This is a genomic window from Nonomuraea sp. NPDC052265 (assembly GCF_044547985.1).
GTDB lineage: Bacteria > Actinomycetota > Actinomycetes > Streptosporangiales > Streptosporangiaceae > Nonomuraea.
The window spans coordinates 166,813-222,310 of the sequence record NZ_JBIUBJ010000015.1 but is presented as its reverse complement, the minus strand read 5'-3'; the positions used below and the strand labels follow the sequence as shown (position 1 = coordinate 222,310).

The following is a 55,498-nucleotide window of genomic DNA, read 5'->3' as shown; positions in this document are numbered from 1 at the left end:
CCTGGAACGACGACCCGAGACCCTTCACCTGGACAAAGACCGCCGACGAGATCCTCAAAACCCTCGCCGACCACCTCAACAAGATCAACCCGCCAACCACCGAAAATCAGCAGCGTACTTAAGTAAGCAATTTCCGGCGCATCACACTAGAGCTGGGCGGTGATTTCCGCGGCCAGTTGGCGGGCGGTGCGGCCGGCGCCGATGAGGGTGGCCGAGGCGGGGCCGGTCCAGTCGCCGTAGCCGAGCAGGTGCAGGCGCGGTTCGGCCAGGGCGCGGGTGCCGTCGGTGCCGATCGCGCCGCCGGGGCCGCGCAGCCGTAGCGGGGCCAGGTGAGCCAGGGCGGGACGGAAGCCCGTGCACCACACGATCACGTCGCACGCCGCCGTGCTGCCGTCGGCCCACGCCACCCCGTCGGGGGCGATGCGGGAGAACATGGGCTCGGCCTTGAGCACGCCCCGATCTCGGGCCTCGCGTACGGACGGGACGGCGACGATGTCGCCCAGGTCGCCGATGCTTTCGGCGTTCTGTCCGGCCAGGGTGGCCTGGTGGCGGCGGGTGGCCAGGTCGAACAGGGCGCGGCCGTCGATCTCGTCGGGCAGCAGCCGGGGCGGGCGCAGCGTCGCCCAGGTCGTCTGGGCGACCTGGGAGAGCTCGGCGAGGATCTGGGCGGCGGAGTTGCCGCCGCCCACGACCAGCACCCGGCGGCCGTGGAAGGGCTCGGGGCCACGGTAGCCGGCGGTGTGCAGTTGCTCGCCGCGGAAGTCGCGGATGCCGGGGTAGTGCGGGACGTAGGGACGCCACCAGGTGCCCGTGGCGCTGACGACGACGCGGGCGTGCCAGGTGCCGGCGCTGCTGTCCACGGCCAGACGCGGACCGGCACGCCGCACGGCCCGCACGGCGGCGGGGCGGACGATCGGCAGCCGGTACCGCTGCTCGTAGTCGGTGAGGTAGGCGACGACGTGGGCGGCGTCCGGACAGCCGCCGTCGGCCGGGATCGGCATCATCCGGCCGGGCAGGGAGCTGTACTGCGCGGGCGAGAACAGCCGCAGGGACGGCCAGACATGCTGCCAGGCACCGCCGGGGGCCTGCCCGGCGTCCAGGATGACGAAGTCGACGCCCGCCCGCCGCAGGTGGTAGCCGGCCGCCAGCCCGGCCTGCCCGGCGCCGATGACCACGACATCGGCCAGGCGAGCCGCGTCGGTCATACGGTGAGGAGTTCCACGTCCACCGGGCCGTTCTGCGCCCCGGCGGGGGCGGCGAGCGGTGCGAACAGCGCGCCCAGCTTGTTCACCGTCTCGGGGATGATCCGGTAGTAGACCCAGGTGCCGCGGCGTTCGCCGTCGATCAGCCCGGCGGTGCGCAACACCTTCAGGTGGTGGGAGATCGTGGGGGCGGTCAGGTCGAAGACGCCGGTCAGGTCACACACGCACGCCTCGCCGCCGGCGTGGGAGCCGATCATCGACAGCAGGCGCAGCCGTACCGGGTCGGCGACGGCCTTGAGCAGGGTGGCCAGTTCGGCGGCTTCGGCCTCGCTGAGCGGCTCGCGGGCGATCGGCGCACAGCATGGGGTGGTGGCGGGGGCTGCCATGACGCGACTCCTTAATTTGATGCCGGTCTAAATTATAGGTGGTGGCGGGCGACCCCCCAACAGCCCCACCAGCGCGGCACGTGTCTCGGCCGACAACCGGCCGGACAGCGGCGTGTGCAGCCGCTCGTTCTCCGCCCGCCGCACCTCGCCGATCAACCGCACCAGCACGGTCAGGCCCGGCAGCATGACCGGCATCGCCCCCGTCGGGCCCCTTGCGGCGGACCACGGTCTTCCAGGGCCGTCGCGGTGCTCACTGGCGGACGTCGGGGACGCCCCCGGCGTCATCGTCGCGCGTGGCTGTCGTCCGCATCGGACGTGGCGCGGGTCAGGGCCTCGTGCCGGTAGTCCTTGGGCGGCAGGCCGTACTCCGCTCGAAAGGACCTGCTGAGGTCGGCGGCGCGGGTGAATCCCCAGCGGGCGGCGATGGCATGGATGGGCTGCGGGGCGAGGTTCGGGTCGGCCAGGTCGGCACGGCAGTGCTCCAGGCGGCGGCGGCGGATCCAGGCTGTCAGCGTCGTGCCCTGACGCTGGAAGAGCAACTGCAGGTAGCGCACGGAGATGTGGTGCCGCTGGGCGATCGCGCGGGGCGTCAGGTCGGCGTCGGCGAGGTTGTGCTCGACGAACGCCCGGATGCGCGCCATCAGGGCGAGTTGCCGGGTCTCGGGCGTCAGGCGGTCCTGCGCGTTCAGCCGATGGGCGAGGAACGCCAGGGCCAGGTCCACCGTGGCGGCGCCGAGCCGCTTGGCCTCCGCGACGGCCATGGACGGCGCCTCGCGCACCAGCGTCTTGAGGTAGCCGGCGAGGATCGCGCCGATGCCACCGGGCGCGGGCATCCGGCGGGCCAGGAGCGCGTCCAGGTTGCTGGAGGGGAGGGGCAGCTCGGCCTTGGGCAGATGCACGATGATCGCCCGTGCCGGCCCCGGCCCGTCGAACGCGCCGCCCTCGTAGGGGTGGGAGGTGTCCCACATCACCAGGTCGCCGGTTCCCATCCGGGTGTCGTTGCCGCCCTGGGAGATCCACATCGTGCTCCCGGCGATCAGGGCGAGCTCGTACCTCTCGGGATCGGAGCGGCGGATCAGCGCGGGCGTGCGCACCGAGCTGAGCGCGGGGAACGACATGGTCGTCACCTGTACGGTGTCCAGGTCGATCGCCCCCGCCGAGGCCCGGAAGTCGGCGGCATGGGTGCTGACGACCCGGACGGGTGCCACGTCGTGGCTGATCAGGTCGCACCACCAGTCGAATCGCTGGTCGGGCGGCAGGTCCGTGCTGTGCAGGGTGACGATTCCCAATTTCACCTCTCACGACATGATCTCGAGCTTTCGAGACGTACCCGGTGTGACGAGAAGCCCAGCCGATGCGGCGATCGCGGCGCGCCCCCGCCGACCACATCATCCGCCATTCTGAGGCCGCGCCGGCCGACCGGTACGGGGTGCGAGCCGCTGTTCGTGCCGCCGTTGCCAAGGAACAGTGCGCGCTGCGCCAACGACCTCCATGATCCGCCGTACGTATGCTGCCCAGGTCGGATCCGCCGAACGAGGTTCTCCACGACACGTTCGACGCAGCGGCCATGGTCGTCACGGACGGGACCACAGCGGCACCCCCAACGCCGTTCGCGCACCGAGCTTCCAGGACGACGGCTCACCGGACACATCGGAGGACGTATGCGGCCACGACTCAAGAACGTCGCCTGGGAACGGGTGGGCGACGAGCTCCGCCTCGTGTACGACCTGCGTGACCAGTTGATCCTGACCGACCCCGGCGGCCAGGTGGAGAAGCTCCTCGCCTTGCTGCACGAGGGCGGGCGCACCGTCGGCGAGCTCGCCGGCGAACTGGCGCTCCCCATCCAGGACGTCCTCGGCGCGATCGAGGCCCTCGACGCCGAACGACTGCTGGAGGACGGCGAGCGCCTGGGCACCCTCGACGCCGCCGAAGCCGAGCGCTACTTCAGTAACCTGGCCTTCTTCGAGTCGTTCGGCACGCTGACACGCAGCCGCGAGGACCTGCAACGCCGGTTGCGCGAGTCGCACGTGCTCGTCCTCGGCACCGGCGGCCTCAACTCCAACACGATCCCGCATCTCAGCGGGCTGGGCGTCGGCAGAATGACGCTGGTCGACAGGGACACCGTCGACGTGCGCAACTTCGCCAGGCAGTACCTCTATCGCTGGGAGGACCTCGGCGCCAGAAAGGTCGAGCGGGCGGCGGAATGGGTGCGCGCCTTCGACCCGGCCGTCAAGGTCCAGGCGATCGACACGGGCGTCGAGAGCGCCGAGCAACTGGCCGAGCTCATCGACGAGACGCGCCCCGACGTGGTCGCCTCGGGCATCGACCAGCCCAAGGAGGTCGACCTCTGGGTCAACGCGGCCTGTGTGGGGCAGGGCGTGCCGTTCGTGCGCGGCGGCATCACGGTCACCAAGGGAATCGTCTGGTCGGTCGCGCCGGGGGAGAGCGCCTGCAGGGCCTGCGTCCCCGCCGATCCGACCCGGCCCGAAGGCCACGCCGATCCCGACGAGCCCGCACTGAGCGCCGAGATCGCCGCGGCCCGCCTGTTCTACAGCAGGCCGCAACCCAACAGGGGCATCGGCCCCGTCGCCGGTCTGCTCGGCGCGCTCGGCGCCTTCGAGGTGCTGCGCTACCTGACCGGTTTCGAGCCACCGGCATACGCCGGTCGGCCACTCACCATCGACTTCGCCGGCGCCTGCGCCATGAGTCAGGCCGAGTGGTCCCGCAATCCCAAGTGTGTGACCTGCGGAAGGAGTTGACCACCATGAAGATCGAGATCGTGCGGATCGAGAACACCCGCCTGACCGGGCTGAACACGCCCGACTCCTGACCATCGCGAGCGCACCCCGGCCGAGGCCGGGGTGCGCTCTCCCCTTGTCGCTCCGCAAGCTCCAGGAGGACGGATGTCCGCCATCGTTGACCGAGACCTGCGCGAAAGGGCCGCCCGGCTCACCGTCGCGTTCGACGGTGACGCCTGGATCCTGGGCCGCCCCGACCTCGGAGTCTTCGTCGCGGTGCCCGAGCCGGGCGCGGTGTTCGTCACCACCCTGCAGGAAGGCGGCTCGGCCGCCGAGGCCGCGAGACGGGCGAGCGAGGTGGCGGGCGAGGAGGTCGACGGCGCCGACTTCCTCGAAGGTCTCACCGGCGCCGGCCTGCTCGACCCGCCCGCACCTCCCGAGGAGCGAGCCCCCAGCGGCTGGATCGAGGGACTCAGCCAGGACACGGCGGCCAGATTCTTCGGCAGGACCGGCTGGGCCTGCTACGCGGCGGCAGCGGTCTTCGTCGTAACTGTCCTGGTGTTCGCGCCAGAGTTACGCCCTTCATGGAAGGACGCCTGGTTTCTCCCTAGCGCCGCACTGTCGATGCTCACCTACCTGCTGGTCGACATCGCGTTCAGCGCCCTGCACGAGGCATGGCACTGGGTCGCGGGCAGGGCGCTCGGCGTCCCCGCCACCTTCAGGGTCAGTTACCGGGGCCTCTACATCGTCTTCGAGACCGACCTGACCCAGATCGTGAACGTGCCGCGCCGCCGCAGGTACGGGGCCTACCTGGCGGGCATGGCCATCGACGTCGTGGTCGTGGCGACGGCATTGGGGCTGCGGCTGCTCGACAGGGCCGGGATGCTCACACTGCCTGAGACGTTGAGCGGTCTTCTCGGCGCGGTGGTGTTGTATCGGCTCGTCGGGATCGCCTGGCAGTGGGCCGCGGTGCCGATGCGCAGTGACGGCTACGCCGTACTGGCCAATGCGTTGCGCTGCCACAACCTGTACCGGGTCACTTGGCTGACCGCCAAGGCCAGGCTCTTCCGGCTGCCGCCCGCCGAGGCGGCCGAGCTGGCCTCGGCGGGCGAGCGTGATCGGCGCGTGGCACGCTGGTTCGCCCTGCTGTACGTGGCGGGGGTCGTGGTCATGGCCGGCATGTTCGTGCTCGTGGCCCTGCCGCTGCTGCTCGCCCTCGCTCAGTGGGGCCTGGTACGGCTGAGCGCCGGCGCGATCGGCTCGACCGCGTTCTGGGAGGCGCTTGCCGTGACGGCGTACGTGGCGACCCAGCTTGCCCTGCCCCCACTCCTCGCACTGAGGGAGCGCCGGCTGCGGAGGTCGGGCAGGCTTCTTTGAGAGGTGCTGCCCACCGGCAGCCGAGGCGATCACCGGCTCCCGGTACGGATGCGGCGCCAGGGCCGTAGCGTGACGCACGGCTCGGCGGTGAGGGCGCAGGGCGGTCCCGTGGTCACGGCCGCGCCCTGGCCGCCGGACCGCTCGCCGTCTCCTCACGCTGATCACCGCCGTTGGCGTGGCTCTCCCGGAATTTCTGGTCTGCAACGAGGGTCAGCCGGGCCGTGGACCGAACTCCGGGAGAGTGGTGGAGCCGCAGGGGACCATCGTGGTCCTGAGGGCGAGGCCGTCGCTGAGGTCGCCCGCGTAGGGGACGTAACCGTCCACGCGTGGGAGGCAACGGCCATGTTCTCCAGGACGGCAAGGGCTCTTGGCTGCATGAGGGTCTGCGACGCTCGTAGGCTACGTGGGTGCAAACGTGGGCAAAGTGGACCGTCCTTCTGGTGCTGGCCGGGTTAGCAGGCGTCTACGTGATAGCCGGGTCACCCCTGGCCCTGGCGGTACTCGGCTTACAGGTGCTCTTCATCCGACGCCGGTCCTGGTGGTTGATCGCGCTGCAGGCCGCCGCCGCCTACGGTTCGGTGTTCGCGTTCGACACTTCGGTCGGCATCCTCGGCTTCGTCGCCGGTTCACTGCTGCTGACCAGGTCCTGGCCGCTCGCCCCGGTGGTGGCAGGCAGCGCGCTGCTGCTGGGACCGGCCGACCCGATGATCAGCATGATCCTGATCGCCCTGATCATCTACGGCCTGGCCACGATGCTGGACCGGATCGACGAAGTCACCGCCGCTCGCCTGTCGCTGGCGATGACCGCGGCGGCCGAGGAACAGCTCCGCATCGCGGCGGAACTCAACCAGAGCCTGGGCGCCGCGCTCGACACGATCGCGGCCAGCGCCCGGAAGGGCATGCCTGACGTGGAATCGGCCCGGCACTCGCTGAGCGAGGCCAGAGCCGCCGCCGTCGGCTACCGCGCGATGTCGCTGGCCCCCGAACTCACCACCGCCAAGGGCATGCTGATCGCCGCGGGAGTCGCCACCGAGGTGCGGATTCGGCACGCGGAACCGCTCGGCCCGGCCGGCGCGCTGCTGGCCACTGTCCTGCGCGAGGCCGTGACCGAGATCGTCCGGCGCCGCGCCGCCTCCCGCTGCGTGATCGAGTCCGTCACAGAAGCCGACACCGTACGGCTGAGCCTCGCCCACGACGGCACCCCCAGCGCCACGGACGAATTCCTGGCCGATCTCCCCGCCCAGGTCGCGGCGGCCGGTGGCACGCTCACCACCGGCGTCGACGACAACGCCCAGGTCCTCGTGGAGGTGGTGCTGCCCAGCACCACGCTGCCGGACCCGCCCGCCCTGTCCATCAAGCTGTCGACGGCGGTGCTCGCGGCGGTGCTGGTCGGGTTCTCGGCCAAGGCGTTGCTGCTGGCCGGCTCGTGGTGGCCCCTTCCCCTGCTGGTCGTCATCATTTTCATCCACCTGCGCTCGATCGAGGGCAGGCATCCGATCGCGCTGATCGTCATGGGCGTGCTGACGCTCGCCCCGATTCCGGTGTTCGAGCAGGCCTGGCTGGTGACGGCCGGATTCCTGACCGGGCCGCTGCTGCTGGCCCTGCGGCTGAGGGCGGCGGTGCCGCTGGTGGCCGCCGTCATGGCGGCGGTGGGGGGCGCCGGGCTGGTGATCGGCCTGCCGTACCCGCTGGTGGTGAACTACACGGTCAGCACGCTCGTGACGGGGGTGGTCATCTACGGGCTGTTCACGTTGGCGCGGCTGGACCGGGAGCTGAGCGCGGCCAAGGACGGGCTGGCCAGGTCGGTGGTGGTGGAGGAGCGGCTGCGGGCCGCGCGTGACCTGCACGACCTGCTCGGGCACACGCTGGCGGCGATCCTGCTCAAGAGCGAGCTGGCCAGGCGGCTGGAACCCGAACGCGCCCGCGCCGAACTGGACGACGTGCTGGCCATGACCGAGCAGGCCATGGGCGACCTGCGAACCGTCTCCGGCGAGCGGGGGAGGCTGTCGCTGGCGAGCGAGGCGGACTCGGCGCGCTCGGTGCTGGCGACCGCGGGCATCGAGGTCACGGTGGAACTCGGCCACGGCATGCTCGGCACCGAGGTGGAGACCACGCTCGGCGCCGTGCTGCGCGAGGCGGTCACCAACGTGCTGCGGCACAGCTCCGCCCGCCACTGCGCGATCAGCACGAACACGCGCGACGGCGAAGTACGAATGGTCGTACGCAACGACGGCGCGCAGGCCAAGCCGATCCGCCGGGGCTCGGCCGGCATGGGCAACCTGACCACGCGCCTGGCCGAGCTGGACGGACGGCTGGACCTGGCCCGGGACGGCGAGTGGTTCGAGCTGGCCGCGACGGTGCCGACGCGCTCCTGGGTCCCCGCCTAGGCCGTGCCTCAAAGGATCGTGAGCCAGTCCTTGATGGCGGCGATGTGGACGGTGGCTTCGTAGCGGACGGCGGGTTTGTCGTGCCGGGTGGGACTGCCGCGATGGCGTTCGAGCCGGTTGATGCCGCACTCGACGGCCGAGCGGGCGCGGTGGTCGGCCGCGTCGAAAGGACGGCGGGCGGCCACCGCGGCTGCCGCCCATAAGGGCCGGTCAGGCGTCGCGGTGGTTGATCGCCAGGGTCGCGGGCAGGAGGGACATCAGGACGTAACCCACCAGGATGACGGCGGCCGTTGAGGGACCGAAGGCTCCGGCGTCGGGTACGGCGGCCAGTTGCCTGGCCAGTGACGGAATCGTCAGGGAGCCGATCCAGTCGTTCCACGGAGCCGGGAGGAAGCGCTCGAGCACGGTCGGGGACAGTGGGAGGACGACCAGCGCGACGAGCGCTCCCGGTGTCGACCGCAGGACCGTCGCCAGGCCCAGCCCCAGCACCGCGGCGACGGCGGAGCCCGCGCCGGTGGTCAGCACCTCGGCCAGGGCCGCATGTTCGGCGAACGAGGCGCCGATCGGACGCCCGGCCACCACGGCCTGTGCGGTGAAGTAGGTGGCGAACGCCAGCACTTGGCCCGCGACGGCGGCCACGGCGGCCACCACGGCGGCCTTGGCCAGGAGGAGCGTCCACCGGCTCCGGATCGTGGTCAGCGTGAGTCTGATCATGCCGGTGGCGTACTCGCCGGAGATGGCGAACACGCCCAGCATGCCGAAGAGCACAGGCGGAATGTCGGCGCTGAGGCCGAGACCCGTGCCGACGGGATCGCCGTCGGGGCCGTTGGTGTCGAAGGCGTGCGAGATCGAGTAGGCGGCGAAGCCGGTGAGGGCAAGGGCCGAGAGCGTGGAGGCCAGGACGTAGTAAGTGGCTCGGAGCGAACGCAGCTTGAGCCATTCCGATGCGACGACGTCGATCATTGGGTGATCTCCACAAAGGCTTCCTCCAGTGATGTCCGGCGCGGCACCAGCTCGTGAACGGCACAGCCGTTCGTCAGAGCGATGTCGCCGATGGCGGCTGAGGTCAGACCGGTCACCAGCATTTCCTCTCCGGCGCCGGCGTCCCGCACGGGGCGCGCATCGGCTCCGGCCCCCGCGGGCCGACCGGGCACCGGCCTCTCTCCGGCGTTGGCGTCCTGGGCGGGGCGTATGGTTGCGCCGGCCGCTTCGAGTGCCCTGGACAGGCGGGCCGCGTGGGGCGATCGGACCAGTACGCCACTCTGGAAACGGGCCAGCAGGCCCGCCATCGAGGCGTCCTCGATCAGCCGGCCCTGGCCGATGATGATGAGCCGGTCGGCGGTGAGGGACATCTCAGTCATCAGATGGCTCGACAGCAGGACGGTGCGCCCCTCGGCGGCCAGGGATCTGAGCAATGTCCTGAGCCAGCGGATGCCGTCGGGGTCGAGGCCGTTGACCGGCTCGTCGAGGATGAGCACGCCCGGGTCACCGAGCAGTGCCGCCGCGATGCCGAGGCGCTGGCGCATCCCTTGGGAGAATCCGGCGATCCGCTTGCGGGCCGCCCCGGCCAGGCCGACCTCCTCCAGCACCTCCGCGACCCTGCGGCGTCCGATCCCGCCCGCGTGGGCGAGCGCCTGCAGGTGAGCGAACGCGCTGCGCCCGCCCTGCACCTCGGACGCGTCGAGCATGGCACCGACCTCGCGCATGGGGTGCCGAAGGTCGCGCTTGCGGACGCCGTTGATCAACGCCTCGCCCGACGTGGGCGTGTGGAGGCCGAGGATCATGCGCATGGTGGTGGACTTGCCGGCGCCGTTATGTCCGAGGAAGCCGGTGACCTGTCCGGGTTTGACGTCGAACGTGAGCCCGGACACCGCGCGGGTGGAGCCGTACAGCTTCGTCAGTTCTGTGGCTTCGATCATTTCCCCACCTTCTGGATGATCTCGGCCGGGCAGCGTGTGCCCGGCGCGGGCAACCTCCCTGTGGTCAGGTAGGTGTTGACGTGTCGCCGCAGGCAGTTGTTTCTCGCCCACGACGCGTGGCCGTCGCCGTGCCACAGGACGCGCGCGGAAGGAATCTGCTCGGCCACGTGCTGCTGCCCGAGATAGTTGGTGTTGTTGTCCAGCTCCCCGATCGCGAACAGGACCGGCGGGACGTTCTTCACGCGCAGCGGGTGCGGCGCCCAGGACGCGCCCCCGCGGCGGCCCCAACACCGACCGAGCTCGAAGCGTCCCTCAATCCAGCCGAACCTCGGGGCGATCTCACGGAGTCTGGCCTCGATGCCCTGGAACTCTTCGTACGTCGGCAGCTTCGGCATGAAGTCGTTGCACAAGGAGTCGTGGCCCACCGACGAGTTGCCCGTGTCCGGCGCGAGCTCTGCTGCTAGGAAGTTGCCGGCGTCGCCGTCGAGGGCCTTGCGGATGGCAGTGGCGAGCAGCGGCCATCTCGGCGGGTTCATGCCTTTTAGCGCGGCCGCGTACAGCTGTCCTTCGGTCACCTTCCGGCCGGCGGAGGCCGGCAGTGGCGCGCGGCGGACCCTCGCGACCAGCTCGTCCCACGCCTTGCCCGCGTCCCTGCCGTGCAGGGCGCAGTCGATGCGGCGAGCGCACCAGTCGCGGAAGCGGGTGAGATGGCGCTCCTGCGTGAGCGCGTAGTTGCGGATCCAGGGCTCGAACTCCTGCTGGGTGTGATCGGCGGTGCCGTCGAAGTACAGGCGGCCGACCCGCTGCGGGAACAGCTCTAGGTAGGCCTGGGCGTAGACGGTGCCGTAGGAGTTGCCCGCGTAGATGAGTTTGTCCTGGCCGAGTGCGGCGCGCAGGGCGTCGATGTCGTGGGCCATGTTCCATGCCGTCATCCCGCGCCAGGCCGATTTGGCCATGCTGCGGCAGCTCGCCTGATGGGCCGCGTTCTTGGCGGCGTGGGCGTCCCAGTCCTGCTTCGTCCTGGCCAGGAGCAGTCCGTAGATGGAGGCGTCGGGCTCCGCGCAGCTCACCGTCTTCGCTCCGCTGCCTGGCTCGGGCATTCCGCGCGAATCGATGGCGATGACGTCGAACCGGCTGCGCAGCTGCTTGAGCAGGATGGGCAACTCGGGTGGGATGTCGGCGGTGTTTTTCGGCCTGAGTATCGCCGTGGTGGTGCCGGGGCCGCCGAGGTTGATGACCAGTGGCCCCATGCTCTTGCCCGTCGCAGGCAGTTTGGCCACATGCACCGAGGTTCTGGGCCCGCTGGGATCGGCCCAGTCCACGGGAACGACCAGGTTGGCGCATCGCAGGCCGTCACCGCAGTCCTTCCACACCAGGCCGTGGGCCTGCGCCGAGGCCAGCGCGATACCGCCGAGCGGCACGGCGAGACAGGCCGCCAGGCACAGGGCGATGAGTCTGCGTCGGTTCATGGCGGCAACGATGCTGTACGGCGGTGGGTCCGCACATCGGAGCCAGATCAGATCTTGGGGATCGGACCAGGGTCATACGGTACGGGCGTACGTGGGCGGAGTACGACCCTGGTCTGACGGCCCGTGCTCCGATTCGCCCCCGGCCGTTCCTCGATAACGTCGGGATGTGAATCTGCTCGCCCGACGGCCTCCACCCTGGCTGCTCAACCTGGCCGACACCGTGGTCGCGGTGCTGCTCGCGCTGGCGTCCACGGCGAGCCCGCCGGAGCTGACCACGAACGCCGTGATCACCGTGCTCTGCTGGCTGCTCGCGGTGCCCGTGGCGGTGCGGCGGAAATGGCCGGAGCCCGCCTACTACGGTGCGCTCCTGATCGGCCTTGCCGTGCCCGCGCTGCAGGGCAACTGGCTGATGCCGACGGCCGTGGTGGCCCTGACCATCTACCCGGTGGCGACCGGCCGGCCGGTGTGGCGATCGGCGATCGCCCTGGTGTCGGGCCTGCTCGTCAACGGAGGCTCGCTGCTGGTCTCGATGCCGGGCCAACCACGATATTCGAACGGCTGGCCCGACCCTGTCTTCATCCTCGGTATGGTCTGGCTGGCCATCGGAGCGAGTTGGAGTCTCGGCACGGCGGCGCGCACCCGCCGTGAGTTCGCCGCCCGCGAGGCCAGGAGGCAGGCCGAGCAGGCGGCGGCCGACGAACGCCTGCGGATCGCGCGCGAGTTGCACGACGTCGTCGCCCATTCGATGAGCGTGATCACGGTCAAGGCGGGGGTGGCGGCCAAGGTCCTGGACAAGCATCCGGAGGAAGGGCGCAAGGCGTTGCGGGCCATCGAGGAGATCGGGCGCGGCTCGCTCGCGGAGATGCGCCATTTTCTCGGCGTGCTGCGCGCACCCGGGAGCGCGCCCAGCAGCACGCCGGTTGCCCGGCTCGCCGACCTGCCGTCCCTGGCGCACCGGGCGGCGGAGGCCGGCGTGCTGGTCGATCTCTCGGTGGAGGGAACCGTGCCCGACAGTATGGCGTCGGCCGTCTACCGCATCGTTCAGGAAGCGATCACCAACGTCGTCAAGCACGCGGCTCCCGCCCACTGCCAGGCCAGCGTGTCGGTCGCCGATGGGCGGTTGCGAATCTCCGTGGTCGACGACGGGCCCGGACGGCGGGTGCTACCAGGGCGCCCGGGTGGGTCGGGCGGGCACGGGCTGGTGGGAATGCGCGAACGGACCCTGCTGTACGGCGGCACCTTCGAGGCCGGTCCGCTTCCGGGAAAGGGGTTCGGCGTGCATGCGTCATGGGAGGTTCCTTGACCCGCCGGGGAGTTCCGCCCCCCTGTCGAAGGAGGGAGAGGGGCGGCGCCGGACACGTTCCGGCGAAGCGCGGGCGTGCGCGAACGGCAGGCCATTCGGCAGAGTGCCGCAGTGGCGCATACGGCCGGCGTTCCGAGAGCGCGTCGATGTGATGCGAGTGGTAGGCGCGGATCGGTCATGATGGACGTGATGAGGAGGGTCACGAGCGTGAACCGGAGGAAGCGGGGTCGGCGGGTCCGGACAGGGCGTCCGTGGCCCGTGCCGGGCCCGGTCGGGGTGGACGCCGCAGGGGAAGTCTCGTGATCCGGGTGCTCATCGCCGACGATCAGGCGCTCCTGCGGGGCAGTTTCCGCCTGCTGATCGACTCCGAGGACGATCTCACCGTGGTCGGGGAGGCGGGCGACGGGCGGGAGGCGGTGGCGCTCGCGCGTACGGAGTCGCCCGACGTGGTGCTCATGGACGTCAGAATGCCCGAGATGGACGGCATCACCGCGACCGGGCAGATCGCCGGCGACACTCGGGTGCTCATCCTGACCACGTTCGACCTCGATGAGTACGTCTACTCGGCGCTACGGGCGGGCGCCAGCGGATTCCTCCTCAAGGACGCGCCTCCGGACGACCTCCTGAAGGGGATCCGGGTGGTGGCGTCGGGTGAGACGCTGCTCGCGCCGACCGTCACCACCCGGCTGATCGCGGAGTTCGTACGGCGGCCGGTCCAGCAACTCTTTCACGGGCTCGACACGTTGACGGACCGGGAGCGCGAGGTGCTCGCCCTCGTCGCCCACGGATTGTCCAACGCCGAGCTCAGTGTGCAGCTCCAGGTGAGTCCCGGGACCGTGAAGACGCATATCGGCCGCCTGCTGGCCAAGCTCAACGCCCGCGACCGCGCCCAGCTCGTCATCGCCGCCTACGAGGCCCACCTGGTCACGCCGCGTTAGCCGACCGCGCGCCGTGACCGCAGGCGGCATCAGCGCTCCACCACGCCGGCCCGCACATCGGGCGTGCGAGGAAAGCATCGGGACCAGGACGCTTGTCGTGGCCCGCGAGCCCGGAGGTCCATCCCCGCTCCTCGTTCACGCCGCCACCGTCGGGGAGGTCATTCTCATGGGTGACGGTCTGCTGTTCTGCGTTCCGTCACGCCATGGCGTGACGGAGGCATCTCCACCGCCTCGCTCGTTACGATCCCATCGCCATCGCCATCCGCGTACCGTCCCGCACCGGGAGGCGAACTTGCCAGGAACCGGTTTGCGCGCTGCTGGGACGCCTGGACCCGGTTCTCAGCGCAAGTCGGAGAGAATGGCTTTCGTGCCTTCTCCCCGTGCGTCCGTGCTTCGCCGAACGAGGACTCTGGCAGTTCTGGAGTTCGTCAACATTCCGCTGATCGCCGGGGTGCTGACCGGCATACTGGGCATGCCCCTGACCGTAGCCAACTCGGCAGGGCTTGTGCTGGTCCTGCTCGTCTTGGCTGAGGGCGGCGTGTACTGGTGGCTGAAGTTCGCCCAGCTCTCTTCGCGAGCACCCGTTCCGGCGGGGATGGCGATGTATCGCATGATTTCTCGGATCAATGTCGGCCTGCTTGTGGCGGGGGCCGTCGTGGTGGGTGCCGGCCTGGTCATGGGCGGCTCCGGCGCGCAGGTCTGGCCGGGGGCGGCGCTGTGGGTGTTCGCGCTGTTGGAGCACGTGAACTACTTCCATCTGCAGCTCATGCATGACACCCGCGCCGACCTGGGGCACTTGGTGAGGACTGGCCGCCTGCGCCGCTCGCATCTGGCTCTCGACATGGCCCGCGTGTCCAGGGCACCGGAGGTTGGGCGCCTTTGATGATGAGGGTCGTCCCAGCCCTCGGCTGGAGGCTTCACCAGTGATGCCCCTAGGTCAGGAGCCCAGCGTTCCGGGCGCCTCCCAGGCTCGATCGCCTGCATCGTCGACGCGGGCGTGATGGCGTCGTCGTGGCCGAGGTCCACGAAGTGGTCCTTCTGCCAGGTGCCGCAGGCGCCTGGGCCACAGGAAGCGGTGCGAGGGTGTCCGGTTCGGCGGGGCGGACAGTCCGCAGCCGGCCGGTCTTCTTCTTGCCGGACGACAGGCGCCGGCGGCTCGCACCGCTGGGCGACGGCGCCTTCGGTCACACCAGGCGGGTGATCCCGCGCAACGACCTGCTCACCTAGGTGGCCGGGCTGGGGTCGTTGCCGTCCCAGCAGCTAGATGCGCCCGCTCAGTTGTCGAAGGCCCGTACCGCGGCGCTGCATGGTCCTCGAGCCACAGCTCTCGGAGCGGAGCCAATGCCGGAACCTTCCCGATCTCGGTGCCCGTCCAGATCGTGGTCATGGCCTGTCTCGCGCTGTTCTTCATCGCAGGGTCGCGGTCACCCGTGCCCCTGGACGCCCTCACCTTCCGAGGACGTGACGCCGGGCCGGTACTGCCAGACGAATTCCAGCCACGGCGGGGCCACCCCCGTGAAGTGCGACCAACTGCCCGGTTCCGCACCCGGGTAGTCGCTTCGGACTTCAGACAGGCGCGTCAGCGCGAAGCCTTCCTGGATCAGGCTGTTGACGATCCGGCTCAGTGTCTGCGTGTACTCCCTGGGTTGGCGGATGCGGTCACCGGCCAGCTCCCCGTCGTAGACCCAGTCCTGGTCGGGATAGCTGGTCTCGGCCTCGTCGATGTAGGGCTGCTTCAGCGTGTAGCCCTCCCCGTTCCAGGAGTCGTGGGTGAGCCCGGCGAAGAACGGGTTGGCGCACATCAGGTAGTAGTGGCCGCCTCTTCCGACGACTCTCGCGACTTGGCGGAAAACGATCCGGCAGTCCGGGACGAAGGTCAGCGAGTACGGATGCCAGACCAGATCGAACGTGGAGCCGTAGAGGGCGGACAGGTCCCGCATGTCTCCTTGGATCGTGCGGATGCCGACGCCGTAGTGCTCAGCGGCCAAGCGGTCCCGCTCCAACTGTCCGGAGGAGATGTCGAGAACCGTCACGTCAGCCCCGAGCAGGCCGAAGGCCGCGGACTGCTGCCCGCCCCCACCTGCCAGGCAGAGCACCTTTCGGCCCGCCAGGTCGCGGGGGATGCCCAGCCTGTCCAGGCCGAGATAAGCGTGCGCCTCCTCTGCGTCCAGGTGGAGCATGGGACGGGTGAACAAGGCGTCCGCCTCCGCAAGGGCTTCCCAGCGTTCCTGGTTGTAGTGGTAGACCTCGTCTCGCATGGCGGACACGCTATCTGTCGTCCAGCGGTCGAGGCGAAACGATTTTGATCAGGTCTTGTTCGTCCGCCGTCCACCCCGCTATGACCTGTCATTTCAGGATGAAAAGGACTGACTGACACGGGCATCGAGCCCGTTCTTGCAGGCAGGAAGCCCCTCATGGACAACTCGCCCGACCCGTTGGCGTCGCTCGCCGACCGGCGGGGGCCTTCGCTGTTCCTGCCTTCGGGAGCGGCGGGATGCGTCAGCCGACGTCCACGCCCGGAGGGCATTCGACGGGCTCGGAGGTGCCGTCGGCGTGCTCGATCCGGCAGCCGTTCTCCACGCCGTCGAACGGGCTGGAATGTCCGGAGGAGGCGGCGAAGATGGCCAGGCCGATGGCGGCGGCGATGAGCCCGATGACGATGCCGCCGTAACCGCCGCCGACGCCGACGTCGCCGGCGGGCGCGGCCTTCGTCGGGTCCTCCGGGTCGTAGAGGACGTCGCTCTTCCTGCCGACGCCCAGCTGCGACTCGGCCCACGACTCGGTGGTCACCTCCCGCCCTTCCGCGGTCGTGAAGGTCAGCACCGGACGCCGGCTCGACCTCAGATGCTCGCCGTGTCCTGTGAACGTGGTGGCCACGTCCGTGACCACGCCCGGCACCCGCCGCGCCCCGCGGACGAACCGCCTGCCGTTCACGATCCCCCTGACCGACACCAGCACGATCACGGCGCCGAACGCCACGAACAGTAAGGGCAGGTACTCGAAGATTTGCTCCACCGCGGTCCCCTTGGAATCGGCAACACCCGGACAACGATCAAAAACAGTGCATAGTTCGCGGCGCTCCGGGGGAGTGCAAGGCCGGCGTGACGCGGGAGGACGCCTGGTGGCGTATCCGTTTGCGGGACGGGCCGAGTGGAGCCGCAGGATGCGTACGTGGGGAAGGGGGCACTCGCCGGCAGTCGAGGTCGAGGGCCCCGATCACCGGGTGCTACGGGCCGAATCGGCAGCAGAAATCTGATTTCACAGCTCAGGCGGGTGGTGTCGCATTGGTTGACGGCACCCCTAGTTGGCCTACGGGAACGGGGGCCCAGACGGCTGCCGATCAGCCGTAGTTCTGAACCCACACCCTGACCGTGTGGGACTTGGGGCTGAGAGTGACGGTGGCCCTCCACTTCTCGCCGACCTTCGCATTGTGGATACGGGTGTACATCTTCCCGCCCACGCAGTAACCGCGGTCGCGCTTCATCTTGACCCACCCACCACCTGCGCCGATAGCACTGCGCCCCCTTTCGCGCAGGGCGGCTGTGGCCTTGGTGCCGTCCCCGCCGTCCCCGCCGTCCCAGATGGTGAACCAGTGGGCCTGGCTCGCCTGCTGGACGGAGACGGCGGTCGCCGCCTGGGCGGCGGGGGCGAGAAGCGTGCCGGCCGTGAGGGCGCCGTCGGCCAGGATCGGTGGCAGACGTCTCATCGTGCTTCCTTTCGCTGGTCGTCGTGGACATGGGAAAGGTAGGCCGGCGCGCGTTGAGTTCTTGTTGAGTCCGGGTTGAGGCCCAGCAGGCGCGCTCGATCGGGGTGTCGGTGAAGGCCCGGACCTCCCGCGGCAACGGTGAGCCGCCACCCCGGTCAGTCCTGAGGGTCAACGAGGTGGCATACCTTCAGGTAACCCTCGGACCTTCCGATGGTGATCGGGATGTCGGTTACGCATTGATTTTGAAGTTCTACGAGATCGAGGGCCGGATTCCCTCGGCCTCCTCGCTGGGGCCCGAGCGCCTGGTCACGTAACGATGCACGAGCGGCGCGACCATGATGGGAACGCGGGCAGTACAGGGGGCGTCAGGGCAGCAGGAACCCCGGCGAGGTGCTACCGAACGGCCGGCAGCAGCCGGACCGCCGGCGGAAGCGGCCCGCGGACGGGGGCGGCACGGAACGACTGGATCATCAGAGCTGCGAAACGGCGCGAGGCCGACACTCGCTGTTCGGGTGACTCGGCGCGGATTCCCTCGTTCGCCATCATCGCCAGGATGAAGTCCTCCAGGACGAAGTCCGGCCGCAGGCCGCCCGCTGCCTTCGCGCGCCGGACGAGCTCGGTCAGCAGCCGGATCGTACGGTCGCGGTCAGCGGTGAAGTACGGCAGCCGCGAGCTGAACGCGCCGGACAGCCCCCGGTCGAGGGCGTGCACCTCCATGAGCTTCTCGATCACCAGGCAGAACCCATGCCACGGGTCGGCCTGCGCCAGCCCGTCCTCGACGACCGCCGAGCACATGGCCATCGGCTCGGCGAAGACCTCGCTGAGCAGCGCCTCCTTGGTGGGGAAGTGCCGGTAGACGGTGGCCGCGCCGACTTGCGCGCGCCGGGCGATCTCCCGGATCGGCACATCGAGGCCCTCGGTGGCGAAGGTCGCGCGGGCGACCGCGAGGATGCGCGCACGGTTGTCGCGGGCGTCCGAGCGCAGTTTCTGACTCACTTCGGCCGTCACCGCTCTCACTTTAGTCAAACGGACGGGGTGTTCCGTTACGGTGCGGCACATGAGAGCTGTTCAGTTTTCGGAGTACGGCCCGGCCGGTGTGGTGCATGTCGCCGAGGTCGAGGAGCCGCATGCCGGGCCGGGGACGATCCGCATCGCCGTGCGGGCCTCCGGATTGTCGACGGGAGAGACGTCCATCCGCTCGGGGAAGATGCGTGACGTGGTGCCTGTGACGTTCCCGTACCGGACCGGGTTCGACGCCGCGGGCGTGGTGGACGAGGTCGGCGACGGCGTCACGGATGTCAGGCTCGGCGAGGAGGTGTTCGGCATGACCGCGACGACCGCGCGCGGCGCCAACGCCGATCACGCGGTCCTGGTCGCCTGGGCGCCGAAACCGGCCGTGTGGAGTTGGGAGGAGGCCGGCGGTGCCGCGGGCAGCGTCGAGACGGCCACCCGAGTGCTCGACCGGCTCGCGGTCGGCGCCGGGCACACTGTGCTGGTGCAGGGCGCGGCCGGCGGGGTGGGCGCGGTCGCCGTTCAGATCGCGGTCGCCCGCGGCGCCACCGTCATCGGCACGGCCGGGAAGCACAACCACGACTTCTTGCGCACGTTTGGCTGCGAGCCGACGACGTACGGGGCGGGCCTGGTCGAACGGGTCCGCGCGCTGGCACCGCGCGGGGTGGACGCGGTGTTCGACTGCGCAGGAGGGGCGCTGCCCGACCTGATCGCCATCACCGGGAACCCGGCGCGCGTGGTGACGATCGCTCCCGACCTCACCGCGGCGGCCCTCGGCGTGCACCTGTCGCACGGCGTGCCGGCCGGCGACACAGCGGCGGCCGTTGGAGCCGCCGACCCACTGGCGGTGCACGGCCTCGGCATCGCGGTCGAGCTCGCCGGGCAGGGCCGGCTGCGCGTGCCGGTCGCAGCGGCGTTCCCGCTCACTGAGGCGGCTGCAGCGCACGAGCTGAGCGAGAGCCGCCACGCTCGCGGGAAGATCGTACTGGTGAACTGACCGGCCCCACTCAGGCAACCACTCCGCCTCAGATCCCTGGCCCGACGGTCCGGTACGCGCGGCGTCTCATGCCTACGCGCGCCAGGCTCGCCTCCCTAGGCGGGGGCGCGAGCCTGGCCTTGCTCAGGGTCCGGACATCTTTGAAGCATGTGGAGTTCGGCGATGCACTACGCTCCCGGACCACGGCCTGCCTCGGCATCCCGACCGTCAGCGCCACGACGGTGTAGAGCAGCGTTACCCCTGGTTTCTGTACACACCGGAGCTCCTGCAGCCACGGCCGCGCGTCCCGGCCGATCCCCCGACGACCGGCCGTCAGTCGATGCGCTGGCAGATCGTCACCGGCAGACGCGGCGACCAGGTACGGGTGGCCTCGTCGTAGGCCTGGGCGTAGCCGTTGTTGCCTCCGGCGCAGGGGGCAGCGATGGTCGTCTCCACGTAGATGGCGCCGCCGGGCGTGACGGGGTGGGTGCGGGCGATCGCCCACCTGGAGAAACTTCGTGACGCCGTTGTTGAACTTGACGGTCAGGAAGACGCGGTGGTCGACGGTGAAATTGCCACCATTGAGCGGCAGGCCGCCTGCAGCGCGCTTTCAGCTGCCCGACCGGGGGGTCCATCGGAATCGGAACCTTTCGCACACAGCGAAGGGCCTTCCCGCACCGGAGCACGGCTGACCTGGCGGCCGGTACGCGCCGAGAGCGGACAAGTGCTGATCGGCCTGGCCGTGACGGCGGGGATGCCGGGCTGTCAGTCCTGCTTACGGTGGCGCGACCGCAACCGGGCCGACGCCACCGCCCGCCGCCCCCCGGCCGAACGGCACGAGCCCCGGCGCGTCGGCGACCGGCTGTTGTCCAGATCGGGATGCTCGACGCAACATGATGTCAAGGTGGACCGGACGTCGCGAGCTACCCCGGGCGGCGTCCCCATGCCGAGATCAGCGGCGCGAGGGTGAGGTCGAGCTCGCCGGCGTCGATGGCGGCCAGGTGCGCGTCGATCTCGGCGTCGTCGGCCAACCCGGCGGCGAGCAACTCGGCACGGACCATGCGCACCGTCGCGGTCTCCAGCCGGTCGCAGGCCGGCCCGCCGACCGGGAAGCAGCCGGACGCCGTGACATCGACCAGGCCGGCCGCACGCAACGCCCGCGGCAGCGTACGGCCGTAGCGCAGGTCGGCGCCGCGGCGGGTCATCAACTCCCGGACGGCGCGCCGCAGCCGGTTGGCGCGCTGCTGTGCCGGGCCGACCTCATCGAGGCAGGCCAGCGGCTGCAACTCGGTATCGGCGTCCTCGATCAACAGCCGGCCACCGGGGCGCAGCGCCGCCACCATCGTCGCCAGCGCCCGGGCACGGTCGGGCACGTGGACGAGCACGAGCCGGGCGTGTACCAGGTCGAACGTGCCTGGCTGCGGCGGCGGGTCCGCGACGATGTCGTGCCGGAGCACCTCGTACCCGCCGTGCGGGTCCAACCAGGCCGGATTGATGTCCGTGGCCAGCACGTGACCGGTTGGTCCGACGGCCGTGGCGAGTGCCCGGGGAATGCTGGGGCCTCCGGCGCCGACTTCCCAGCAGCGCCAGCCTGCCTGCACCCCGAGCCGGTCGAAATGCCTCCGTGTGACACCGTCGAACAGCTCGGCCAGCCAGGTGAACCGCTCGCCCGCCTCCACCCGGGCGTTGTCGAGCAGGTAGCGGTGGTCCGGGGCGGACCCAGGGGTGTGCGGGGGGCCGGACCTCGCGCCGGCGGTGTTCAGCGCCCCGCCTGAGGTTGTGTCCGGCTCGGACCCGGGGGCGGCGAGGGGCTGCGATGAACTCATGCCTCCATCCTTACGAGCTTCCGCGTGCTGTGTCAGCGCGACATGGAAGGAAACCGGACGGCCTCCACGACTGGTGGCGATCGAGGATCGGACCAGACTCCGGCACCGCGCCACTACACGACGAATGCGGTCGAAGTATTCCAATCGGCCGGTGGCCTAGTCGCACGTGTTGACGTACTCGACCTCGTGGATGTATCTCTTCCATTCTTCAGGGCTCAACGGTCCGCGTGCCCGGTCGCAGACCGCCGCGGCGGCTCGCTCACCGTCGAGGGGATGCGCGCGCACCACGCCGTCCGGCGTGGCGCTGAACAGCGTCCGGCCCTCCGCGCTGAACGCCAGCGTCGCGCCGCTCTCGAAGCCCACGTCGGTATGGCCGTCGAAGATCATCCCCAGGGGTTGCCGGGTGTCCACGTCCCACAGCCGGATTCTGTCGCCGGCCGCGTACGTGGCGATGGTCCGTCCGTCCGGAGACCATGCGAGGGTGTAGATCCCACCATCACCCACGGCCGGAAACCGGAAGCCGCTGGTGCCGGTGAAATCCGGATTCCAGAGCGACAGCGGCTCGGAGCCCATGCTGACGGCCACGTGTCCACCGTCAGGGCTGAACGCATACGGTCCGGTGGGCAGGCTTCCCGCCCCTTCCGCCCGCGGCAACCGGGCGCCGCGCAGCGGATCCACCAGCGTGATCTCAGGTGCGAATCCGGCCACCAGCAGCTTTCCGTCAGGACGGAAGGCCATGTTCTCCGATCCGTTCACATCCTTCACCGTCCTCACTGTGGAGGAGGCCGGCGTCCACAGTTCGAGCGGGAAGGACATGGCCCCGTCCACGGCCCAATGAGCGGGAGCGACCGCGAGCGTGGTGCCGTCAGGACTGAAGGCGAGACCGGCGACGCTGTCCGCCTGCTTGTTCGCGACCCGGAAAGAGCTGATCGGCAGGGCCGTGGACGTGTCCACGATCACCACCCCGGCGTGGGACCCGGAGGATTCGGCCGTGCGCAGCATGCCGCCTATGGCGAGTCTTCTCCCATCCCTGCTGAAAGCGAGCGCGGGACGGTGCAACGAGCCTTCGCCCACCTCAACCGGTTGACCGAGACTTCTCCGACCGGCCACGTCCCATAACCGCACCTGGCCGGCTCCATACAGGGCGAGTATCCGGCCCCCCGGCCCGAGGAGGGCCTGCCCCCCGGCTGTTCCGGGCAGGGCTGGGCGGTCGTGCAAGCTCCTCAGATCCATCGTCGACACGGTGCTCATCAGGCGGACCCTCATGACGTGGTCCGGCTCGTCGAAACGGACCTGGTCGATCGGCGCGCCGAGTTCGCGATCCAGGACTACCTGACCATCAGTGAGTCGCAGCACGGTCAGGCTCTTCGAGCCCTCACCTTCGTAGGCGAGAAGCCGCTCGTTGTAGCCGAAGGAGTAGATCTTCCCCACCGGTCCCGCTCCGTCCCCCTTGAGCGCCGCTCCCGAGGGCACCCTTCTCAACAGGAGCTTGTGTCCCGCCACACCACCCTGACCGGGCGGAGGAGGGACGGATGCCGTGACGGCCAGTGTCCGGCCGTTCTCGCCGAACACGGCATCTTGGACGTCCTTCTTCTGAGGCAGCCAGTCCGCCGGGAGCGCTCGGTTCGTCTTCAGCTCCCAGAGCTCCGCCCGTCCGTCTCCGGTGGAGAAGACGACGCCCAGCGTCCCGTCGGCGTTCACCGCGTCCACGCCCGCGCCGGATCCGGCGCGGATCTGGCGACGTGTGGCCAGGTCCCACCAGTGCGCGCCGGTGCGGCTGCGGGAAAGGTCGGGGACGAAGAGGAACCGTCCAGCAGGGTCGAACGCCAGTCTGCCCGTGTTGCCCTGGCTCGCGCCGCTCGCGAAGCCGTTCCCCATCGCCGTACCGGTCGCGACATCCCACAACCGCACCTCGCGGTCATCCTGGACCGCCAGGATCCGTCCACCGGGACTCAGCGCCCCCATCACCGCCGTAGGACTCACGCCCGAGAACTCGCCGGCCTTCCGGTGTTCACGTACGTCCCAGAGCCTCACCAGACCGGCCCTGATGCTCACCAGCGTGCGCCCGTCCCGGCTGGTCGCGTAGACGGTGTCGGCGGTCACATCCGGATCGGTGAACGAGTCGAGTCCATCGTCCGACAGCGAGTCGTACAGACCGCCGCGCGACTGGGGGATCGAGGGGCTGAGCCGCCACGCCGCCACGCTCAGCCGCATGGCGAGTCGGGGGTCACGCCGGCGCAGGTCGGCCGCGCGCACCAGGAGCGATCGAGCCGTCGCCTCGTCGCGCTGGCCGTTGGAGACTTCCCGCAGGTGCTCGGCCAGGCCCAGCCCGCCGAGCGTCGCCACGAGCAGGACGACGAGCGTGCCCGCGATCAGACCACGGCGCTTGGACTGCCGCTTGGCCTGCTTGGCCGAGACATCGAGGAACTCGCGCTCCAGCGCCTGCAGCGTGATGTCCCGGCGCTCGGTGGCAGCCCAGCTCAGCGTCCTGTCGAGGCCGGAGCCGTGCAGCAGGTCGGCGGGCTTGCGGCCGTGCTCGTCCCAGAACCGGGCGGCCGCGGTGAGCCGCCGATGAAGGTGCAGGCCCTCGCGGTTGTCCGCCACCCAGTGCCGCAGCCGCGGCCAGGCCTGCATCAGGGCCGGGCTGGCCAGGGTGTAAGCGGAGTCGACCTCGGTGATGAGACTAGCGGCTACGTACAGGGACAACAGCGACTCGACAGGTCCGGTCGCCTCCAACTCATCGCGGGTGACGTGCCTGACGGTCTCGTCGTCCTCCTCCGTGAGACCCACCATCCGGAGGAAGAGATCAGGTGCGAGGGTCCGCTCGCCGTCGGAGAGCTCCCCGAACAGCTCCTCCGCGATGGTGCCCAGATCGGGCTCGGCCGGTAGCGGCGCCCGCACCGCCGCGGCGACGTTGCCGCCCTCCACCAGCAGCCGGTCGTCGTCGCGGACGTCGAGCAGGCCGAGCAGAATTGCTCTGGCCGAGGGCCGCTCGTCCGGATTCCTGGAGGTCGCCGCCGCGACCAGGCCACCGAGCGGCTCGGGCAGGACGCCGGGATCGGGCCGGAAGTCGAGCACGGCGTTGACCACCGACAGCGGCTCCTGCGCCGGAATCGGGTCGCGGCCGAGTGCGGCGAAGAGGACGACCAGCGCCCAGGCCCACATGTCGGCGGCCGCCGCGACCCCGCTCCCCGCGAAGACCTCCGGCGCCATGTAGTTGGGCGTGCCCATGATCGGACCGGTCGTCGTCAGCGGCCCGATCTCCCGGGCCACCCCGAAGTCGATCACTCTCGGTCCGTCAGGGCCCAAGATGATGTTGTCCGGCTTGAGATCGCGATGGACGACGCCCACCTCGTGAATGGCCGTCAGCGCGGTCGCGACGCCGATGGCCAGCCGCCGCAGCGCGTCGCCTTCGTACGGCCCGGCCTCCGCGACCACCTGGCGCAGGGTAGGTCCGGGCACGTACTCGCTGACGATGTACGGCTCGGCGACGTCGGTTCTGACCTCGATCACCCGGGCGGTACAGAACGACGACACCCGCTGGGCGGCCGCCGCCTCCTTGCTCAGCCGGGCGCGCGAGGCGGCGTCGCTCAGCCTGGGCACCTTGACCGCCACCCGCCGGCCTGACTCCCCGTAGGCCTCGTAGACCACGCCCTGCCCACCAGCGCCCAGCCGTCTCGCCAGCCAGTAGCCACCGAGCCGACGCGGATCCGAAGGGGTGAGCGGAACAGGCGACATGTCTGGAATTCTGGGTCCTGTGTCGATCTTCCGCTTGCCGTCCGAGGATTTGGCCATGGGAATTTCGGATCATGGGTGCGCTGGAGGTGCGTGACGGTACGAGCAGCCGCACCCTCCCCGCCGTGCTCATGCTCAACGCTCGAAGGCCCATGACGGTGACCTCGACGCGGAGCTGGTCGGAGCGGTAGGTGCCCACGTACGGGATGAGGTCGACGTCCTCCGATCCGGTGACCACTCCTCAGCAGGACCTGCGAGAACAAGCGACCCCAGAGCGGCTCTAAAGGCTCAGGCGGGCGGCGATGCCGTCGAGAACGCAGTCGAGGCCGAATTCGAACTGCCATTGGGCGTCGTCCTTGCGGGCGGCCGTGTGCAGGTACCGCTGAAAGGTGGGATAACGGCCGGTTCGCATGTGCCACATCATCAACGGGGCGAGGGTGTCGCGCAGTTCGTCCCCGTCGGACAGGTTCTGCTCGGCGATCAGGGTGCTGACGGCACTCTCGTAGTTCATGGAGCCGTGCACATAGGCGTCCACGGTTCGGAAGGCGCTCATCATCGCGTCAGCGTCGAGCCCCAGGCCGTCGAGGGCCGCCAGGGTCTTCTCGGCCACGGCCATCCGATGAGGTGTGAGGGAGAGCTTGGCCTGCGGGGGCAACTGGGCGAGCCATCGGTGGTCGAGCATCAGCTCGCGCGTGCGCACGGCGAGCGTTCGCAGGTTCTCGCGCCAGCCGAGGCCGTCGGGCACGCTCAGGTCGGCGTAGACATGATCGACCATCAGCTCCAGCAAATCATCCTTGCCGGACACGTGGCGGTAAGGCGCCATGGGCGCGACGCTCAGCTCGGCCGCGAGACGGCGCATGGTGACCGCCTCCAGGCCCTCGGCGTCGGCGATCGCGACGGCGGCCGTGGCGATGCGCCGCGGCGACAGTACCTGCCGGGGCGTGGGTGCGGGCCGCTCCAGCCGCTCCCACAGTGACACGTTCTCATCCGTGGCCACAGTCAGGGCCTCCCTTCCTGGCATGACAGATACAACGTATCAGAAGTAGATAATGTACACATTGAGGCGTACATTGTCTCTCGCCAATACGTTGTACACATCGAGGAACGACATGCTCAACATCGCCGTCCTTCTCGGCAGCACCCGTGATGGCCGCTTCGGCCCCGCCGTAGCCGGCTGGATCATGGACCACCTGGCCCAGCGGGAGGACATGAACGCCGACCTGATCGACCTGGTCGAGACCCCGCTGCCGACCGTCTACCCCGTACTCGGGCAGCCGCCCGCCGCTCAGGAGGCCAAGGACCTGCTGGCGGCCGTGTCACCGCGGATGGCGGCGGCCGATGCCTTCGTCATCGTGACGCCCGAGTACAACCACAGCTTCCCGGCGGCGCTGAAGAACGCCATCGACTGGCACAGCACCGAGTGGCACGCCAAGCCCGTGGCGTTCGTCTCCTACGGCGCCTTCTCCGCCGGGCTGCGCGCCGTGGAGCAGCTGCGGCTCGTCCTGGCCGAACTGCACGCCGTCACCATCCGCGACAGCGTCGGCCTGCAGCACCCCTGGGCGCAGTTCGACGGCGACGGCAAGGCCCTCGACCCGGCCGCCGACGCCGCGGCCAAGGTCATGCTGGACCGGCTCGCCTGGTGGGCGCACTCGCTGCGCGAGGCCAGGACCGCCCGCCCCTACGTCGCCTGAACCGCCATGACCCGACTCGGCATCTTCGGACTGCTCATCGGCATGTTCCTGGCCATGCTCGACGGCCTGATCGTGGGCACCGCGCTGCCCACGATCGCCGGTGACCTCGGCGGCCCGGACCAGGTGCCCTGGGTGGTGACCGCGTACATGCTCGCCGGCGCGTGGCTCCTCCCCGGCGGCCAGCGGCATGCTGCTGCTCCCGCTGATGTTCGGCATGCTCGGCACCCAACTGGTCACCGGCCGCCTCATCAGCGCCAACGGCCGCTACCGGATCTACCCCATCCTGGGCGGGACGCTCATGACCGCGGGTGCGCCGGCCCTGCTGCTCCTCGACGGCGACACCCCTACCGCCCTCGCCTCAGCACTCACCCTCCCCATCGGAGCGGGAATCGGGCTGGTGATGCAGAGCACCACCCTGATCACCATGAACAGCGCCGATCCCCGCGACATGGGCGCCGCCAACGGCACACTCACCCTGGCGCGCACCATCGGCGGCTCGCTCGGCATCGCCCTGCTGGGCAGCCTGTACGCCGCCCGGATGAGGGACGGTCTGGCCGCCCGCCTGGGCCCGGCCGAAGCCGACCGCCTCACCACGGGCGGCGAACTCACCCCCGCTCTGCTCCCGGGCCTCCCCGAACAGACGGCGGATGCCGTACGGCTGGCCGTCACCGACGGCCTGCACGTCATGCTTCTCGGCGCCGTCCTTCTCGGTGCGGCCGTCTTCGCCCTTTCCTGGCTGGTCCGCGAAACCCCGCTGAGCATGCGGGCGTGGGTGGAGCGGCTGCACGCCTTCGCGGGGGAGGACGGCCTGTGGGCCGGCCGGTTCCAGTTCGGCGACTGGCTGGACCCGGCCGCCCCGCCGGACGCCCCCGGCTACCGGCAGATGGAGGTCCGCCCACTGCCGGGATACGGGCTGACCTGGGCAGAGGCGGATCTGGAGACTCCGTACGGCAACGCGGGCGTGGCGTGGCGGATCAGCGGCGGCACCCTCATCCTCGAAGCGCGGGTCCCACCGGGGACCGAAGCGATCGTGCACCTACCGGGGCGGGAACCGTTCCGGGCCGGGCCGGGCCATCATCAGTGGAAGGCCGAGCTGCCGCCGCCGGCGTCGCCGGAAGTGATCGCGGACGCCGTCGACGACGCTCGGTTGGGGGAGCGCCTGACACGAGTGATGACCGCCCACGGCGTGATCGGCGATCCGGCGGCCCTGGCCGCTCGTGGGCTGCGCCTGCCGCTGTCCGAGCTGGCCTCCGTGGTCGTCCCACGTGCCACACCGGAGCAGGTCGCGCGGCTGCAGTCGGCCCTGGAAGAGCAACTGCGGCCGTGAGCCGAGGTCGGGTCGGCCGCGACACAGACCACGCCGGCCCAGGTCTTCACCCGGGTGAAGCCGTACGAGCCGTCGTACTCAGGCGGCACATCAGCCGGGGGATGAACGGGGGATACGGGTGACGAGTAGCCGTCCTGGCCACCCGCGGCCCCTGTGAAAGGTCTCGGACCTGAGGTACGGTCACGGGGATCTGGTGATTCTGCACCAGATCGGGCCTTGAACGGGGGCGAGCCACTGTCTTCCCCTCGGCTGCGGGCCGGCCCCCAGCGATGGCCCGCAGCACCGCGCCGGCCGCCTTCACGCCGGTCCGGCACGGAAAGTGCCTGGCCGCGGGAGGCCCCTTCCCCCGACCGCCACCTCTAGGCCAGGCGCTTTCCGCGCACCACCTTCCTGTCGAAGGACCTGCCATGACTCTTCCGCCTGTCTCACCCGACGGGGGCTACTACGGCGGCTACGGCTCGCGGAAACCGGACACCCCTCCCGCGGCTCGAAAGCCTTGGCGGTGGCTGGGGTGGCTGCGGCGTCGGCTGAGCTGGGCGAGGTCGGAACGCCGCGCCGCACGGATCCGCTGTCACCGTCCGGTCAGGTGGCTGGTCAGGCGGGCCAGCAGGGAGACGCATTCCTGGAGTCGCCGCTGCTCGTCGGAGCTGAGCGTGTCGCGGATGGCGGTGTCGAGCGAGGCGGCGCGCTGGGCGCGTTCCCGCTGGAGGCGGGCGCGGCCGAGGTCGGTGATGTGCAGCAGGAGCTTGCGGCCGTCATGGGGATGAGGCTCGGCCCGCACCAGGTCGTCGCCGAGGAGTTCCTTCACGGATTTGGCGGCTGACTGATGGGTCACGCCGCGCAGGTGGGCGAGGTCGGCCGTGGTTCGCGGGCCGCCGCGATCGAGGTGGCCGAGGATGGCGGCCTCCCCGGGGGGCATGGTGTCGGCGGCCCGTACGGCGCGGACCAGGTCCCCGATCACCTGCCGCAGGTCTTCAGCCAAGGCGTCGTCGTCCATGGCCTCATCCTACCCTTACTATGTAATCAGGTTGTACAGTTTGATTGTATAGTTGAAAGGTGGGGACATGCATCTCACCAAGTTCGGCCACGCCTGCGTCCGCGTCGAGAAGGACGGCCGCCGCCTGGTCATCGATCCGGGCGGCCTGACCGAACCGCAGGCGCTGGACGGCGCCGACGCGATCCTGGTCACCCATGAGCACTTCGATCACTTCTCCGAGGAGACGCTGCGCAGAGCCGCTGAGGGCAACCCGGCCCTGAAGATCTGGACCAACACCTCCGTCGCCGGGCGGCTGGACGGTCTGGGCGCGCGCGTCACCCCCGTAGGGGAGGGGGAGGTCTTCGCCGCGGCCGGCTTCGAGGTGAAGGTCCACGGGACATGGCACGCCCTCATCCACCCCGACATCCCGCGCGTCGGCAACATCGGCTTCCTCCTCGACGGCGCCCTGTTCCACCCCGGAGACGCGCTCACCGTCCCGGACGCCACGGTCGACACCCTGCTGCTTCCCGTGCACGGCCCCTGGTCCACCACCGGACAGCTCATCGACTACGTGCGCGCGGTGGCCCTACGGCAGTCCTACGCCGTCCACGACGGCGCCCTCAACGAGGTGGGCACCGCGATGGTCGGCGGCTTCCTGGGCGGCGACGGTTCCGGCATCGGGCCCCGTTACGACCGCCTGACCGTGGGCGCGTCCGTCGGGATCGGCTGAAGTCGCAGCACATGGAACCCCCGGCGACCTGGCCGGTGAGCTTTTCGCCGCACGTAAGGGGCGTTTGACAACTTTTGTTCTTATGGACAGATGGGGAACGCCCGACGGACAAGAGACCGCAGGTCGCGAGGGGCGCCGGGCGCGGCGGTACGATCCGCAGCGCAGCAGGCGGATCCTGGACGCCGCGCTGGAGGCGCTCGTCATGGACTGGGTGGCCGGTACGTCGAACAACGCACAGCCGAGTACGAAGCCCTCTTCGCGGCGTAGCCCGGCGACTCTGCGGGTCCCGCGGCTCGCCATGCCGACGTCCTCCGGCAGCAGGGCGGCGCGGCGTGCGCGCTGGGCAGGCCGGCCGCCGACCTTGACCGGCGCCACCCTCGCGGCCGGGGTGCCGCACGCGCTGACGGGTTCGCTTGATCCCCATGGCCGGCACGCCGAGTGCCTCCCATTTTCGAAGCCCGCTCCTCGAACACGCTGTGGTTCCTTGCCGACGACCATCGGACAGCGGGCGCGTCGCTCGCCACGGGCCCGCTCCTGCAAGGGAGCAGAAGCACATTTCACCCGGGTGGGAGCTGGTCCGTCCACTCCGCGTCGATCGTCGAGATGCCGTCCGGGTCATAGGCCATTCCGCCTCGAACGGGGGCGGCCGCGGCAGGCGTCGGCCAGATGCGGTGCCCCTCAGTCGAAGGACGGTCTGACGCTCCGGTCGCGGCTCCGCTTGAGCTCGAAGAAGTCCTCGGTCCCGGCGACCAGGACCAGTCCGTCCCAGAGCCGGCCGGCTGCTTCGCCACGGGGGGCCTGCCTGATCACCGGGCCGAACAGGGTCATGCCGCCGATGCGGAGAACGGGAGTCCCGACATCGAGCCCCACCTCGTTGAAGGCCTCGTCGTGGGAGTCCCTGATGAGCTGATCGAACTCCTCGCTGCCGGCGGCTGCCGCGAGCGCAGCGGGCAGGCCCGCCTCTGTGAGGGCCTCGGGGATGACTGCGGGGTCATCGCGACGTCCTTGGTTGTGGAACCGGGCGCCGATGGCGGTGTACAGCCGGCCGAAGACTTCGCGGCCGGCGTACTCGGCGGCGGCCGCGCAGACCCGCACCGGCCCCCAGGCCTCCTCCATCTGGTTCCGGTAGTCCTCGCTCAGCCCCTCGCCCTTGCGCTGGACGAGGTTCAGGTGGGCCAGCGACATGAGCCGCCAGTCGGCGTGCACCGGCCGGACCTTCTCGACCTCCAGCAGCCAGCGTGAGGTGACCCACGCCCAGGGGCACAGCGGATCGAACCAGAACGGGACCTCGACGAGCTCCGACTCTTTCGTGATCGTCATAATGCCTTCTTTCCTCTCAGACCGGTCTCGCACGCCTCCTCCTGCCTACAGAACCGATACCGAACAGCCCGCCTTGGGTGGGCAGGTCGCACCTGGCGATGCGGCCCACGATCTTCACCAGAGCCTCGGCCGACCCGTCCAGCCGGATCTGCGGTCGCTCGCGCACCTCGGCCTGCTCGGGCCGCACCCTGCGCCACAACGCCAAGACGATCACCCCCTCTTGCATCGGGGTAACAGGCCCTTCAGGGTAAGTGGAACCGCACGAGCCGGTGAGAGGCAGCACAACTACGGAAAAGCGTCGCTTCCCACCTTCGACGCCTTTACCGGCAAGACACAACATCCGCCGTTTCGGTTCGGCGCCGGTCAGCACTTGCTCAAAGCACGACCGGCCGGGCGCCGTTCTCGGCTATCCCGCGAAATCGATCTTGTCAAGAGTTGATCATTTAAGGCCAGTACCATACTTTTTCGTTCATCCGACCCTGACGGGAGCGACGGATGAATCTGAATGCGGCAGTTGTGACCGGAACCGCTGCTCAGGTCGTACTCATCGTGGTTTTCCTGATAGCGACACTGTCGAAGACCATAACCCACCGCGAACTCGGCCGGACCATCGCACAACTCGGTCCGGCGGCTCTGGGAAGGCACGCCGCGATCGCGGTGATCGCCGCCGAGATGCTGGCCGTGATCGGCCTGACGGTGGCGCCGTCCGCCTTGTGGCCCCGAGTGCTCATCGTGCTGCTGGCGCTGGCGTTCGCCGGCGCCGGGATCCGCGCGCTGAGCCGCGGCGAGAAGATCAAGTGCGGTTGTTTCGGGAACGGCGGCGCGGTGCTCGGCTGGCGCCAGGTGCTGTACCTCCCGCTGTGGTTGGCGCTTGCGGTGCTGGCCGAGGTGAACCCGCCGACCTGGACCGGGCAGGAGGGCTTGCTCGGCCTGGCCGTGGCGCTGCTCGCCATGGTCGTCTGGAAGCTGAGGGCCGAAGTACGCCTGATGCGCCCGCTGCGGGAGGACCGGATGGTGCTTCCCGACCCCACCCAACCCGAAGCGGAGGTGCACGCCGCATGACGACGGTGCTGCTCATCGTGATCTGCCTGCTGGCCGTGGTGCTGTTCGTCCAGATCGGCGCGCAGGTGGAGCTCTTCCAGCAGGTCAAGCAGATCCGGGGCTACCTCGACATGGAGGACAAGCCCACCCCGGTGGAGCTGGGAACCCTGGAGGGGGCCCCGCCGAGCCGCTTCGGCCTGCCGGCGGCCCTCGACGAGGCCGAGCGGGCCATGGTGCTGTTCCTCTCCAACAAGTGCGAGACCTGCCACAACCTGGCATCGGCGCTACGTGGGGGAGCGGTGCCGCCATCGATGTGGGTCGTGGTCGTCCCGGTGTCCGGGGACGGCAACGAGTTCATCGCCGAGTTCGGGCTGTACGGCGAGCGGGTCATCCTCGACGAGGACGAGCGCATCGTCGGCAGCATCGGGCTCGACATCACACCCGTCGCGCTCCACGTCACCGAGGGGAAGCTGACACGGGCCCACACGGTGCCGACGGTCAGGCAGATGTACGCGGCCGCCCCTGTCCCCTACAAGCACAACCTGGCCGGCAAGCCCTCCGTACGGCACTGATCCGATTTCACCCCACGGCCAGAGAGGCCAAGATGGACCATCTCCACAAAATGTCGGAAGGCCCGGACGCGTCGAACCGGCGAGGATTCCTCGGCTGGATGGGCAGGGTCGGTGTCGCGGCGATCGGCGCGGTCGCGGGCGCGACCGTGATGACCAAGCCGGCGGCGGCGGCGAACTGGCGCTGCTGCAACCTCGCCCTCCCCAACACCTTCTGCAAGACCAACAGCAGCGGACAGTACGTCTGCCCGTCCGGCTACAGCATGAAGGTGTGGCAGTGCTGCAGCGGCTCGGCGCCGTACCAGCGGAAGTACGCCTGTGGTGAGTGCACCAAGGGCGCGGACTGCGGTTCGGGCCCGTTCATCTGCTCGGCCGGCTGGACCGTCAACGCCAACGGCTGCTGACAGCGACCGGGTGGCCGGCCGGGAGCGATGGCCGCGGCCGGCCACTCCGGATGGAGGATGTCGTGTCCTTTGACACCTGGCTGACCTTCGCGCTGCTCCTGCTCATCGCGAGCGCGGGCTTCGCGCAGTTGTTCAGCTTTTGAGGCCTTTCCTTCGTCGGATATCTCCGCCCCCTGGTCCAGGGGAGAGTTCCCGGGGAGAAGCCCATGTACCGGCCGATCCTCATGCTCATGCTCGGCTTCAGCCTCTCCGCGCTGCTCGCGTACGGGCTGGTGCACCTGCTCGGTTCCGGCCTGCTCGGTTCCGGCCTGTTCGGTGGAGCGTCAGGGACGGGCGCCAAGCTCGCCGCGGCGACGGTGATGCTCGCCTGCCTGGTCATCGACTCCGGCCTGTTCGGGCTGCGCACGCCCATGTGGCGGCGCCAGACTCCGCAGCAGCATTTCTACCGGTTCGGCCCGGCCAGGGGAGCACTCCTGTGGGGGCTGGACACCGGCCTGGTCCTGACCACGTTCAGGGTCACCTCGCTCACCTGGGCGGCGCTCGGCGTCACGCTGTTCGGGCTGGTGCCGTGGTGGGCGGGTCTGGCCTACGCGATCGGCTTCACCTGGCCGGGCTTCGCGCTGGTCGCGATCGTGCCACCGTCGAAGGACCTGGTGGAGATCCCTGAGCCGATGTGGCTGATCGACTGGCTCATGGAGAAGGAGAAGCCGGTCAGGCGGCTGGCGCTGGGCCTGCTCACGGTCGCGTTCGCCAGCGTCGTCGCCTCGTCGTTCCTCGGCTGACGCGCCGCCCGCCGCTCGCGCGGGCGGCGCGTCACAGGTCAGCAGGCGCCGTTGAAGAAGGAGACCTCACGCCGGACGACGGGCTCGCCCGGCACCCGGAACTCCAGCGGAACGCACCTGGGCTCCTTCACGTAGAAGCCGCCCACGAACATCGTGTCGTGGTCGGAGCACGCGGTGAAGGACACCGAGTGATCGGCATCGGCCGGGGTACGGGCGTTCCTGGACGGCTCGGAGTAGAGCAGGCCCGCGCTGTCGTGGAACTTCGCCGGGATGGACACCGTGATCGTCTTGCCCTTCCTGACCAGCGCGCCGACCTTGAACCTGTGGTCGCTTCCGTACTGCTCGGCCCGGGCGTCGCCCCACGCGAGCAGCCCGGGGATGAGCAACGGCCCCACCACGAGGTCGTCCGGCGCGGCGGTGCGGCTCGCGGTCTTCTCTCCCGGGAACTCCCCGTTGCGGTTGCCGCAGTTCAGCACCCGCGGATTCTCCAGGCTTCCCGGGCGCCCGGACGTCTGCGCCGCCGCTCGCGCGTCGGCCTCCCCGGCGGCACAAGCGGTCAAGGACGGCAGCAGCGCCACCAGCGCCGCCCAGGTCGATCCCCTGCGTACACCTTTGAAGATCATTATCCAGTTGTACACCTCGTCGCCGGAGGTGGCCAGACGTCAGTGGATCACGACGGCGTGCCGTCCGCGGGGGATCAGCTCACCGATCACCGGGGCCCCCGGGATCTCCCCGGCGACCAGGAGTCCGCCGGAGGTCTGCGCGTCGGCGAGCAGGAGGAGGGTCTGCTCGTCCACCGTCCCGGTGTCGGTGTGCGGGGCCACCCAGTCCAGGTTGCGGCGCGAGCCGCCCGGCACATAGCCGTCGCGCACGGCCTCGCGGGCGCCCTCGATGAGCGGAACGGCCGCCGCGTCGATCACCGCGGTGACGCCGGAGGCTCGGGCGAGCTTGTACAGGTGGCCCAGCAGGCCGAAGCCGGTGACGTCGGTGACGCAGCGGACGCCGGCTTCCAGCGCGGCCTGGGCGGCGTCGGCGTTGAGCCGGGTCATGACCTCGATCGCCTGAGGGAAGACCTCGCCCGTTGCCTTGTGCCGGTTGTTCAGCGCGCCGGAGCCGATGGGCTTGGTCAGCGAGAGCGGCAGCCCGGGGCGGCCCGCGTCGTTGCGCATCAGCCGCGCGGGGTCGGCCAGCCCGGTGACCGCCATGCCGTACATGGGCTCCGGCCCGTTCACGCTGTGCCCGCCCGCCACGTGGCACCCGGCCTGCCGCGCGACGTCCGCGCCGCCCCGCAGCACCTCCCTGGCGATCTCGTACGGCAGGCCGTCCCGGGGCCAGCACAGCACGTTGAGGGCGACGAGCGGCCGGCCGCCCATGGCGTAGACGTCCGAGAGCGCGTTGGCGGCGGCGATCCGGCCCCAGTCGTAGGGGTCGTCGACGACCGGCGTGAAGAAGTCCGCGGTGCTCACGATCGCGGTGCCGCCCTCGATCCGGACGACCGCCGCGTCGTCCCCGGTCTCGGTGCCGACCAGCAGTTCGCCCAGCGGATCGCCGGGCGGCTCCGAGCCGAAGCCGGCGAGCACGCTCTCCAGTTCGCCCGCGGGGATCTTGCAGGCACAACCGCCGCCCTGCGCGTAGTGCGTCAATCGCTGCATGATCGTAATGTACAGATATGTCGATCATGGTGTGAGCCCGGAGCGTGACCGCCGCCTCCTGGACCTGCGGGCCGTGGCCGTCGAGGACGAGGGCCTGTTCGACGCCGTGGTCACCGTCTGCAAGTGAGCGGCTCGGCGTAAGAAAGATCTTCAGTCGGAGCCCCGGAGAGGGCTAAGATCACCAGCGGAGGCGTCCGGGTGCCTGGTGGCCCTCTCGGTCTTCAAAACCGATGGCGCCGAGCAACTCGGCGCGGCGGGTTCGATTCCCGTCCGCCTCCGCCAGCCCTCACCCCTGGAGTCCTTCTGAGCATCGACGCGTTACTGGCTCGGGCGCGTGCCGGGCTGCGCCGCCTGTCGCCTGCCGAGGCCTTCGCCGCGGCGAGCCGTGGTGACGCCCTCATCGTGGACACCCGGCCGGAATTCCAGCGGCGCAGCGGCGGCGAGGTGCCCGGCGCCATCGTGATCGAACGCAACCATCTGGAGTGGCGGCTCGATCCCCGTTGCGACGCGCGGATCCCCGAGGCCACCTCGGCGCACATCCGCTGGATCATCCTGTGCGACGAGGGATACTCCTCCAGCCTCGCCGCCTCGGCCCTCAGGCAGATCGGGCTGGCGAACGCCACCGACGTGGTCGGCGGCTTCCAGGCGTGGACCGCGGCCGGGCTGCGGGTGAGCCGTCCCGCCGCCCTCGCCCGGCCGCGCGGTCCGGGCGAACCAGGCACGGACACGAGGCTGACGGCCGCCGAGCGCGCATGTGGGTGATCGCCACCGCCGGGCACGTGGATCACGGCAAGTCGGCCCTGGTCCGCGCGCTCACCGGGATGGAACCTGACCGCTGGGCCGAGGAACGACGCCGGGGCATGACCATCGACCTCGGCTTCGCCTGGACCACGCTCGGCTCGGGCCGGCAGCTGGCGTTCGTCGACGTTCCCGGGCACGAGCGGTTCGTCACCAACATGCTCGCCGGCGTCGGCCCGTGCCCCGCGGTCATGTTCGTGGTGGCGGCGGACGAGGGGTGGCGGGCCCAGTCCGCCGAGCACCTGGCCGCCCTGCACGCCCTGGACGTACGGCACGGCCTGCTGGTGGTCACCCGCACCGACCTCGCCGAGCCCGGACCGGCACTGGAGGAGGCCCGCCTCCACCTGGAAGGGACGAGCCTGTCGGGGATCGACGCCGTCCCCGTCAGCGCCCGGACCGGGCAGGGCCTGCCCGAGTTGTCCGCCGCGCTCGACCGGCTCGCGGCCGGGCTCCCGGAACCGCGCCGGGACGGCCCGGTGCGGTTGTGGATCGATCGGGCGTTCACCGTCACCGGGGCCGGAACCGTCGTCACCGGCACGCTCACGCACGGCACGCTGCGGGTGGGCGACGAACTGCTCGCCGGGTCGGACCGGCTCCAGGTCCGCGGCCTTCAGACGCTCAACCAGCGGCGGGACGCGGTGCCGGCGACGGCTCGCGTCGCCGTCAACGTCAGGGGCGCCGATCGCGACACGCTGCCCCGGGGCACCCCGCTGCTGACCCCGGACGCCTGGATCACCACCCAGTCCGCGGACGTGCGGCTGGAGCCCGGCGCGGACGTCGGCCGGGAACTCGTCTTCCACCTGGGCTCCGCCGCCGTTCCGGTCCGGCTGCGCCCTCTGGGCGCGGGCACGGCTCGCCTCACCCTCGCCCGGCCCTTGCCGCTCAGGGCCGGTGACCACGGCCTGCTCCGCGATCCGGGCCGCCGGATGATCGCGGCGGGGGTGCGCGTCCTTGACGTGCGGCCCATACCCCTGCGGCGACGGGGGGCCGCGGCGGTCAGGGGGGCCGCGCTCGCAGGAGTGACCGTGCCCACCGCCGCGGACCTGCTGCGCTGGCACGGACTGCTGAGCCGGGCCGAGCTGACCGCGATGGGCGCCGCCCCTGGTGGACCGCCGGTGGCGGGCGACTGGTTCGCCGACCCCGGCCATTGGTCCGAGCTGCGCCGCAGCCTGACGGAGCAGGTCTCGCAGCGCGACCAGGGGATCACCGTGGAGGCCGCCGCCCGGCTGCTCGGCCTGCCCGACCGGCGGCTGGCACGGGCGCTCGTCGCCGAGCCCCTGACGATCAGAGCAGGGGTGATCGTCAACGGCGACCAGGCGCGGGCGCCGATGCCGCCGCCGGTCGAGCAGGCCGTCGCCCGGCTGCGGACCGACCTCGCCGGCCGTCCCTTCGACGCCCCCACCGTCGAGCGCCTGGCCGAGCTCAAACTGACCGGCGCCGCCCTCACCGCGGCCGTGCGGGCGGCGGCGTTGCTGCCCATCGGGAGGAACGTCGTCCTCCTGCCGGACGCGCCGGGGCTGGCGGTAGCCGTGCTGAGCACGCTGCCCGCGCCCTTCACCGTCAGCCAGGCCCGCACAGCCCTGGGAACGAGCCGCCGCGTCGCCGTACCGCTCCTGGAGTACCTCGACGCCCAGGGTCACACCCGGCGGGTCGACAACGAGTCCCGGATCTGCGTCCCACCCGTCAGCGCCAGATGACGGCCTGGGTGCCGAGACCGGTGTTCCAGTAGTAATCGATGAAGCCGACGACCCAGCCCCGGTTGTTGATGTCGAAAGCCTGGGAGGAGTCCACCCTCACGTCGGCGGGCAGCGGCAGCCTGCGGGGCAGGGCAGTGGGGCCGGCCCAGAGGGCGGCGAAGCCGTACACCTCGCCGGCCTTGCTGTAGGAGCCGACGATCTGGCCGCTGTCGTTGATGGCATCGGCGCCGGAGTAGTCGGAGGAGCCGGCCGGCACGGGGAGGGCCGTCATGGCGGAGCCGTCCCAGAAGAAGCCGCGGCGGCGGCCGTCGGTCGTGTCGGAGTTGCCGACCACCTGGCCCAGATTGTTGATCGAGCCGGGGGAGCTCAGACCGCCGAGCGTGCCGAGTTCGCGTCCCGTCCCGTCGTGCCACAGATACGCCCGGTACGTCGACAACGGCAAGCCGGCGTCACTCACCGTGTAGTTGTCGGCGCCCACCACCTGGCCCCGGTCGTTGACGGCGTTGGCCGTCACACCGGGACGGCGGTCGATGACGGTCTTGACGTCACCGGACAGCAGGAAGGCTCGTTGTTCGGTGAAGCCGGGGGAGGGCGCGTAGGTGGCTATGACGTGCCCGCGGGCGACGTCCGCGCTGCAGAAGCCGGGGGCGCCATGCGCACCGAGATCGGTCATCCTGCCGTTCTGCCACAAGAACGGACTCCACTCGCCCGAGTCCAGTTCGCTGCAGCCGACGATGCGCCCGTCGTCGTCGATGTCGGAGGCGAAGCTGCCCTGGCCACCGAGCGTGCCGAGATCGGTCATCTTGCCGTTCTTCCAGAGGAAAGCGTGGCTGAGCCCGGACTCCAGCGAACTGTCCCCGACGACGTGGCCGTGGTTGTTGATGCCTCGGGCGACGCTCCACGTACCGCCGAGGGTGCCGAGGTGGGTGGCGCGCAGCGGTGCCGCCGTGTCGGCCGCCGTGTCGGCCGCCGTGTCGGCCGCCGTGTCGGCCGCTGCGGCTGCCGGGGAGGCGAGCGGCGCCGAGCACGTGAGCGCGGCCATGGTCAGGGCCGTGGCCATGAGAGGACGGAGGGATCGACGCATGCTGAACGTCCCTTCGGGAGGTGCGGAACGGTGTCGTGATCAACGTAAGGGGCCCTTGGCCGGAAAGTTCTCACCACTTCCTTACGCCTGGTCTCCAATCACAACCGCCGGCGGCGGGAAGATCGCCCCATGGGGTGACCGTTGTCATGGAAGGCGGGCACGTACCCGCCAACCAGCGGTGATCGATCCGATCGGCGAGTGACCAGCACCAGTCGTGCCGACGTCCGCACCATCTCTTCGGCCGGGCACCGAAGAGTCGCCAAGTCAACCGGGCCGATTGCCTGAAATCGATCTTCCATGGACGATGGGCGCATGCGCCTGGAATTCCAGGTGGCCGACCTCGCGGCCACCCGGTTCACGGTCTCGCCCCTCAGCCACGCGATCTTCGCGGCCTTCAGCGTCCACCATCCCGAACTGACCGAGAAGGGCTCGGTGTGGCGGGACATCGCCAGGACGGTGCCGAGCCGGACGCTGCCCCTGCTGGACATCCTCAACCGCGGCGCGTCTCGCGTCACCCTGCACGAGGGCCTGGTGACGTCCGAGGTGGCCCCGCCGATCGAGACCGCCGCGCTCTCCGACGAACTCGACGTCCTGGCAGCCCTGGACACTCCGCCGGGGGAGCGGGAGTTCGGCGGCGACCTGTGGCGCTTCAGCGGGGTGCCGGGCCGTCCCGACCTCGACCTGGACCCTCAGCGGTTCCGCCGGGCCCTGGCCGACAGCGTCTACGTGTTCTTCCACCGTTTCCTCGCCCCCGAATGGCCGGGCATGCGCCGCAGGCTGGAGGCCCGGCTGGCCGCCTACCAGGAGACCGTCGCCCGGATCGGGCTCGGCTCGGCGCTCAGCACGCTCAGCCCGCGGCTGACCTGGGACGGGCGCGGCATGGTGATCGAGGGCGGCCCGCCGGTCGCCGTCGACCTCGGCGGGCGCGGCCTGCAGCTCCAGCCGATCCTCGGCGCCTCGCCCCGCTACCTGGGCATCGCGACCACCCGCGACCGGCGCAGCTCGCTGCTCACCGTCCCCATGTTCGACGGCGCCCGGCAGGCGGCGCCGTCCCCGGCCTTCGACACGCTGGCGGCGCTGGTCGGACGAGCGCGGGCGCGGGTGATCCGGGCCATCGGCCCCGGCTGCCGCACCGACGAACTGGCCGGGCGGCTCAACGTCAGCGCCTCCACCGCGTCCGGGCACGTCAGCGTGTTGCGCAACGCCGGGCTCATCACCACCCGGCGCGCCGGCCAGGCCGTCCACCACCACCTGACCACCCTCGGCACCCGGCTCCTGGAGGTCAACGGCTGAACATCGGCGTACTCGAAGTAGTCGATCGACTGCCTTGCCAACGAGCGGCGGGCCTGCAGGTCGGCTTTCTGCAGGAGATCGACCATCCGTCTCATACGTTCACGGCCCTCGGCCGGACGGCCTCCGGATCGGGGCCCATGCGGCGCAGTTCGGCTGCGGCCCGCCCGTTCTGTCCGCGGGCCGCATCGGGAGAAGCGGCGCCGCTGCGCGGGCCGCGGCCGGCCGCGCGGGGCACTCGCGCCCGCGCGGCCGGAGTGCGGGTCCGTCACCCGATGGCGTACGCCCGGGTGATGGTCTGTGTCACGCGGTCACCCGCCGCGTCCGTGACCCCGGCGCGCAGTGAGACGAACCCGGGGGCGTCCGGGTTCGCGATCCGCGCCTTCCAGCCGGAGCCGACGCGGGTCAGCCGGACCGGCCGCCAGTTCGCCCCGTCGTCGAAGGACGTCTCAAGCGTGATGGTCGTGGCGCGCGGTGCGGAGGCGCCGGGGTTGCGGTGAAGGCTCACCGGGATGACGGTCGTGGACCCGCGTACGACAGGTCGTCCGGAATTCCGCCGGTGCGGTAGTCGACCAGGTCGTAGCGGTACGGGCTCGGCGTGGCGTCCTTCTTGTGCCACCCCGAGGCCGGTGGAACGAAGCAGTCGGTGCCGGACTCGGGGCTGGTGGAGAACGGTTCCATGACGGAGCCGGGCAAGGCGACCCTGAACGTGTACGAGGGGTCCGAGCCGCAGGAGCCAGGCGGTCGCCGCGGCGAGAACTGCCCGACGTCCTAGGCACGCGGGCCGCCACCCGAGTCGGGTGCGGGAGGGCTGCTGCCCGCACGGGCGCCGGGCAGCAGCCTTCTCCCTGCGAAGCCGAGCAAACTGGGCAAGCAGCCACGGGCGCGGCGAGGTGCTGGTCAGGTCGAGGTCGTAGGCGGCGTGGACGCGACGGTCGATGGCGAGCTCGCCCACCTTGAGGAGAACGTCGGCGCGGCCCAAAGTCGGTCAACTCGCCGGAATCAGCGCGCTATCACGCCGGGATGCGCGGCCTCGAAGGCGGCGAGCCCTTCGGCGGTGAGCCTGAGATGAAGGCCACCGGCGACGTCCACCATCAGGGGCTTGTCCTTGCCGTAGAAGACCAGGGAGACATCCAGCTCAAGGTAGGTGTTGTCGTGCTGCTCCTCCAGGAAGTTGCGTTCGACGATGTTGGCGTTCCGCGACGCGGCCTCGTCCGCCGTCTTCGTGTTGCCGCCGACGCCGCCGAAGCCGAGGGCTCCGTCCTCCGAGCCGGCGGACCCGCCCGCTCGCGCCGCCACGCCCCGGCCCTGCTCCTGGCCGTGCCCGACCGTGCTCATGGTCTGGGCGTAGACCCGCTGCTTGACCAGCGCGGTGGTGATCTCACGCGCTCCGGTGACGTCGATGCCCACCCTGCCGATCCCCGGGATCTCGTAGTCATGCGCGAGCAACTGCTCCAGATGGGCGCGCATGGTCCGTTCCTTGGTGGCTTCGGCGAGTGACATGCCGGCCGGGCGGGAGAGCTCGAATCCGTCGGGCCGGTCGGCCAGGGACGGGACCTCGCCCCGGAGTCTCGGCCGCACCGCGCTCATCGGCGCCCACTGCTCGACGAGCGTGGCGGCCGGGAACGCGACCTGGCTGACGTCCCCCTTGGGCACGCCGTCACCCAGGGTGGCGGACATCGGGTTGGGCCCCGCCGTGTCCGCCCAGCGCGGATCCGCGGCGACGACCGGCGTACGCCCCGTGACCGGCGTGCCCTGCGGCACCTCCGTGGTGAGGTGGCCCGGCACCAGGACGCCGACCTCGCCGTCCGCGACCGCCCGGGACGTCGAGGTGACCCCGGCATGCCGGTCGAACAGCCTCCCGGCGCCGTCGTGCCCGGTCACCTCGCCCACCTTGAGCAGCACGTTGCGGGCCGCGTTCTGCACGGGCTCCAGGAGCGGGCGGACGGGGACGCGTTCGAGCGTGATCTCGTACCTGACCGGGTGCTTGAACTCCTGCGGGGCCTCGCGCGTCTGGTAGCGGTTGATCTCCTTCGCGATCGTGCCCCGCCCGTCCACGGTGTGGGAGTCGCGGTAGTTCGCGAACCCCGCCTCGGCTCCCCTGAGCTCGCCGTCCGAAGACTCCATGTAACGCGCGAGCGCCTCCGCGCCGCGGTCCGTTCCCGCCTCGCGCACGCTCAGGTCGCCGCTCAGGCGCTCGTTGCGCAGCATGAGGCCGGTGTCAGGACGCTCACCGACGTGGACGCCGTCGCCGATCTCGGCCGTGACCCGGATGCCCACGCGTTCGGTGACCCGGCCGTTCTCGTCCGTGACGAACAGCCAGGAGGACACGCCGTTCCCGCGGAGTTCGCCCAGTTTGGTGCCGAGCGCGCCCTGGCCGTAGTTGCCGCGCAGGTGTTCGGCCACCGGATGGTTCGTGAGCTCCTGGCCGGGACGGAGGAGGCCGTCGCGGCGGAGCAGCTCCAGGATCTCCGGCAGCACGGCCTGCGCGTCGAGGTGCTGGACGAAGGCGGTGTTCAAGGCCGCCTCGGGCGCCGTGTAGGCGCGCGTCGTGTCCCCGGACCGCCCGGCGGGCTCCACGGCCTCCGGACCGTCGAGCCCGTGACGGCGTGCCACCTCGTCGGGAAGCACGAGGTCCATGATCTCGTCCACCCGGACGTACGTGGTCGGGCCCTGCTCGACCGTTCCTCCGCCGGTCCTGGTGGGGGTGACCTCCAGGACCAGGTCCGCGCGGTACCAGTGGGAGGTGCTGCCGTCGGAGTAGGTGACCCGGGACACGTCGCTGCTGCCCAGATAGGAGCTCTCCACGGCACTGCGCTTCGCGGCGCCGTGCACGCCCGCCCGCGCCACGACCTTGCGCTCGGTTCCGCCGGCTTCCCCGGCTCCGCGCGCGGCCCCCGCGGCCTCGCCGTCGCTGCTGAGGGTGACGCGCAGGCCGGTCCTGGCGTGCCCGCCGACCGTACGCCGGCCGCGCTCGCCGTCCAGCGCCCTGGAGTTGCTGCTGGAGTAGCTCTCGTGTTCCACCCCGGTCTCCGACTTGACGTGCCGCACCCCGGCCACGTGGGCCTTCACGTGCACGTCGTGCCGCGACCCCGCATGGTCCGACACGGTGTAGTGCAGGCCGTCGGGATGAGACGTGATCATGGTTTCCAGGTTGATCACGTCGGTGGCGGTCTCGAACACCGGCGGCACGTCCAGCCGCTCCGCGGGCGCCGGCAGGTCCGCCCATCGGTGGTAGACCTCGGCCAGCGTCGAGGGAAGGTCAGGCATGGCCCCCATCCGGACGATGGCGGACAACTCGTCGGCACCGGGCCGCCACAGGTCAGCGGGCCGCTCGGTCGTCGACTCGATGCGTCCGAGATGCGCGACGTCCTGTGCGAGCACCGGCCTCTCCGGCAGGTGGACGTTCGGCACGAGGACCTCCGCCCTGCTGCCGTGCACCTCCCACGAGGTGTTCAGCGCCTCCGTGCCATCCCGCGAGATCCTCATCCTGACGTCGAAGGAGAGATCCCGCGTGACGGTGAAGCCGCCGCCGGTCTCCGTGCGGTCGTACCGCGTGTGACCCGAGGAGAAGCCGGTGCTGTCCGACTTCGTGCCGCTCCCGGTGAGGGACAGGTTCAGCGGGTCAATCTTGAGCCGGTCGTTCACGTCGAGGCGCGCGACACCACGCACCTCCGCACGGCCCGTGCGGGAGCTCTCCCGCTGGCTGGTGTCGGTGCGCGAGGTGATGCGGCGCTCGTTGACCGTCAGGTCGGACGCGCCGACCTCGTGCCGCCGGCCCAGCGTGCCCTCGGCCAGGATCTCGAAGGTGTAGCCGCCGATCGTCTTGTCGTACCTGATGCCGTGGAGGGCGTGCGTCAGGTCGGCTTCCAGTGCCACGCCGCCGAAGCGGCTCTCGACGTCCCGCACGACCTGCCGTCCGATCTCCGGCGGGAGGTCGGGCAGCGCCTGGTCGACGGCCCGGCGGAGCTCCGTGCTGAGCAGCGTCTCCGCATGGACGCGGACGCCGCTGCCGAGCCCCGTCCCGCGGCCGGCCGCGAGCGTCTCCGGCTCCAGGACGTGCGGGTCGTAGCCGCGGTTCGGGTGCTCGCCCCTGGCCGGTTCGTTGCGTGTGAACTCCGCCCGCACCTCGTCCATCTCCCGATGGAGATCGGCGAGCTTGCGCTGGATGTCGTTGAACTCTCCCAGCGGGCGCAGGTCGTGCCCGAAGACGTCCTGCTCCATCCGGGACGCGTCGCGGGTCGGGACGATCAGCTCGGCGTTCACCTCCACCTCGAAGGTGCCGAGCCTCTCGGTCTCGACCTGCATCCGCATCCGGGCGTCGTACATGGTGACGTCGCCGAGCCTGGTCAGGACGGTGTGGTTGCCGTGCGACCTGTTGGTGGACGTCACATGGTCCGTCCCGAAGCCGAGCCCGCCGACGGCCCTCGCGGCGACCTCCGCGCCGTCCCCCAGAGGCAACCCGATCTTGCCGCCCGCGTGGACGCCGACGCTCGCGCCCTGCCGATGCGACGTGCCCTCGCTCTCGCGCCGCCCCAGGTCGTCCCGGAACATCGTCTCGACCGGCGAGCGCCCGGTTCCGTCGATCGGCTCGACCCGCGTGATCTCGCTGGTGATCCTGACGGAGTCCTCCTCCGACCGCAGCAGCGAGGTCTTGTACCGGATCGCCTCGGACGAGACCCCGCTCGACAACACCGACTGGCTGCGGTTCTTCATCCCCTGCTCGCTGAGCAGGCTGGAGGTGAGATGGTCGGTGATCCTGACGACCTCGCCCGCGGGCAGCCCGGCCGCCAGTCCCCGGCGCTGCACCTCCAGCACGAGAGGCGTGACGTCCAGTCCGGTGATGGCGATCCCGTGGTCACGGAACCTGTGCCCCGCCCCTTCCGGCACCTCGTGGCGGGGGAGCGGCGAGGGGTGGTCGGCGCTCAGCAGCGGCCCTTCCCGGGTGAACTGCTTGGGGAAGGGGATGGTCAACGACAGGTCGGGGACAGCCGCGGTCTCTGTGACCTTCTCGCCGTCACGGTAGACGTCGAAGGAGATGTCCGTGGCGAAGTAGTCATGGGCGGGGGAGATGGCCTTGTGCCCGCTGATGACCTCGACGCCGTTCGTGTGGGTCGTCCGTGTCGTGCTGCTGATGCCCGAACGGGGCAGGGCGTTCGCCTCGGCCTCGTCCGGCGAGTGGTAGAGCCCCTTCATCAGCCCTGCGGTCCGATCCAGTGAGGAGCCCCGCGAGGACTTGCCCTCCACGCCGTCCCCGCCGAAGGCGACCGGCTTCTCCGGGGCCAGGCTCGGCTGCTCCACGTGCGTGAACTCGCTCGGCCTGAGCTTGAGGTAGATCACCTTGTCCCCGACGCCGAGCGCCACGCCTCTTTGGAGGTGGTTGGTCCATACGTCGCGATCGCTGCTGGAGAGCGCCTCCGTCAGCCAGAGGCGGATCACGGCTCGTTCCCGCGGGACGATGCCCGTGATGCCGGCGGTCATGGCCTGCGCCGCCGCCCTCGGGTCCACCGGCACCCTGACGTCGTGCACGGCCGTCTCGCCCAGGGCGCCGATCTCGACGACGCGAGGCGGATGGATCTCGGGCCGCGGCATCCCCGTGTCGGCGGACGCCAGCCGGGACGTCAGACCTTGGAGCACGTCGGACGGCAGGTCGGGGCTGTGCCAGGCGGGCGACTCGATGGTCTTCCGGTTGTGGTTCACCGCCTCCTGGACCGCGTCCGCGCCGGTTCGGGGCCCGTGCCCTCCGTCCGCGCCGGTCCCGGGCCCGTGCCCCGGCCCTCCGTCCGGGCCGGAAGGCAGGGGTGAGGCCAGGTGTTGCCCATCCGCGCCGAGCGCGCTGGACGTGATGCCCTTGGCCAGCAGGTCCCAGCTGAAGTTCCCCTGGGCCAGCATGGTGCCGGCCGTCGTGATCCCGCCGGTCAGGGCGAACTGCCCGGCCTGGCCGTACAACGAGGAGTGGGCCGCCGCCAGCAGCTTCTCGGCCGTGGACATCTCGGCCCTGGTCAGACCGGCCCGCAGCGTGGGCGTGGCCAGGCGGCTCAGCCCGCCCGAGACCAGTCCCATGAGCCCGCCCATGGCGGCGCCGCTCGCCGCCGAGATCGCGAGCTGACGGACATCGATGTCGTCCCTGCGGCCCTGCAACATCTGGGTGCCCTGGATGCCCAGGTCCATCCCGGTCACGATCCCGGCGAACAGCAGCATGTTGCGCCGGCACTGCCTGGCGATCTGCGCGACCGTCAGCCGGGCGAGCTGCAGCCGCGGTGGAATGAGCGCCAGACTCGCCCCGCCGCTGGCCAGGGCGGCGGCCAGCAGATGCCCCAGTTGCACGATCAGCAGCCAGACGGTGACCTCGATCATGTACTTGGCGTACTGGATCTGCACGCCCACGCCGTTGAGCGCCACAGCGGCGTCCACCAGCCGCTTGACCGCGAGGGCGACCTGACCGCCCGCCACCTTGTCGACGTGGGCGGCGAAGGCGAGATGGGCCTCCCCGTCCCAGTCCTTGCCGATCCTGCGCGCGCTGCCCGGCAGGTCGGCGACCGTGCCCTCGACGAGCCGGTGTGCGGCGATCACGCAGGCGTCGGCCAGCCGGAAGCAGCCGGTCTCGTCCCCCTCCGGCCAGTCCATGCCGACCACCCAGCCGATGTACGGCTTGGCGAACTCGGGCACGAGGAACCCGTCGAAGCCCATGGACGATCAGTCTCGCGCGACGGTGGGAGGGTGCTCCGCCGCCTGGTAGTTACGGGCGCTCGTGCTCAGCCCCAAGGCGACTTCTTCGAGCTCGTCGATGTACGTCGTCAGGGCGTCGAAGATGCCGCGCTCCATCTCGGGCAGCTTCTTGGCCAGCTCCGCGCCGTACTCGTCGTCGCCGAGCGTGTTCCTGTCCCGGTTGAAGGCGGCGCGGAGGTCGGCGAGCACCTGCTCCACGTTCCCCGCGAACAGCTCGTACGTCCTGGCTTCCCGGTACAGCGCCTCCCGCCGTACGTGGTAGCCGCTCACGGGGCCGGCTCCACGGGGCCGGGGAAGAACGCGTCGAGCGTGGCCCGCTCCCCGAAGACCTCCTCGTACGGCAGGCCGTCCGGCATGAGGGGGTTCAGCAGTTGCCTGCTCTGCTCGGAGACCGCGGCGGTGGCCGCGTCGGCCTGCCGCATGATGGCGTCGGCCAGTTGGCTGGGGGACAGGTTCCGATAGGCCCGAGGGTTCAGCTCGACGCGGCGCAACTGACCGTGGCGGCCGACGGTCACGCTCACCATGCCGTCCGCCGACCGTGCCGTGTGCTCCAGGGCGGAGAGCTCTCCGAACGCCTCGCGTACGCGGGTCACCTGCTGGTTGATCTCGCCCGCGAGCGCGCTGACCTCCGCCTCGAACGCATCCGCCACAAAAACACCTTTCACCCGCCTAATACCGAAAGGCATCATACGTCACCCTTTTTTTGCAGGATTGCTGGTATCCGGATCGTTTACCTTCTGTTAACAAAAGTGTCATGAGGTGACTAAGTTCGCGTGGCCCGAGGGGTGCGATAGAGGTCCGCCTGGCCGTTGGTCTGGGGCCGGTAGGGCCAGGACCGAATGGCCCCGAGCTCCCGTGGCTTCCGAGTGGATGCGATCACTGCTGCCGGCGGATCAGGTTGACGCCCAGCCGGGTGATCTGATGGATGACCATGTTGGCGTGCCGGGTGCTGGTGATGAGCCCGGCCCGCTGCAGCACCTGGCCGACGACAGCGAGGCGCCGGTCCTGCGGGCGAGCTCGCTGGTGGTGCAGCCGGTGGTGGCGGCGATGCAGCGCAGGACGCGGGAGATCCAGGCTGTTCTTTTCTTCTTGTTCACATCCCGCTCGATGCAGCCCGGTGCCGTAACTCTGGCGGCGGCCACGGACGCCGGAACGGCCTGCGTCTGGGTCGCGCTCGCGGGTGTCGAGAAGGAGGTGACACCCAGCGTGAGCGTTGCCGCACAGGTCAGGCCGGATAGCGGAACCTTGATCGCACGGGCGATGTGCATGGTCACTCCCTGCCTTGATCGGAGTTGAGTCGAACGTCATGCCGAGTCTGAAGTGCGCCGGGTTGAAGATGCGTTGAGGAATTGTCGATGCGGCGAAGGCCGGCACTTGCCGCCATCCGACGGAAGACCTTCTCGCCACGACCGCGCACCAGGGCGCTCGCCCGGTACGGCTACCGCGCGACCACAGGAACGGAGAACTGATCACGGCTGTGGACTTCGCCAGTACGAGCCCGTGGACACCGTCATGGAGGCGGTCGAGGTCAACCGGTACGACCTGGACGACCTGGACGACCTGGACGACATCGTCGTCTGGGGCAAGGAGACGTTCAAACTCGGGACAGGGGCACCAGCGGAAACGCCAACCGCGACTCGCCGCGCTGTACTTCGGACATGAGAAAATCTCGCTGACTGGGCTCGAACCAGCGTCCACCCGGGCCGAAGAGCCGGGCGCTCTACCACTGAGCTACAGCGAGGCCATCCCCATCATCGCGCATGAGGGCGCCTACTCGCCGCCCGAAAGGGGGCGCAACGGGAGATCCGACACGACCACGCCGGCGGCCAGGCCGTGCGCGGCGTCATCGGCCATGTCGGGCTTGATCCGCTTGCCGCTGAACACGCCGGCACTACGCAGCAGCGACGCCCACACCGGATCGGCGATCGTCACCCCGTGCACCAGTTCCGGCGTTGGGTTGAACTGTGCCACGCGGTGCTTGGCGGGGCCGGCCGTCCAGCCGCTTTCCGCCGGGTCGAGACCCGCCTCCTGGCACGCCTGCTCCACATCCGCGCGCGTGCACGTCAGCCGCCCGGACAGCACCTCCCACGGCAGGGGGAGTTCCGCCCACACCTTCGTGTTCGGGTCCAGATCGCCGCCGGTCCGCTGATGCCACCAGGCCAGGTCCGCGGCCATGAGCCGCATCACCTTCCCCGGGCAGGCCGCGTCCAGCAGCGGCAGGGCGTTCATCGACTGAAGGCAGGCCAGCCAGCCGGCACGGGCGGCGTTGTACGCCTGGGCGACGGTGTTCCAGGTGGAGGAGTCGTCGCCGCGGCGTACCACCATCGACTGCCGGTTGAGCGGGCGGGTCTTCCACACCTTCTCCAGCCGCTCCGCGCACCGCCGCATCACCGCGTACCAGGCGCCCAGCATCTCCCCCCGCTCGGCGTCGGAGAGCCGGGCGAGGACGGACGGCTTGGCGTACACGTCGGCGATCATCGCCCAGTCGGTGTCCGGGTTCTTCTCGCAGCGGGACAGGAGCATCTGCGCAATGTCGTCGAACGGGTTCTCCTTGCCGTTCAGGCTGAACTGGCGGCGCGAGCCTTGGTGCGGTCGGCGTACTGCTCCCTACTCGGCGCGGCAGTGCCGGCCTGCTGCCCGTCGTCGTCCAGAACCTCGTACAGCTCCGCGTAGCCGCAGCCGTAGCCGTAGCCGCAGCCGCAGTAGACGCCGGACACGCGGAGGCGGGCTGTCGCGGCGAGGAAGCTTCTCCGCAGGGCTTCTCCGTACGACTTGCGTTTTGCTGAACACATGTTTAATCTACTAAACATGTGTTCAGCATCGTCGGATCTGACCGCCCAGGCCAAGATCCGCAACGCGGCCATCGCACACTTCGCCCGGGACGGCTTCGCCAAGACCAACCTGCGCGCCGTGGCGGCGACCGCCGGAGTGAGCGCCGGCCTGGTCATTCACCACTTCGGCAGCAAGGAGAAGCTCCGGAGCGTCTGCGACGACCACGTCCTGCGCATCCTGGTCCAGCGGGCCGACAACGCCGGCCCGAGCGGCATGCAGGACCTCTTTCGCGAATACCTGTCCAACCCGGAGGAATACCGCCTCCAGGTGCAGTACATGCTGCGCGCGATCGAGGAGGACACACCCGCCGCAGCCACGTTCGTCAACACGCTGGTGGACGAGTCCGAGCAGGTCCTGCGAGCCGGGATCGCCGACGGGTCGATGCGGCCGTCCTCGGACGTGCGGGCGCTGGCGGTGCTGACCGTGCTCAACAGCGTGGCCACGCTGACCATGCCGCCGCCCCTGACGCGGGCGCTGGGTTACGAACGGTTCGGCCCCGACGTGCTGCGCCGCCTCGCGCTGCCCACGCTGGAGCTCTACACCCACGGGCTGTTCACCGACGACGCCGCTCTGAAGGCGGCCCGGGCCGCGCTGAGCGAGTCACCACAGGAAAGGGACTGACACGATGACCATCACCCTCCCCGAACTCACGCCGCTGGAGAGCACGCTCTGGCTCACCCTGGCCGGCAAGGCGCTCGACTACCAGGCCAAGCGCCCGATCCTGCGCGACAAGACCGCGTACGACATCGTCAGGAAGCTCGACTACGACGCCGGGCAGTTCAAGCTCTCCGCCAGCCCCGTCGTGGGCATCGCGCACCGCTCCCTGGTCATGGACAACATCGTGCGGCGGTTCATCGCCGGCAACCCCGACGCGGTCGGGCTCGACCTGGGCGCCGGACTCGACACCCGCGTCTACCGCGTCGACCCGCCCCCCACCGTCGAGTGGTACGACGTCGACCTGCCCGGCGTGGCCAAGGCCAGGCAACTGCTGCTCCCCGGGCGCCCCCACGCCCACACCATCGGCTCCGACCTCAACGACCCCCGATGGATCGGCGAGATCCCCGCCGACCGTCCCGCCGTGATCGTCGCCGACGGCCTGATCGGGTTCCTGTCCAAGGAGGAACTGGCCACCCTTCTCGACCGCCTCATCCGCCACTTTCCCGCAGGCGAGATCTGCTTCAACGGCTACACGAGGTTCCACGTCTGGGCGGCCAGGAAGTACGCCGGCACCCAGTCCGTCGTCCCCTTCCTGAGGTCTCCCGGCTTCGACACCCCGCAGGACATCGAGCGCATGGAGCCTCGCATGAAGCTGGTGCGCGAGATCTTCCTGGCTCGCGAGCCCGAGGTCGCCGACTACCCGTGGACAACCCGCCTGGCCGGCTTCCTGACCGCCTGGAGCACCTCCATCTCACGCAAGGGCACCGCCGTCCAGCACTACCGCTTCTAGAGGAAAGATCCTCGGCCGAGGGGCCGTTGATGGATGCACGCCGGCAACCCACAGCCCATCATGACTGCGAACGGCCGCGTCCGAACAGAACCTCCTCCAGGGCGGCGGAACAGTGGCCGCCCGCGATCGCGAACTCACGTGGCCCGTTGGTGAGGATGGGGAACGCTCACCAGCGCCGGGGCGACGCCCCACAGCAGCACCGGCCGGCACGGCGCGAGCGGCTCACGTCGCTCCACCTGATGGACGGCTCCGGCCGAGCATCGGCAGCAGAGCCGCCTCCGCGAGACATGTGAGGGCGAACAGCAGCAGGTCGTCGCTGTTCCACGGCAGGAACCATGGCGCGAGGGCCCCAGGTTCGGCTGGTCCGGTACTGAAGTACTGAATCTGGGCGTACAGATTGAGATCTTTCTCGCGTGGCCCGATGAGCGAGGCGATCGGCGGCGTGGTGACTGCCCAGGCGGCCATGGCCAGCAGGGCCAGCAATGCGGCGCCCAGCCATGGCACCCACCGCTTGCGGCGCAGCACTACGACGGGCGCGATCAGGAGCGCGGCGACGGCCGTGCCAAGGGCGAGGTTCGCGGTCTTGGGCACGATGAGGAGGGGAGCCAGCGGCAGCATGCACAAGGCTGGAACGAGGATTCTCGGTATCACCAGAGACGCTGCTATCACCGCCAGGTGATCTTGTCGAGCCAGGCGCGCTGCTCCGTCCGCCCGGCCGTGTGCCGCCGTCCGTTGCGCCGGCGGGCGCGCGGCGAGTTTACCCGCCTTGGAGGACGCGATGGCCGCGTGGATCATCGTCAAGAAATCATCAGTTCGCTCTTCGTCTGGTCTCGATGTCGGCGACCTTGTGGGCCATCAAGCCCTGCGGTCCTGCTCTGGGAGGTAGGGGCTGAAATGGTCGGCGACGATCTCCGCGATCGCAGCGGCGTTCCGGGAACCGTCGACTTCGATCACGCGGATGCCGAGCTGGTGGGCGGTGCGGACGGCGTCCTCCGCGACGAGGCCGTCCCGGGCCACGCGGTTGGCCTGTGCTCGGGCCGGATCGCTGACCCGATGCGTGACTGAGGAGGCCCGGGGGAGGTCGTGGAGCTGGCGTAGGCGGAACTCCGGCGTGGGCACCATGACGACCATCCGGCGCGGTGAGTCGAGGATCGGTGCGACGAGTTCGGGGCGGAGCCCCCAGCCTTCGGCGATGATCGGAGGGCCCGAGACGAGCGCGCGCAGGTCGTCCAGGGCCCACTCGAACCGGATGGGGAAGCCGGCCAGGGTCTCGATGGCCATCTCTTCCGGGGTGGAGTGGACACACACCTGGTCCGGGTCGGGATCGATGGCGGGCTCGCCGAGGCTGACCCGGCGGGCGATCCGGCGATCGTTGTGCCCACGTGCGTCGTGGTAGTCGTAGTGATAGACGGTCATGCCGTACTGGACGGCCAGGAGCCGGGCCACGGTCGACTTTCCGGCCCATTGGCCACCGCCGATCCACAATGCGCGGCGCAACGTGCCGAAGGGATCCCAGACGTCGTTGTTCGCGAGGAAGTCATGGGTGGCCATCTGGTGTCCCTTCGGGTTGAGGAGCGGCGGCTGACTTCGGCGGCGTCGTTGGCCCGGCCGCTCACGGAAAGATGCTGCCAGGCGACTACGACATCGGTGTGGAAGCCCAGGGCTGAGCGTCGCAGGCCCCCGAACGCGACGCCCCGGAACGCGACGCCCTCGGAGACGGGCGGTGACGTGCCCCGGAAGCCGGACGTGCGCCAGGTGGCGCCTGTGGCGGTGACGGCGAACGCTTCCACGCCGGGAAGACGTTCGATCCAGGCCCGGGCCGCGGCGCCCATCGCGAAGGCGGCGGTGGCGTAGGCGTCGACCATGGTGAGGCTGGTCCCGGTGAGGGTGATCGAAACCAGGTGCCGCGCGGGCCGGCCGGTGCGAGGGTCGATGATGTGCGCTCCGCGTTCGGCCGTCCCGGAGGTCGCCACGGCCAGGGCCGGTTCGCGCTCGGCCGTGCCGGAGGTCGCCAGGGCCACGTCCGGTCCGGTGATCACCGTGGCCGTCGCGCCCGGGCGCAGGGGGTGTGCGACGGCGACCCGCCACGGCCGGTCGGGCGCGGGCCTTCCCGCGCACTGGACGTCCCCGCCGCCGTTCACGCAGTGGTTCACGACACCGCATCGGGTGAGGATACGGGACGCCTGCTCGACGGCCCACCCCTTGACCAGACCGGACGGGTCCAGACGTCCCGAAGGGCGGACGGTGAAGTAGCCGTCGGACACCTCGCTCACCGAGTCGCACAGCTTGAGCACGTCGGCCACCTGCGGCGGGCAGCCGTCCAGGCCGATTTTGCCCGCGGCCAGGCGGCTGACGGGGCTGTCCGGGCGGTAGGTCGAGAAGACGGCGTCCACGTGGTGCAGCCAGGCGACGGCCTCGGTGATCGCCTGCCGCGCGTCGCCGAGCGGTGGGCGGAGGTCGAAGGAGAAGACCGTGCCCATGACGTGCTCGACGTGCCGCATCACAGCCCGGCCCGGTCGAGGGCGCTCTGCAGGGACCGGACGTAGCCCTCGCTGGTGTAGGTGGCGCCGGAGACGGCGTCGATCTCGGCCGATCGCGCCGCCAGCGCCCGGTCGTTGAGCGTCGGCAGCGCCTGGCTGTTGATGGTCAGGTCGCGGTGATTGCCGTCCGGGGCCTGGAGCACCCGGATCCCGGCCATCCTGCCGCCGGACAGGATGAGCTCGACCTGTACGGGCCCCCAGCGGGTGTCGGCGGCGTCGCCGGTGACCACCTTGTCCCCGCTGGTGGCGCCGGCGGCGGCGCCCGGCCCGCTCCAGGAGCCGCCGGCCTGCGGGACGGCGCCGTCCCGCCCGGGAAGCGGCGCGGAGCGGCCGATCCCGGCCTGCCTGTCCCCGTCGTCGAGGTCCTGCTGACGGCCGTCGGAGAAGGGCTCGCCGGCGGGGGCCTGGGAGGTGGCGGATGACGGGGAGACGGCGGATGGCGGGGAGGCGACCGCGGTGAGCTCGTGGGGTTTGAACGACAGCAGCAGCACCAGGCCGACGGCGGTCACAAGGATGGCGAACAGCGCTCTGCGCATGATGATCCCTCAGAACTCGAACGACTCGTAGTGGATGCGGCGGTTCGGTATTCCCGCGGCGCGGAGCGCGGACGTCGCCGCGCCGGTCATCCCGGCGGGCCCGCACACGTAGACCTCGTGCCGCGCCAGCTCGGGCACCAGTCCGGCGAGGACCTCCGGCGCGAACGGATCTCCGACCTGGTCGCGCGGGCCGACGCAGTAGTGCAGCGCCGCCTCCCGACGGCGGGCGATCTCCTCCAACTCCGTACGGAACACGAGATCCTCTTCGCTGCGGGCGCGGTAGAGGAGGGTGAGGTCGCCGGGCGCGGCGGGGATCGTCTCGAACAGGGCACGCAGCGGGGTGATGCCGACCCCGCCCGCGACCAGCAGCACCTTGCGCCCACGGCGTGGCCGGCCGGGGGTGAACGCGCCGCTCGGCCCTTCGGCGACGACCCTGGTGCCCGGCCGCAGGCGCGCGAGCCGGCCGCTCTGGTCGCCCAGGTCCTTGACGGTGATGCGCAGCTCGCCGGGCCGGGGAGCGGCCGACAGCGAGTACGGGTTGGCCGACCACCACAGGTCCCTGGTGAGGAACCGCCACCGGAAGAACTGCCCCGGCTCGGCCTTCAGCCGGTCCAGACGGCGGCCGGAGAGATGGACGGAGACCACGCCCGGTGCCTCCACCTCCACCCGGTCGACCCTGAGCCGGTGCCGGAGCGCCTGGCGGATCGGGGTGAGGAACCGGTACCAGGAGAGCACGGCCGCGACCCCGAGGTAGAGGGCGTACCAGGCGGCGCGCGCGACGGGCGAGTCGGCGAACTCGTTGCCGGTCGACAACTGGTGCCCGAAGGCCAGCCACACCGCCAGGTAGGTGTAGAAATGCAGGTGGAACCAGGTCTCGTAGCGCAGGCGGAGCCGGATCGCGCGGGCCGAGACGATGCCCACGCCCACCAGGAGCAGCACCGCGACCGTCGCCGCGAGCACATCGGGGTAGGAGAGGTTCAGCGTCACCGTCTCGCTCGCCACGTCGGTGCCCTCCGTCACCGCGTACCCCCAGATGATCAGCAGGGTGTGGGTCACCGACAGCCCGACCACGTACCGGCC

55 protein-coding genes and 2 tRNA genes (1 of these 57 cut by a window edge) are annotated in these 55,498 nt (G+C 70.4%); 22 read left to right on the top strand and 35 right to left on the bottom strand.

The annotated features are described in order from the left end of the window. Positions 1-146 precede the first annotated feature (146 nt). From ACIHAD_RS34950 to ACIHAD_RS34935, 4 genes are all read right to left on the bottom strand, one after another. Positions 147-1,205, bottom strand: a complete 1,059-nt coding sequence (locus ACIHAD_RS34950) for an ArsO family NAD(P)H-dependent flavin-containing monooxygenase (protein ID WP_397358989.1) — start codon at positions 1,203-1,205, stop codon at positions 147-149. Further along, positions 1,202-1,588 (bottom strand): metalloregulator ArsR/SmtB family transcription factor, encoded by a 387-nt coding sequence (locus ACIHAD_RS34945; RefSeq protein ID WP_397358988.1) that lies wholly within the window; start codon positions 1,586-1,588, stop codon positions 1,202-1,204. Before ACIHAD_RS34945 ends, ACIHAD_RS34950 begins: the two co-directional genes overlap by 4 nt. A 27-nt stretch (positions 1,589-1,615) precedes the next feature. After that, positions 1,616-1,783: a hypothetical protein gene (locus ACIHAD_RS34940; RefSeq protein ID WP_397358987.1), complete on the bottom strand. Its 168-nt coding sequence runs from the start codon at positions 1,781-1,783 to the stop codon at positions 1,616-1,618. A gap of 86 nt (positions 1,784-1,869) precedes the next feature. Then, positions 1,870-2,883 carry a helix-turn-helix domain-containing protein gene (locus ACIHAD_RS34935; RefSeq protein ID WP_397358986.1) on the bottom strand — a complete coding sequence of 338 codons (1,014 nt, stop codon included), beginning with the start codon at positions 2,881-2,883 and terminating at the stop codon, positions 1,870-1,872. Between the two features lie 366 nt (positions 2,884-3,249). Here ACIHAD_RS34935 and ACIHAD_RS34930 point away from each other — a divergent pair, with 366 nt between their 5' ends. The 3 genes from ACIHAD_RS34930 (at position 3,250) to ACIHAD_RS34920 (ending at position 8,090) form a co-directional block, all read left to right on the top strand. Continuing rightward, a complete protein-coding gene (locus ACIHAD_RS34930) occupies positions 3,250-4,347 on the top strand; it encodes a HesA/MoeB/ThiF family protein (RefSeq protein WP_397358985.1) in 1,098 nt (365 codons plus the stop codon). Between the two features lie 144 nt (positions 4,348-4,491). Next, positions 4,492-5,703 carry a hypothetical protein gene (locus ACIHAD_RS34925; protein ID WP_397358984.1) on the top strand — a complete coding sequence of 404 codons (1,212 nt, stop codon included), beginning with the start codon at positions 4,492-4,494 and terminating at the stop codon, positions 5,701-5,703. A 407-nt stretch (positions 5,704-6,110) separates the two neighbouring features. Then, entirely contained in the window at positions 6,111-8,090 is a 1,980-nt protein-coding gene (locus ACIHAD_RS34920; protein ID WP_397358983.1) for a histidine kinase, read from the top strand. Positions 8,091-8,098: 8 nt separating this feature from the next. Here ACIHAD_RS34920 and ACIHAD_RS34915 read toward each other — a convergent pair whose 3' ends face one another. The 4 genes from ACIHAD_RS34915 to ACIHAD_RS34900 are packed head-to-tail and all read right to left on the bottom strand — an operon-like array spanning position 8,099 to position 11,478. Beyond that, complete coding sequence (locus ACIHAD_RS34915) at positions 8,099-8,275, bottom strand: hypothetical protein (RefSeq protein ID WP_397358982.1); 177 nt, start codon at positions 8,273-8,275, stop codon at positions 8,099-8,101. Between the two features lie 25 nt (positions 8,276-8,300). Further along, positions 8,301-9,053, bottom strand: coding sequence for a hypothetical protein (locus ACIHAD_RS34910; protein ID WP_397358981.1), 753 nt, complete (start codon positions 9,051-9,053; stop codon positions 8,301-8,303). Then, positions 9,050-10,009, bottom strand: a complete 960-nt coding sequence (locus tag ACIHAD_RS34905) for an ABC transporter ATP-binding protein (protein WP_397358980.1) — start codon at positions 10,007-10,009, stop codon at positions 9,050-9,052. The genes ACIHAD_RS34910 and ACIHAD_RS34905 overlap by 4 nt, the downstream gene beginning before the upstream one ends. Continuing rightward, positions 10,006-11,478 (bottom strand): alpha/beta fold hydrolase, encoded by a 1,473-nt coding sequence (locus tag ACIHAD_RS34900; RefSeq protein WP_397358979.1) that lies wholly within the window; start codon positions 11,476-11,478, stop codon positions 10,006-10,008. The genes ACIHAD_RS34905 and ACIHAD_RS34900 overlap by 4 nt, the downstream gene beginning before the upstream one ends. 166 nt (positions 11,479-11,644) lie before the next feature. Here ACIHAD_RS34900 and ACIHAD_RS34895 point away from each other — a divergent pair, with 166 nt between their 5' ends. From ACIHAD_RS34895 to ACIHAD_RS34885, 3 genes are all read left to right on the top strand, one after another. Next, positions 11,645-12,781, top strand: coding sequence for a sensor histidine kinase (locus tag ACIHAD_RS34895; RefSeq protein WP_397358978.1), 1,137 nt, complete (start codon positions 11,645-11,647; stop codon positions 12,779-12,781). 299 nt (positions 12,782-13,080) lie between these two features. Continuing rightward, the gene (locus tag ACIHAD_RS34890) at positions 13,081-13,719 is read left to right on the top strand and encodes a response regulator (protein WP_397358977.1); all 639 of its coding nucleotides are present in this window, start codon (positions 13,081-13,083) and stop codon (positions 13,717-13,719) included. 388 nt (positions 13,720-14,107) lie between these two features. Further along, entirely contained in the window at positions 14,108-14,602 is a 495-nt protein-coding gene (locus ACIHAD_RS34885) for a hypothetical protein (RefSeq protein WP_397358976.1), read from the top strand. A gap of 541 nt (positions 14,603-15,143) precedes the next feature. On the opposite strand, the gene ACIHAD_RS34880 is transcribed toward ACIHAD_RS34885, so the two are convergent. The 4 genes from ACIHAD_RS34880 to ACIHAD_RS34865 all read right to left on the bottom strand — a co-directional run bounded on the left by ACIHAD_RS34880 (position 15,144) and on the right by ACIHAD_RS34865 (position 18,433). Then, on the bottom strand, positions 15,144-15,977 hold the full coding sequence (locus ACIHAD_RS34880) for a class I SAM-dependent methyltransferase (RefSeq protein WP_397358975.1): 834 nt from the start codon (positions 15,975-15,977) through the stop codon (positions 15,144-15,146). A 241-nt stretch (positions 15,978-16,218) separates the two neighbouring features. Further along, positions 16,219-16,734 carry a DUF3592 domain-containing protein gene (locus ACIHAD_RS34875; RefSeq protein WP_397358973.1) on the bottom strand — a complete coding sequence of 172 codons (516 nt, stop codon included), beginning with the start codon at positions 16,732-16,734 and terminating at the stop codon, positions 16,219-16,221. A gap of 325 nt (positions 16,735-17,059) precedes the next feature. Further along, the gene (locus ACIHAD_RS34870; RefSeq protein WP_397358972.1) at positions 17,060-17,425 is read right to left on the bottom strand and encodes a hypothetical protein; all 366 of its coding nucleotides are present in this window, start codon (positions 17,423-17,425) and stop codon (positions 17,060-17,062) included. 393 nt (positions 17,426-17,818) lie between these two features. After that, positions 17,819-18,433: a TetR/AcrR family transcriptional regulator gene (locus tag ACIHAD_RS34865; protein WP_397358971.1), complete on the bottom strand. Its 615-nt coding sequence runs from the start codon at positions 18,431-18,433 to the stop codon at positions 17,819-17,821. Positions 18,434-18,482: 49 nt separating this feature from the next. On the opposite strand from ACIHAD_RS34865, the gene ACIHAD_RS34860 reads away from it, so the two are divergent. After that, a complete protein-coding gene (locus ACIHAD_RS34860) occupies positions 18,483-19,433 on the top strand; it encodes an NADP-dependent oxidoreductase (RefSeq protein ID WP_397358970.1) in 951 nt (316 codons plus the stop codon). 312 nt (positions 19,434-19,745) lie between these two features. Here the strand turns inward: ACIHAD_RS34860 and ACIHAD_RS34855 are convergent, their stop codons facing one another. The 4 genes from ACIHAD_RS34855 to ACIHAD_RS34840 all read right to left on the bottom strand — a co-directional run bounded on the left by ACIHAD_RS34855 (position 19,746) and on the right by ACIHAD_RS34840 (position 25,970). After that, entirely contained in the window at positions 19,746-19,868 is a 123-nt protein-coding gene (locus tag ACIHAD_RS34855) for a hypothetical protein (protein WP_397358969.1), read from the bottom strand. Between the two features lie 467 nt (positions 19,869-20,335). Further along, on the bottom strand, positions 20,336-21,238 hold the full coding sequence (locus tag ACIHAD_RS34850) for a methyltransferase (RefSeq protein ID WP_397358968.1): 903 nt from the start codon (positions 21,236-21,238) through the stop codon (positions 20,336-20,338). A 156-nt stretch (positions 21,239-21,394) separates the two neighbouring features. Further along, positions 21,395-24,976 carry a WD40 repeat domain-containing serine/threonine protein kinase gene (locus ACIHAD_RS34845; RefSeq protein WP_397358967.1) on the bottom strand — a complete coding sequence of 1,194 codons (3,582 nt, stop codon included), beginning with the start codon at positions 24,974-24,976 and terminating at the stop codon, positions 21,395-21,397. A 277-nt stretch (positions 24,977-25,253) separates the two neighbouring features. After that, on the bottom strand, positions 25,254-25,970 hold the full coding sequence (locus tag ACIHAD_RS34840; RefSeq protein ID WP_397358966.1) for a TetR/AcrR family transcriptional regulator C-terminal domain-containing protein: 717 nt from the start codon (positions 25,968-25,970) through the stop codon (positions 25,254-25,256). A gap of 112 nt (positions 25,971-26,082) precedes the next feature. On the opposite strand from ACIHAD_RS34840, the gene ACIHAD_RS34835 reads away from it, so the two are divergent. Beyond that, positions 26,083-26,664 (top strand): NADPH-dependent FMN reductase, encoded by a 582-nt coding sequence (locus tag ACIHAD_RS34835; protein ID WP_397358965.1) that lies wholly within the window; start codon positions 26,083-26,085, stop codon positions 26,662-26,664. 187 nt (positions 26,665-26,851) lie between these two features. Continuing rightward, positions 26,852-27,991, top strand: a complete 1,140-nt coding sequence (locus tag ACIHAD_RS34830) for an alpha-L-rhamnosidase C-terminal domain-containing protein (RefSeq protein ID WP_397358964.1) — start codon at positions 26,852-26,854, stop codon at positions 27,989-27,991. 571 nt (positions 27,992-28,562) lie between these two features. On the opposite strand, the gene ACIHAD_RS34825 is transcribed toward ACIHAD_RS34830, so the two are convergent. After that, positions 28,563-28,988 carry a MarR family winged helix-turn-helix transcriptional regulator gene (locus ACIHAD_RS34825; protein WP_397358963.1) on the bottom strand — a complete coding sequence of 142 codons (426 nt, stop codon included), beginning with the start codon at positions 28,986-28,988 and terminating at the stop codon, positions 28,563-28,565. Between the two features lie 67 nt (positions 28,989-29,055). Here ACIHAD_RS34825 and ACIHAD_RS34820 point away from each other — a divergent pair, with 67 nt between their 5' ends. Then, positions 29,056-29,697 carry an MBL fold metallo-hydrolase gene (locus ACIHAD_RS34820; protein ID WP_397358962.1) on the top strand — a complete coding sequence of 214 codons (642 nt, stop codon included), beginning with the start codon at positions 29,056-29,058 and terminating at the stop codon, positions 29,695-29,697. 678 nt (positions 29,698-30,375) lie between these two features. Here the strand turns inward: ACIHAD_RS34820 and ACIHAD_RS34815 are convergent. Next, positions 30,376-31,017 (bottom strand): DsbA family protein, encoded by a 642-nt coding sequence (locus ACIHAD_RS34815; RefSeq protein ID WP_397358961.1) that lies wholly within the window; start codon positions 31,015-31,017, stop codon positions 30,376-30,378. Positions 31,018-31,033: 16 nt separating this feature from the next. Next, the gene (locus tag ACIHAD_RS34810; RefSeq protein ID WP_397358960.1) at positions 31,034-31,231 is read right to left on the bottom strand and encodes a hypothetical protein; all 198 of its coding nucleotides are present in this window, start codon (positions 31,229-31,231) and stop codon (positions 31,034-31,036) included. A 281-nt stretch (positions 31,232-31,512) separates the two neighbouring features. Between ACIHAD_RS34810 and ACIHAD_RS34805 the strand changes: the two genes are divergently transcribed. The 4 genes from ACIHAD_RS34805 (at position 31,513) to ACIHAD_RS34790 (ending at position 33,813) form a co-directional block, all read left to right on the top strand. Beyond that, on the top strand, positions 31,513-32,079 hold the full coding sequence (locus tag ACIHAD_RS34805) for a MauE/DoxX family redox-associated membrane protein (RefSeq protein WP_397358959.1): 567 nt from the start codon (positions 31,513-31,515) through the stop codon (positions 32,077-32,079). After that, the gene (locus tag ACIHAD_RS34800; protein ID WP_397358958.1) at positions 32,076-32,630 is read left to right on the top strand and encodes a hypothetical protein; all 555 of its coding nucleotides are present in this window, start codon (positions 32,076-32,078) and stop codon (positions 32,628-32,630) included. Before ACIHAD_RS34805 ends, ACIHAD_RS34800 begins: the two co-directional genes overlap by 4 nt. A 98-nt stretch (positions 32,631-32,728) precedes the next feature. After that, positions 32,729-33,031 (top strand): hypothetical protein, encoded by a 303-nt coding sequence (locus ACIHAD_RS34795; protein WP_357703959.1) that lies wholly within the window; start codon positions 32,729-32,731, stop codon positions 33,029-33,031. 206 nt (positions 33,032-33,237) lie between these two features. After that, on the top strand, positions 33,238-33,813 hold the full coding sequence (locus ACIHAD_RS34790; RefSeq protein WP_397358957.1) for a hypothetical protein: 576 nt from the start codon (positions 33,238-33,240) through the stop codon (positions 33,811-33,813). A 38-nt stretch (positions 33,814-33,851) separates the two neighbouring features. On the opposite strand, the gene ACIHAD_RS34785 is transcribed toward ACIHAD_RS34790, so the two are convergent. Further along, positions 33,852-34,436 (bottom strand): hypothetical protein, encoded by a 585-nt coding sequence (locus ACIHAD_RS34785; RefSeq protein ID WP_397358956.1) that lies wholly within the window; start codon positions 34,434-34,436, stop codon positions 33,852-33,854. A 39-nt stretch (positions 34,437-34,475) separates the two neighbouring features. Then, complete coding sequence (selD, locus tag ACIHAD_RS34780; protein WP_397358955.1) at positions 34,476-35,465, bottom strand: selenide, water dikinase SelD; 990 nt, start codon at positions 35,463-35,465, stop codon at positions 34,476-34,478. A 186-nt stretch (positions 35,466-35,651) separates the two neighbouring features. On the opposite strand from selD, the gene ACIHAD_RS34775 reads away from it, so the two are divergent. The 3 genes from ACIHAD_RS34775 to selB all read left to right on the top strand — a co-directional run bounded on the left by ACIHAD_RS34775 (position 35,652) and on the right by selB (position 37,960). After that, positions 35,652-35,747 (top strand) — tRNA-Sec (locus ACIHAD_RS34775). A 120-nt stretch (positions 35,748-35,867) separates the two neighbouring features. Then, positions 35,868-36,227, top strand: a complete 360-nt coding sequence (locus tag ACIHAD_RS34770; protein WP_397358954.1) for a rhodanese-like domain-containing protein — start codon at positions 35,868-35,870, stop codon at positions 36,225-36,227. After that, complete coding sequence (gene selB, locus ACIHAD_RS34765; protein WP_397358953.1) at positions 36,218-37,960, top strand: selenocysteine-specific translation elongation factor; 1,743 nt, start codon at positions 36,218-36,220, stop codon at positions 37,958-37,960. Before ACIHAD_RS34770 ends, selB begins: the two co-directional genes overlap by 10 nt. Here selB and ACIHAD_RS34760 read toward each other — a convergent pair. Further along, positions 37,947-39,044, bottom strand: coding sequence for a hypothetical protein (locus ACIHAD_RS34760; protein WP_397358952.1), 1,098 nt, complete (start codon positions 39,042-39,044; stop codon positions 37,947-37,949). The genes selB and ACIHAD_RS34760 overlap by 14 nt on opposite strands. Positions 39,045-39,356: 312 nt before the next feature. Here ACIHAD_RS34760 and ACIHAD_RS34755 point away from each other — a divergent pair, with 312 nt between their 5' ends. Next, a complete protein-coding gene (locus ACIHAD_RS34755; RefSeq protein WP_397358951.1) occupies positions 39,357-40,337 on the top strand; it encodes an ArsR/SmtB family transcription factor in 981 nt (326 codons plus the stop codon). Positions 40,338-40,602: 265 nt separating this feature from the next. Here ACIHAD_RS34755 and ACIHAD_RS34750 read toward each other — a convergent pair whose 3' ends face one another. From ACIHAD_RS34750 to ACIHAD_RS34730, 5 genes are all read right to left on the bottom strand, one after another. Beyond that, complete coding sequence (locus ACIHAD_RS34750) at positions 40,603-40,842, bottom strand: hypothetical protein (RefSeq protein WP_397358950.1); 240 nt, start codon at positions 40,840-40,842, stop codon at positions 40,603-40,605. Beyond that, positions 40,839-41,015: a hypothetical protein gene (locus ACIHAD_RS34745; RefSeq protein ID WP_397358949.1), complete on the bottom strand. Its 177-nt coding sequence runs from the start codon at positions 41,013-41,015 to the stop codon at positions 40,839-40,841. Before ACIHAD_RS34745 ends, ACIHAD_RS34750 begins: the two co-directional genes overlap by 4 nt. 321 nt (positions 41,016-41,336) lie before the next feature. Then, a complete protein-coding gene (locus ACIHAD_RS34740; protein WP_397358948.1) occupies positions 41,337-47,024 on the bottom strand; it encodes a hypothetical protein in 5,688 nt (1,895 codons plus the stop codon). A gap of 6 nt (positions 47,025-47,030) precedes the next feature. Then, entirely contained in the window at positions 47,031-47,333 is a 303-nt protein-coding gene (locus ACIHAD_RS34735) for a hypothetical protein (protein ID WP_397358947.1), read from the bottom strand. Further along, positions 47,330-47,713, bottom strand: a complete 384-nt coding sequence (locus ACIHAD_RS34730; RefSeq protein WP_397358946.1) for a YbaB/EbfC family nucleoid-associated protein — start codon at positions 47,711-47,713, stop codon at positions 47,330-47,332. Before ACIHAD_RS34730 ends, ACIHAD_RS34735 begins: the two co-directional genes overlap by 4 nt. A gap of 220 nt (positions 47,714-47,933) precedes the next feature. Between ACIHAD_RS34730 and ACIHAD_RS34725 the strand changes: the two genes are divergently transcribed. Further along, complete coding sequence (locus ACIHAD_RS34725) at positions 47,934-48,359, top strand: hypothetical protein (protein ID WP_397358945.1); 426 nt, start codon at positions 47,934-47,936, stop codon at positions 48,357-48,359. 204 nt (positions 48,360-48,563) lie between these two features. Next, on the top strand, positions 48,564-48,725 hold the full coding sequence (locus ACIHAD_RS34720) for a hypothetical protein (protein ID WP_397358944.1): 162 nt from the start codon (positions 48,564-48,566) through the stop codon (positions 48,723-48,725). 5 nt (positions 48,726-48,730) lie between these two features. On the opposite strand, the gene ACIHAD_RS34715 is transcribed toward ACIHAD_RS34720, so the two are convergent. From ACIHAD_RS34715 to ACIHAD_RS34705, 3 genes are all read right to left on the bottom strand, one after another. After that, positions 48,731-48,804: transfer RNA gene (locus ACIHAD_RS34715), tRNA-Lys, on the bottom strand. 29 nt (positions 48,805-48,833) lie between these two features. Next, a complete protein-coding gene (locus ACIHAD_RS34710) occupies positions 48,834-49,586 on the bottom strand; it encodes a hypothetical protein (RefSeq protein WP_397358942.1) in 753 nt (250 codons plus the stop codon). Positions 49,587-49,621: 35 nt separating this feature from the next. Next, positions 49,622-49,855, bottom strand: coding sequence for a hypothetical protein (locus ACIHAD_RS34705; RefSeq protein WP_397358941.1), 234 nt, complete (start codon positions 49,853-49,855; stop codon positions 49,622-49,624). A 16-nt stretch (positions 49,856-49,871) separates the two neighbouring features. Here ACIHAD_RS34705 and ACIHAD_RS34700 point away from each other — a divergent pair, with 16 nt between their 5' ends. Both ACIHAD_RS34700 and ACIHAD_RS34695 read left to right on the top strand, forming a co-directional pair. Continuing rightward, positions 49,872-50,516 carry a TetR family transcriptional regulator gene (locus ACIHAD_RS34700; RefSeq protein WP_397358940.1) on the top strand — a complete coding sequence of 215 codons (645 nt, stop codon included), beginning with the start codon at positions 49,872-49,874 and terminating at the stop codon, positions 50,514-50,516. A 4-nt stretch (positions 50,517-50,520) separates the two neighbouring features. Next, the gene (locus ACIHAD_RS34695; RefSeq protein WP_397358939.1) at positions 50,521-51,342 is read left to right on the top strand and encodes a class I SAM-dependent methyltransferase; all 822 of its coding nucleotides are present in this window, start codon (positions 50,521-50,523) and stop codon (positions 51,340-51,342) included. A gap of 222 nt (positions 51,343-51,564) precedes the next feature. Here ACIHAD_RS34695 and ACIHAD_RS34690 read toward each other — a convergent pair whose 3' ends face one another. The 5 genes from ACIHAD_RS34690 to ACIHAD_RS34670 form a co-directional block, all read right to left on the bottom strand. Beyond that, complete coding sequence (locus tag ACIHAD_RS34690) at positions 51,565-51,960, bottom strand: hypothetical protein (RefSeq protein WP_397358938.1); 396 nt, start codon at positions 51,958-51,960, stop codon at positions 51,565-51,567. 237 nt (positions 51,961-52,197) lie between these two features. Then, entirely contained in the window at positions 52,198-52,788 is a 591-nt protein-coding gene (locus ACIHAD_RS34685) for a hypothetical protein (protein ID WP_397358937.1), read from the bottom strand. Further along, positions 52,755-53,843: an FAD:protein FMN transferase gene (locus ACIHAD_RS34680; protein ID WP_397358993.1), complete on the bottom strand. Its 1,089-nt coding sequence runs from the start codon at positions 53,841-53,843 to the stop codon at positions 52,755-52,757. Before ACIHAD_RS34680 ends, ACIHAD_RS34685 begins: the two co-directional genes overlap by 34 nt. Then, positions 53,843-54,418 (bottom strand): FMN-binding protein, encoded by a 576-nt coding sequence (locus ACIHAD_RS34675; protein WP_397358936.1) that lies wholly within the window; start codon positions 54,416-54,418, stop codon positions 53,843-53,845. The genes ACIHAD_RS34680 and ACIHAD_RS34675 overlap by 1 nt, the downstream gene beginning before the upstream one ends. A gap of 9 nt (positions 54,419-54,427) precedes the next feature. Next, on the bottom strand, positions 54,428-55,498 hold the 3' portion of the coding sequence (locus tag ACIHAD_RS34670) for a ferric reductase-like transmembrane domain-containing protein (RefSeq protein ID WP_397358935.1). The gene runs 243 nt beyond the window's last position; 1,071 of the gene's 1,314 nt are visible here — the last part of the coding sequence; its start codon lies beyond the right edge, outside the window; its stop codon occupies positions 54,428-54,430.

Coding starts and splice junctions, on each gene's coding strand:
- ACIHAD_RS34950 (WP_397358989.1), bottom strand. CDS start 1,205: ATGACCGACGCGGCTCGCCTGGCCGATGTCGTGGTCATCGGCGCCGGG.
- ACIHAD_RS34945 (WP_397358988.1), bottom strand. CDS start 1,588: ATGGCAGCCCCCGCCACCACCCCATGCTGTGCGCCGATCGCCCGCGAG.
- ACIHAD_RS34940 (WP_397358987.1), bottom strand. CDS start 1,783: ATGCCGGTCATGCTGCCGGGCCTGACCGTGCTGGTGCGGTTGATCGGC.
- ACIHAD_RS34930 (WP_397358985.1), top strand. CDS start 3,250: ATGCGGCCACGACTCAAGAACGTCGCCTGGGAACGGGTGGGCGACGAG.
- ACIHAD_RS34925 (WP_397358984.1), top strand. CDS start 4,492: ATGTCCGCCATCGTTGACCGAGACCTGCGCGAAAGGGCCGCCCGGCTC.
- ACIHAD_RS34910 (WP_397358981.1), bottom strand. CDS start 9,053: ATGATCGACGTCGTCGCATCGGAATGGCTCAAGCTGCGTTCGCTCCGA.
- ACIHAD_RS34905 (WP_397358980.1), bottom strand. CDS start 10,009: ATGATCGAAGCCACAGAACTGACGAAGCTGTACGGCTCCACCCGCGCG.
- ACIHAD_RS34900 (WP_397358979.1), bottom strand. CDS start 11,478: ATGAACCGACGCAGACTCATCGCCCTGTGCCTGGCGGCCTGTCTCGCC.
- ACIHAD_RS34880 (WP_397358975.1), bottom strand. CDS start 15,977: ATGCGAGACGAGGTCTACCACTACAACCAGGAACGCTGGGAAGCCCTT.
- ACIHAD_RS34870 (WP_397358972.1), bottom strand. CDS start 17,425: ATGAGACGTCTGCCACCGATCCTGGCCGACGGCGCCCTCACGGCCGGC.
- ACIHAD_RS34860 (WP_397358970.1), top strand. CDS start 18,483: ATGAGAGCTGTTCAGTTTTCGGAGTACGGCCCGGCCGGTGTGGTGCAT.
- ACIHAD_RS34850 (WP_397358968.1), bottom strand. CDS start 21,238: ATGAGTTCATCGCAGCCCCTCGCCGCCCCCGGGTCCGAGCCGGACACA.
- ACIHAD_RS34845 (WP_397358967.1), bottom strand. CDS start 24,976: ATGTCGCCTGTTCCGCTCACCCCTTCGGATCCGCGTCGGCTCGGTGGC.
- ACIHAD_RS34835 (WP_397358965.1), top strand. CDS start 26,083: ATGCTCAACATCGCCGTCCTTCTCGGCAGCACCCGTGATGGCCGCTTC.
- ACIHAD_RS34830 (WP_397358964.1), top strand. CDS start 26,852: ATGCTGCTGCTCCCGCTGATGTTCGGCATGCTCGGCACCCAACTGGTC.
- ACIHAD_RS34825 (WP_397358963.1), bottom strand. CDS start 28,988: ATGGACGACGACGCCTTGGCTGAAGACCTGCGGCAGGTGATCGGGGAC.
- ACIHAD_RS34820 (WP_397358962.1), top strand. CDS start 29,056: ATGCATCTCACCAAGTTCGGCCACGCCTGCGTCCGCGTCGAGAAGGAC.
- ACIHAD_RS34815 (WP_397358961.1), bottom strand. CDS start 31,017: ATGACGATCACGAAAGAGTCGGAGCTCGTCGAGGTCCCGTTCTGGTTC.
- ACIHAD_RS34805 (WP_397358959.1), top strand. CDS start 31,513: ATGAATCTGAATGCGGCAGTTGTGACCGGAACCGCTGCTCAGGTCGTA.
- ACIHAD_RS34800 (WP_397358958.1), top strand. CDS start 32,076: ATGACGACGGTGCTGCTCATCGTGATCTGCCTGCTGGCCGTGGTGCTG.
- ACIHAD_RS34795 (WP_357703959.1), top strand. CDS start 32,729: ATGGGCAGGGTCGGTGTCGCGGCGATCGGCGCGGTCGCGGGCGCGACC.
- ACIHAD_RS34790 (WP_397358957.1), top strand. CDS start 33,238: ATGTACCGGCCGATCCTCATGCTCATGCTCGGCTTCAGCCTCTCCGCG.
- ACIHAD_RS34785 (WP_397358956.1), bottom strand. CDS start 34,436: ATGATCTTCAAAGGTGTACGCAGGGGATCGACCTGGGCGGCGCTGGTG.
- selD (WP_397358955.1), bottom strand. CDS start 35,465: ATGCAGCGATTGACGCACTACGCGCAGGGCGGCGGTTGTGCCTGCAAG.
- selB (WP_397358953.1), top strand. CDS start 36,218: ATGTGGGTGATCGCCACCGCCGGGCACGTGGATCACGGCAAGTCGGCC.
- ACIHAD_RS34760 (WP_397358952.1), bottom strand. CDS start 39,044: ATGCGTCGATCCCTCCGTCCTCTCATGGCCACGGCCCTGACCATGGCC.
- ACIHAD_RS34755 (WP_397358951.1), top strand. CDS start 39,357: ATGCGCCTGGAATTCCAGGTGGCCGACCTCGCGGCCACCCGGTTCACG.
- ACIHAD_RS34745 (WP_397358949.1), bottom strand. CDS start 41,015: ATGGAACCGTTCTCCACCAGCCCCGAGTCCGGCACCGACTGCTTCGTT.
- ACIHAD_RS34740 (WP_397358948.1), bottom strand. CDS start 47,024: ATGGGCTTCGACGGGTTCCTCGTGCCCGAGTTCGCCAAGCCGTACATC.
- ACIHAD_RS34725 (WP_397358945.1), top strand. CDS start 47,934: ATGCGATCACTGCTGCCGGCGGATCAGGTTGACGCCCAGCCGGGTGAT.
- ACIHAD_RS34710 (WP_397358942.1), bottom strand. CDS start 49,586: ATGCTCCTGTCCCGCTGCGAGAAGAACCCGGACACCGACTGGGCGATG.
- ACIHAD_RS34705 (WP_397358941.1), bottom strand. CDS start 49,855: ATGTGTTCAGCAAAACGCAAGTCGTACGGAGAAGCCCTGCGGAGAAGC.
- ACIHAD_RS34700 (WP_397358940.1), top strand. CDS start 49,872: ATGTGTTCAGCATCGTCGGATCTGACCGCCCAGGCCAAGATCCGCAAC.
- ACIHAD_RS34695 (WP_397358939.1), top strand. CDS start 50,521: ATGACCATCACCCTCCCCGAACTCACGCCGCTGGAGAGCACGCTCTGG.
- ACIHAD_RS34690 (WP_397358938.1), bottom strand. CDS start 51,960: ATGCTGCCGCTGGCTCCCCTCCTCATCGTGCCCAAGACCGCGAACCTC.
- ACIHAD_RS34680 (WP_397358993.1), bottom strand. CDS start 53,843: ATGCGGCACGTCGAGCACGTCATGGGCACGGTCTTCTCCTTCGACCTC.
- ACIHAD_RS34675 (WP_397358936.1), bottom strand. CDS start 54,418: ATGCGCAGAGCGCTGTTCGCCATCCTTGTGACCGCCGTCGGCCTGGTG.